Below are 57,121 nucleotides of genomic sequence, written 5' to 3'. Positions count from 1 at the left end.
TCCATCATCCAGCGCCTGTTGGCGATCCCGGTCAGGGGATCGGTCTTTGCGAGCCGCTCCAGCCGGGCATTGGCGTCGGCCAGCTCCGCTACCCGCCGCATGTCGCGAAGTTCGAGAAGGAAGGTCTTCTGGGCCAGGATCGTTATCGTGCGTCGGGCAACGACTGTCGCAATAATACCGCTCGCAAAAAACAGCGTCGCAGCCACGGCGCTGCCCCTCTCCAGCATCGGATTGTGCAACTGAAAGATCAGGTAGAGGCCGAGCGCGAAAGAGGCGACCGCCACCGTCCAGGCCAAAGGAACTGCAAAAATGATGATGGCGGTGATGGCGACGAACAGCATGATGTTGAGGTGCCGCTCATGGAATTCCCCACCCGCGCTCACGCCCACCAGCGCGACCGAAAGGAGGATGAGGAACAGGCCTGCAAGCAGGGACATCCTTTGCAGCCGGACGCCGCGCGGTTTTCGCCAGACATAGGCGGTGGCCAGCGCCGCGGGCGGCACAATGCAGGCCGGCGGAAGCATCGAGAGCACGACCGCCTTCGGAAGCAGGATCGCGTTGAGACCCAGCGTCAGCACGTCCAGCAAGGTCACCCATATCATCCACGCGCGAATGATCTTGGCCGTACGCGACCACGAACGCTCCTGGAACAGGCGACCGAGCTCACCTCTTAGACGAATGTCACGCGTGCGGCCCGTGAGAAGGCGCTCGACTTCGGCCATGACAGCCGGATTGCGCGGCTGATACCGCATCTCCGGAGAGGCGCTCACGCGACCGGCACCAACTGCGCTTTCCTGAAGCTCCATCCTTGCCCATCTAGGGGACCACCTCCTGCCGGCAAGATCACTCGTGCATGAACTTCCGAGTTGCAGCGGGGCCGCGGGCTCCTGTGCTGCAAGGTCGTGAATACCACCCAGGCGCGCTCAGGCATTTCCCGCCGTCGTCTCGAAATCGATTAGCTTCTGAGTGTTCTGGCGCAGAAGGGCCGTGTCATCCCGCTGATCGGCCCGCGCTCGCTTTCCGAGCTCAACCACAGCCTCGACGCTTTCTCAATTGCGCTTTCCCCAGGTGACGTCCGGTGGCTGCGAGATGGCGACCCGGGCCAGTCGAGGGCTGCCTGAAGGTCTGCTCGCACTGAAAGCTGCCTTGTATGGGTTCAAGAGCTTGATACGCTCGTTGCCATATTCTAGCGCGTTTCACTGTTTCATTGGACCAGTGAAACGCTCTAACACTCTGGTACTACGCACTTCCGCACGGGAAACCGTTACGCACTTTCTCCTGGTAGTACTCACGTAAATCGAGCCATGCGAACGGACAGACAGCAGATTGACGAGGCACTGGCAGCGACAGAAACCATCCGCAGCATCCTTCGAGACGCGCTCCTTGCGGTTTATCTGCATGGATCGGCAGTTTCGGGTGGCTTGCGACCGCAGAGTGACGTCGACCTCCTCGCGATCGTCGACTGCCCCATGGCTGACGAACAGCGTCGCGATCTTCTGGCGGCTTTGCTGCGAATGTCCGGCCGCCATCCCCGTCCGGTCGGGGAGCCCCGCTGCATCGAACTGATGGTGTTTCTGCGGGCAGATATCGCCGCACCGGATTTTCCTGCTCGGGCTGAATTCATCTATGGCGAATGGCTGCGGGACACCTTTGAATGCGGAGGTCTCCCCCTACCTATGTCCGACCCGGAAAACACGCTTGTGCTGGCCCAGGCGCGACAAGAGGCCGTTCCACTGTTCGGCCCCGAGGCAGAGGAGCTTCTGCCCTCGCTTCCGCCGGAACAAATTCGCCGCGCAATGCGCGATGCACTCCCCTCACTGGGCGACAGTCTACAGGGGGACGAGCGGAACGTGTTACTAACCCTTGCGCGCATGTGGCGCACATCGGCCACCGGTGACTTCATCACCAAGGATGCTGCAGCCACATGGGCAGCGAGCCAGATGCCGGACGAGGAAGCTGACACGTTGATCTACGCGCGTGAGGCCTATCTGGGCAAGGTCAAGGACGACTGGCAAGATCGGCAGACTGCTTCCGAGCGGACGGCAGCATTTCTGCGCCAGCGGGTCTCGGAACTCCTATGACGTTTTGGGTCGGAATCTGCCAGGAAGCCTCTTCCGCTTAGCAGCGGCAGGAACGCACCACCGTGCTGTAACTGAATCGGCCGCGAGGATTATCTCGCGCATGGGGTGTCGGAATCGCGTTCAGCCGGTCGTTTTGAAGACGGACAAGCGATGGAGAGCAGCATGACTATTACCATTACCGCCTTTGAGCGGTCGCCCGATGGCGGCCAGGGTATGGCGCGTGACATGCGCGTTCGCTGGGCGCTCGAAGAAGTGGGCCAGCCTTACGACGTTCGCCTTCTTTCGTTCAAGGCGATGAAGGAACCCGCGCATCTCGCGCTTCATCCATTCGGGCAGATTCCGACCTATGAAGAAGGCGGTCTCGCTTTGTTCGAGTCGGGGGCGATCGTGTTCCATATCGCTGAGCGCCATGCGGGCCTGCTGCCGGACGATGCGAATGCCCGGGCGCGCGCGATCACATGGATGTTTGCCGCGCTCAACACGGTGGAGCCGCCGATCGTCGATCGCGAGGTCGCCGAGTATCTGGAAGGCGACGAGACCTGGTACGAGCGGCGTCTGCCCTTCATCGACGAACGCATCCGCAGGCGGCTGGGCGAACTTTCCGGCCGACTGGGCAATGCGGACTGGATCGACGGAGCGTTCAGCGCCGCTGACCTCCTGATGGTGACGGTGCTGCGGAGATTGGAAGGATCGAGTATACTGGAGGAATATCCGAACCTCTGCGCCTATGTGGCCCGCGGCAAAGCGCGGCCCGCATACAAGCGCGCTTTCGACGCTCAGCTGGCGGTTTTCACCGCCGCACCGACCGGCTGACAAAGGTCCGCGCCGGCCGATTGATTACAAGCGGCAATGTCCGAGCGAATCCGGGACGTCCCACTTTCCAACGGCCGATCGGGCTTGTATGTTCCCCCTCCGTTCTTAAGGCCGCGGCCGGATATCAAAGAGCTCATCGAGGGGAAGTAAATGGCGACGGCGGCGTATCTGGAGAAACTGAACGAGAGACAGCGCTGCGCCGTCGAATATGGTATCGGAGCAGGAGAAGGCGCCCAGGCGGGCCCGCTTTTGATCATCGCGGGAGCGGGCTCCGGGAAGACCAACACCCTGGCTCACCGCGTTGCTCACCTGATCGTCAACGGGGCAGATCCGCGCCGCATTCTGCTGATGACCTTCTCGCGAAGGGCCGCGGCCGAGATGTCGCGCCGCGTCGGGCGCATCTGCGCGCAGGTGCTCGGTCCCAGTTCCGCAACGACGACCGACGCTCTTTCATGGGCGGGCACCTTTCACGGTATCGGGGCACGGCTGCTGAGAATCTATGCCGAACAGATCGGGCTGAATGCGGAGTTCACCATTCACGACCGCGAAGACAGCGCCGACCTGATCAACCTCATGCGGCACGAACTCGGCTTTTCGAAGATGGAAAGCCGGTTTCCGGCCAAGGGCACCTGCCTGGCGATCTATTCGCGGGCAGTGAACGCGGAAATGCCGCTGAATGAAGTGCTCCGCACCTGGTACCCGTGGGTGTCCGGCTGGGAACAGCAGTTGAAGGAGCTGTTTGCCGGCTATGTCGAGGCCAAGCAGGCGCAGAACGTCCTCGACTACGACGACCTGCTTCTCTATTGGGCGCAGATGGTCAGCGATCCCTCCCTGGCCGATGATATCGGCAACCGTTTCGACCATGTCCTCGTCGACGAATATCAGGATACCAACAGACTCCAGTCTTCAGTGCTGCTGGCCCTGAAGCCCGGCGGGCGCGGGCTGACGGTCGTCGGCGACGACGCGCAGTCGATCTACTCGTTCCGGGCGGCAACGGTCCGCAACATTCTGGATTTTCCGAAGCAGTTCTCGCCGCCGGCTGAGATCGTCACCCTCGACCGCAACTACCGTTCGACCCAGCCGATCCTCGCGGCCGCCAACGGGGTCATCGATCTGGCGCGGGAACGCTTCACCAAGAACCTCTGGACGGATCGCGAGTCGGCTGAACGTCCGAAGCTGCTGACGGTGAGGGACGAGGCCGATCAGGCGAACTGCATCGTCGAGCAGGTGCTTGCCAATCGCGAATCCGGAATGCTCCTCAAACAGCAGGCCGTCCTCTTCCGCACCTCGAGCCACAGCGGCCCCCTCGAGGTGGAACTGACCCGCCGCAACATCCCCTTCGTAAAGTTCGGAGGTCTGAAGTTCCTCGACAGCGCTCACGTTAAGGACATGCTGGCCGTGCTGCGCTTTGCACAGAACCCGCGTGACCGCGTCGCAGGCTTCCGGCTCCTGCAGATGCTGCCGGGCGTCGGCCCGCAGACCGCAGGCAAGATCCTGGACACGATCGCAACCGGCCCCGAGCCGTTGATGGCGCTTGGTGAAGTCCCCGCTCCGCCGAGGAGCGGTTCGGACTGGCTGTCCCTGGTCGAGCTGCTGCAGGCCCTGCGCAAACCCGCATGGCCGATGGAAATCGAGATTGCGCGGATATGGTACGAACCGCATCTCGAACGAATACACGAGGATGCCGAAACGCGCCGGGCCGACCTCGTGCAACTCGAGCAGATCGCCGCCGGCTATCAGAGCCGCGAGCGCTTTCTCACCGAGCTGACGCTCGATCCGCCGGACGCGACGAGCGACCAGGCCGGCGTACCGCTGCTCGACGAGGACTATCTGATCCTGTCGACCATCCATTCGGCCAAGGGGCAGGAATGGCGCTCCGTCTTCATGCTCAACGTCGTCGACGGTTGCATTCCGTCAGATCTGGCCACAGGCACCAGCCATGAGCTGGAGGAGGAGCGGCGGCTTCTCTATGTCGGCATGACACGCGCCAAGGACAGTTTGACGCTGATGGTGCCGCAACGCTTCTTCACCGGCGGTCAGCACGCGCAGGGTGACCGCCATGTCTACGCGAGCCGCACACGCTTTATCCCCGCGACATTGCTTCAGTTCTTCGAGAGCGCAACCTGGCCCGTCGCCAGCCCCAATGCCTCCGAGCGCAGCGCAAAGCAGATCCGCATCGATGTCGCGGCCCGGATGCGCACCATGTGGCAGTAGAGTTCAGCAATGCGTTATGGTCATCGCACTGGCTGTCCTCTGGCGGCGCTTTGCAGGGGTTCCTATTAGAGAAAATAAGGAAATGCTCGACGGACCGCGCCGAATTCCCGAGATGCATTGTCCTGTACTCCCGCTATTGCCCACCGTCGGTCTCGGCAACGGCACATTGGGACGGGTCCGACAGACCGAAACTCCCAATCCGGACGATGTCCTGCTATGGTGGTTGTACCAGCGTCGCCGAGTCGAGTTGGTGCGTTTGAGGCGCCGATCATCTGCGGCGAGCACAGGGCGAGGTTGATAGGTGCCAGGGATTGTGTTGGTCTGTCTGCTTTCCGCCGCACTCATCATCGTGACAAGCGCCACTCATTTTGAAATCATGACCGGCGTAGCGATCCTGCGTCGACGCAAGGTCCTTTCAAAACGAGCTGAAATGGTCGTTTTTCTCGGGTCGGCCTTTATGGCTCACCTCTTCGGCGTCGGACTTTACGCTCTGGCCTTTGCCTGGATGCATTATCATCCCGAGTTCGGTTCACTCGAAGGACTGGCAGGCTCAGACGCCACAGACTTCTTCTATTTCTCGCTGACCTGCTACAGTACAATGGGCTTCGGCGATGTCTACGCGACAGGCGACATGCGAATTCTCGCCGGTCTGGAAGGTTTGAACGGGCTCGTTCTGATTGCCTGGTCGGCGTCGTTTACTTTCATTGCTGTGGAACGCATCTGGCGCGACGACCGGAAGTAACAGCCGAGGCCCAACCCCGGACGTCAACTAGATCAGGAAGTGCGACTTCAGGCTGCAGAGAATTCACGGTGCTGCCGGGAATTGGTGATGTGGTCAGTTGCACAAGCGCCTCAATCCTCGTCGCCGACGAAGCGATAACCGACGCCGGGTTCGGTGCGGACGATCTTTGGATTGCCGGGGTCGCGTTCGATCTTGCCACGCAGCTGACCGATGAAGACTCTGAGATAATGCAGGTCCTCTCCGTGGGCGGCGCCCCAGACGGAGGTAAGCAGCGTCCTGTGGGTGACCACGCGGCCAGCGTGATGTGCGAGCATCACGAGGAGGTCGTATTCCTTCGGCGTCAGTCGGAGCGCCGCGCCGCCACGCGTCACGACGCGTTTGACCATGTCGATCGAAAGACCGTCCGCCGAAAGCTGCGCCTGGCCCCCTGCCATCTGGATGCGATGGCGCAGCGCCGCGCGGATCCGCGCCGTCAGCTCGCCGATTCCGAAGGGCTTCTCTATGTAGTCGTCGGCGCCGAGATCGAGGGCAGCGATCTTCTCGCTTTCACGGTCACGCGCCGAAAGGATGATGATAGGGACTTTCGACCAGGCGCGCATACTGGCCACGACGTCCTTGCCGTCCATGTCGGGAAGGCCGAGATCCAGGATCACGACGTCCGGCGCCACCGTGGCAGCCGCCTTCAGCGCCTGCGCGCCGTTTACCGCCTCTATCACCTCGTAGCCGGCGGCTGCGAGCGCGGGGCGCAGGAAGCGCTGGATCTGGGGCTCGTCGTCCACGACGAGGATACGCTCGGCCGTCATCCGCGCTCCTTCTCCACTGTTTCAGCCGCCGGGAACCGCATGGAAATGCGCGTACCGCGGCGCTTCATCGCCGGGCTCTCCGCCTTTATCCACCCACCCATCGCCTCGACGAAGCCCTTGCTGATGGAGAGGCCGAGACCGGTGCCAAGCGAACGGCCGTCCGGTTTTCCCTTGCGGAAGAATTTGTCGAAGACATGGCCGAGGTCGGCCGGGGCGATGCCTTTACCGAGGTCGGTTACCGAGAGCACGATTTCATCTTCTTCCCGCCGCCCATAGACGCTGACCGGCTCGTCACCGCCAAACCTGTTGGCGTTGTCGAGCAGGTTGAAGATCACTTGACCAAGCAATACGCTATCGCCGCGGATCAACGGCAAGTCCGGAGCAATGCTGGTTTCGAAGACGCGGCCGGGGAAGTACTTCCGCGCACGCTCCACAGCCGAATGGACGACATCGGCGACATCGACCCAATCGCGCTTGGCGTTTACCGTTCCGGCTTCGATGCGGGTCATGTCGAGCAGGTTGGAAACGAAGCGCGTGAGCCTGCCGCTCTCCTCCTCGATCGACTTGAGGAGATCGTCCCGGCTCTCCTCCGGCATCCGCTCGCCGAGTTGCCGCAGACTTGTCACAGCTCCGGTGATCGTGGCGAGCGGCGTTCTGAGGTCGTGGGATATGGACGAAAGCAGGGCAGCGAGGAACTTCTCGCCCTCGAGTTGCGCAGCCTGGTCGAGTATCTCGCGCGAGAGACGCGCTCTGTCGACGGCGATCGCGGTCTGGTCGAGGATCGCGGCAAGCGCTCGCTCCTCGTTTATTTCCAGCGGTGTGTCTTCCTGCAGGAAACCGAAGACGCCGACGACTCCATGCGGACTCATGAGCGGCCTGAACTGGAAGGGGCTGTTCGGCAGCGTCCCGGTACTGTTGCCGGCAGCCTCCTTCTTCTCGAAAGCCCAGCGCGCCGCCATCGTGTCGGTAAGGCCGAGCTCCGTATCCGGCGGCCAGGCCGCCATCAAGCGGACATCTCCGTCCTCCGGCAACAGGAGCGCCGCGTTGCGCCGAAGGGTCGCCTGGATTTGCGTGACGGCCGCCCACAGCACATCCTCGGCATTGGCCGTACCGGACAGCTTGCGCGAAAAATCGTAAAGCGCCTGAGTGGCGGCGGCCCGCCGCCTCGCTGTCTTCGCCTGTTCGCCAACGCGGGAGGCGAGCCCCCCGGCAAGCATCGCCGCCGCGAGGAACACGAAGAGGGCAAAGACTTCGTGCGGTTCGGCAACCGTAAAAGTGCCGACCGGTTCGATGAAGCAGAAATTGTAGGCGAGAACCGAAATGAGCGCGGCCGCGATCGCAGCGACATAGCCCGCGTAAGTCGCCGAGACGAGCACAGCCAGAAGAAAGAGAAGCGAGATATTCTGCAGGACGACGAATTGCTCGATCAGCAGGCCGAGTACGGTCGCGGCTGCAGCCGTAGCAGCGGCGATGGCGACCCCCCGGCCCCATCCTTCCGGAAGCATACTTCCGCGTCTCGTCCTCGGGCTTGCCGCGGGTTCATTCCCGTCCGTTACGAGGTGAATGGCGATACCGGCCGCCCGAGCGGCAAGCGCATCCGGCAAGGAGCGGCGGAAGAGGCGCAGCGGGAAACGATGGCGGCGCGCGCCGATGACGATTTGCGTCGCATGTTCCCGCCTTGCGAGCTTCAGAATTTCTTCCACGAAGTCGTTGCCGACGATACGGCGCGTCTCGGCGCCCAGTTGCTCGGCAAGCCGGAAGGTCTCGTCGAGCTGTCGCATCGCCCCGCTGCTCTCTGCCTCACCGTCCGCACGCTCGACGGAAACGACGAGCCAGTCGGCATTCAGGCCCGAAGCGAGCCGGCTTGCCGTCCTCACCACCTTTTCGGATAAAGGGTCGGGACCGATGCAGACAAGAAGCCGTTCGGCGGCCCCCCAGGGACCCTCGATCGCGTTCTGCCTGAGATAGTCGACCATCTGGTCGTCGACCCGGTCGGCCGTCCGGCGAAGCGCGAGTTCGCGCAGCGCCGTCAGATTGCCCAGGCGGAAGAAGCGATCGGCGGCGCGCTTGGCGTTGTCGGGCAGATAAACCTTGCCCTCCTTCAACCGCTCGATCAGTTCGGCCGGCGGCAGGTCCACGAGCAGGACATCGTCAGCGCGATTGAGAACGGTGTCGGGGACGCGCTCGCGCACCGGCACGCTGGCAATCTGCGCAACCACGTCCGAGAGGCTTTCCAGGTGCTGGATGTTGAGTGCCGTCCACACGTCTATGCCGGCATCGACCAGTTCCTCTATATCCTGGTAGCGCTTGGGATGGCGGCTTTCGCCGAAATTGGTATGGGCGAGCTCGTCGACCAGGATGACGCGCGGGCGGCGCGCCAGCGCCGCGTCCAGATCGAATTCGTGGAGCGTCCGTCCGTTGTGGAGCACCTGACGACGCGGCAGAACTTCGAGCCCCTCGAGCAGGGCCGCGGTCTCGCCGCGTCCATGCGTTTCGACGAGCCCGATGACGATATCGCCGCCTTCTTCCTTGAGGCGCCGCGCACGCGTCAGCATCGCATAGGTCTTGCCGACACCGGGTGCGGCACCAAGAAAGACGGTTAGTTTGCCTTTCCTGCCCTGTTCGGCGAGCGCCAGCAGGGCGTCCGGATCGGGGCGGCTCTTCAGGTCGCGATCATCGTCGGGCATGCAACGTCTCGAGCTCGATCAGGTCCTCGGCGCGTCCAAGGCAAGGTTCAGTTCTAGCACATTGACGCGTGGCTCGCCTATGATCCCGAACAGACGGCCCTGCGTGGCCCTGTCGACGAGCGCGCCCACTTCCGCCTCCGGAAGTCCGCGCGCTTCCGCAACCCGGGCGATCTGAACCCTGGCGAATTCGGGCGAGACATGCGGGTCGAGACCCGATCCGGAAGCCATGCCGGCGTCGGCGGGGATATCACCCCCTATGCCCGCGGCGCGAAGCCTCTGGATATCGGCCCTGACACGCTCCTTCAGCTTGTCGGAAGTCGTCCCGAGATTGGAACCGCTCGAAGCACCGGCATTGTAGGGCTCCGGGCCGGTCGCCGAAGGACGCGGCCAGAAATATTTCTTCGAGGCGAAATTCTGGCCGATGAGTTGCGATCCGACGAGGACACCGTCCTTGCGGACGAGGCTGCCATTCGCCTCTGCCGGCATCAGTGCTTGCGCCACGCCGGTGATCAGCAGCGGATAGCCGAGCCCGGTAATGAGGGCGAGTGCGAAGGTCAGGACGAGTGCGGGACGGAGTTGGTTGAGCATGATCACACCAGGTTGAGGTTCGAGACGGCAAGGTCGATCAGTTTGATGCCCGCGAAGGGCAGGACCAGGCCGCCGAGGCCGTAGACGAGGAGATTGCGGCGAAGCAGGGCTGCCGCGCCGACGGGACGGTAGCTCACGCCTTTCAACGCCAGCGGAATGAGCGCCACGATGATCAGCGCGTTGAAGATGACGGCCGACAGGATAGCCGACTGCGGCGACGCCAGGCCCATGACGTTCAGCACGCCGAGCGCCGGATAGGTGGTGACGAAGAGCGCCGGGATGATGGCGAAGTATTTCGCCACGTCGTTGGCGATCGAGAAGGTCGTGAGAGAACCGCGCGTCATCAGCAATTGCTTGCCAATCTCGACGATCTCGATCAGCTTCGTCGGGCTCGAATCGAGGTCCACCATGTTGGCCGCTTCGCGGGCGGCTTGCGTGCCGGTCTGCATGGCGACGCCCACATCCGCCTGGGCGAGCGCCGGCGCATCATTGGTGCCGTCGCCGCACATGGCAATCAGCCGGCCGCCCTTCTGTTCCTTGCGGATATAAGCGAGCTTGTCCTGCGGCGTCGCTTCGGCAAGGAAATCGTCGACGCCGGCCTCCGAGGCGATTGCCGCGGCAGTGATCGGGTTGTCACCGGTCACCATGACCGTGCGGATACCCATGGCCCGCAGTTCGGAGAAGCGCTCCTTGATTCCCGGCTTGACGATGTCCTTCAGGTGGACCACGCCGAGCAGCCGGTTGCCGTCGGCGACGGCGAGCGGCGTGCCGCCGGTTCGGGCGACCTTGTCGACCGCCTGCCGGAATTCCTGGGGTGTCTCGCTGTCGGACAGGCCGGCAAATCTCAGGACCGAGTCGATCGCGCCCTTGCGCAGCCGGCGGCCGCCATGGTCGATGCCGGACAACCGGGTTTCCGCGGCAAAGGGCACGACCGCATCGATCCCGGCCTCGGGTGCCCGGCGCCCGAACGCGCCGGTGGCGAGCGCCACGATGGAGCGGCCTTCCGGTGTCTCGTCGGCAAGGCTTGCGAGGAGCGCCGCATCGGCGAGTTCCTCCACGGTTATGCCCGGAACGGGCAGGAAATCGCTTGCCATGCGGTTGCCGAAGGTGATCGTCCCGGTCTTGTCGAGGAGCAGCGTGTCCACGTCCCCCGCAGCCTCGACGGCGCGGCCGGAGGTGGCGATGACGTTGAAGCGTACCAGCCGGTCCATGCCGGCGATGCCGATCGCCGAAAGCAGTCCGCCGATGGTCGTCGGGATCAGCGTGACAAGGAGGGCGGAAAGCACGGTCACCGAAAGCACCGTCGCCGAATAGCTGGCAAGGCCCCAGAGCGTCACCACGGCGATCAGGAAGATCAGCGTCAAACCGGAAAGCAGGATCGACAGTGCGATCTCGTTCGGCGTCTTCTGCCGTTGCGCCCCCTCGATGAGGGCGATCATGCGGTCGACGAAGGTGGACCCCGGGGCGGTCGTGATGCGGACTGTCACCCAGTCCGAAAGCACCTCGGTACCGCCGGTGACGGCGGAGCGATCGCCGCCCGCTTCGCGGATCACCGGCGCCGATTCGCCCGTTATAGCGCTCTCGTTGACCGAGGCGACCCCTTCGACGACCTCGCCGTCGCCCGGGATCAATTCGCCGGCCTCTACGAGGACGAGATCGCCGACCTTCAGCATGGTCGCAGGTATTTCCTTGGTCTCCCGGCCCTCGGGTGCGACGAGCTTGTGGGCGCTCAACTCCGAGTTGGTACGGCGGAGGAAGTCGGCCTGCGCCTTGCCACGCCCCTCGGCAACGGCTTCGGCGAAGGTGGCGAAGAGCACGGTAAACCATAGCCAGGCGGCAATCTGGCCCGAGAAGAGCTGACTGCCGCCGGTTGCAACATCGAGAACGAAGAAGAGGGTCACCAATGCCGCCACGGCTTCGGTGACGAAGATCACCGGATTGCGGACGAGCTGGCGCGGATCAAGCTTGACGAAAGCGGCCCTCGCTGCCGGGAGGAGTATCTTCGGGTCGAAAAGGTTCGGGGTCATGAGTTTGTTTGACATGCCTGGTTCCTTCAGAAGGTCTGGCCGGAGAGCATGGCGAGATGCTCGACGATGGGACCGAGCGCGAGGGCCGGCAAGAACTGCAGCCCGCCGAGAATGAGGATGATGCCGATAAGGAGACCGACGAAAAGCGGCGTATCGGTCGGGAACGTACCCTTGGATGCCGAGGCGCGCGCCTTGGCGGCGAGCGAGCCGGCAATGGCAAGCACCGGCACGGCATAGGCGAAGCGGCCGAGCAGCATCGCAAAGCCGAGCGTCGTATTGTACCAGGGCGTGTTGCCCGAAAGTCCGCCGAAGGCCGAGCCGTTGTTGCCGCTGGCCGACGTATAGGCATAGAGGATTTCGGAGAGCCCGTGCGGTCCGGCCGTGCCGATGCTGGCGACGGCCGAGGGCAAGACCGCCGAAATCGCTGTGAAGCCGAGAATCGAAAGCGGCAGGATGAGCACGGCGAGCATCGCGTATTTCATCTCGCGCGCTTCGATCTTCTTGCCGAGCAGTTCCGGAGTGCGGCCGACCATAAGACCGGCGACGAAAACCGCGAGGATCGCGAAGACGATCATGCCGTATAGGCCCGAGCCGACGCCGCCGGGCAGGACCTCGCCTAGCTGCATGAGGAACATCGGAACGAGACCTCCGAGGCCGGTGAACGAGCCGTGGATGCCGTTGACGCCGCCATTCGAAAGGCCGGTCGTAACCGTTGCGTAAAGCGCAGTCATCGCTTGGCCGAAGCGGACTTCCTTGCCTTCCATGTTGCCGAGAGCCGGGTCGAGGCCGAGCTGCGACAGGATCGGATTTCCCTGCGCTTCGGCCCAATAGACGATCCCGGCCCCGATGATCAGAAATGCATAGGTGACGGCGATGAAGGCCCAGCCCTGCCGGCGATTGCCGACGAGTTGCCCGAATGTGTAGAGCAGCGCCGCCGAAACCGACAGCATCGCGAAGATATTGAGATAATTGGAAAGCGCAGTCGGATTTTCGAACGGATGTGCGGCATTCACGTTGAAGAAGCCGCCCCCGTTGGTGCCGAGCTGCTTGATCGCTTCCTGGCTGGCAACCGGGCCCAGAGCGATTGTCTGCTTCACCCCCTCGAGGGTCGTGGCCTCTACCGAGGCGCGGAAAGTCTGCGGCAGGCCCATTGCCACGAAGGCGACCGCCACCAGCACGGCGAGCGGCAGGAGGACGTACAGTGTCGAACGGATGAGATCGACCCAGAAGTTACCGATCGTCGGTATGGCTGAGCGGGCGAAGGAGCGAGTAACGGCAAGCGCGATCGAAATGCCGGTCGCGGCCGAGACGAAGTTCTGCACGGTCAGCCCCATCATCTGGCTGAAGTGACTGAGTGTCGTCTCGCCGCCGTAATTCTGCCAGTTGGTGTTGGTGACGAAACTGACGGCGGTGTTGAAGGCGAGGTCCGGCGGCACGTTGCCGAAGCCCTGCGGGTTCAAGGGCAACCATGTCTGAAGTCTCAGGATCGCATAGAGCAGCGCAAAGCCTGCGATGCTGAAGGCGAGCATGGAGAACGTGTAGGCGAGCCAGCCCTGCTCCCGTGTCGGATCGATGCCGGCGGCACCATGAAGACCACGCTCCACCGGTCCGAGAATTGGCGAAAAGACATTGCGTTCGCCGGAAAGAACCGCAGCCATGTAAAGCCCCAGCGGCTTCACGACGATAAGGACGGCGAGAAAAAGGAGGCTGATCTGCAGCCATCCGATGACAGACATGAGAAGTCTCCGTGGGTGAAGGAGCGCTCGGGCAACTCCAGCAAAAGTGCGCAGCGGTTTTCCGTCCGGATTTGCGGCAAAATGAAAGGCTGGAGCGTTTCAGCGAATCGGTGAAAAGCGGAAACGCTCTAGAAACGCTCCGGCCGGACAAGCATCACGATCAAATAGGCTGCGAGCGCGACGCCGACGACGAGCCCGATCAAAGCCTCTACCATCGGATCCTCCTAAAGCCGGCTCAGGGCGCGCGCATAAAGCGCTAGCGCGGCAAGGCCGCCAACGCCGGCGGCAAGGAAAAGAAAATCGGACATGGACATTCTCCAGATTGATCCAAGATCCGGATGATGCGCCCGCGCCGCGTCAATTATCGATTGGGATGGTTTGGCAGCCGCATAAAGAAAAGATAAGGAGTTCGGGCGAGCGTGATCATGACCTTCGACGCTGCGCCGGAAGCGTCGGCTATCGCGACCGCCTTATATGCTCGATCAAAGCTCGCATCTTTGGTGCCATGTTGCGGCGCTGAGGGAAATAAAGAAAGAAACCGGGAAACGGCGGCAGGAAATCCTGCAGCAGCGGAACAAGTTCACCGGTTTCCACGAACGGGCGGAAGGTATCTTCCGTTGCGAAGGTGATCCCGGCCCCGCACAGTGCCGAGCGGAGCATGAAGCGCAGGTCATTGGTGGTGATCTGGGGCTCGACCGCCACATCGAAGGGAACACCATTCTCCTCGAATTCCCACCTGTAGGGCGCGACATTCGGCGCTCGCCGCCAGCCTATGCAGCGATGATGGACGAGCTCACGCGGGTGCGCCGGCGTACCGTGGACCGCGATATAGGTGGGGGCGGCAACGGCCAGCTCGCGCTGATCGCCCGTCAGCGGCACCGCGATCATGTCCTGCTCGATCACCTCGCCAAGCCTGACGCCCGCGTCAAACCCGGCGGCCACGATGTCGAACTCATCGTCCGTGACGGTGATGTCTATCGTCACCTTCGGATGGGTCCGAGCAAAGGAAGCGATGAGCGGACCGGAAAGGAATTGCTCGGCGATGGAGGTGACGGCGATCCGCAAAAGACCGCGGGGCTCATCCTCACCCGCTACCCGATCGAGCGCCGCCCCAATCTCCGACAAGGGCTGCGACAGAGCCTCGCGCAGACGCTCCCCCGCTCCGGTCAGGCGAACTGAACGCGTCGTGCGGGTGACGAGCGTCGTACCAAAGGCATCTTCGAGCCGCCGAACTCCCTGGCTGACAGCCGAGCGGGTCACACCGAGGCGATCCGCGGCAGCACGGAAGTTGTCCTCCTCCGCGACGGCCAGGAAGAGCGGCAGAAGGTTCATGTCTATTTTCATTGTAGAGTACTGCTAACCATTGAGTTCAGTGATCGATGGATACCGGCGACAGTCATTGAAGTCCATCTTCTCCGTGCAAATCAAAGGACGGAGTACAACATGGACAAGGTCATTCTGATCACTGGCGCCTCCAGCGGCATCGGCGAGGGCATTGCTCGGGAGCTTGGCGCCGCGGGTGCGAAAATATTGCTGGGTGCACGCCGCCAGGCCCGTATCGAGGCCATCGCCGCGGAGATTCGAGACGCAGGAGGAACCGCCCAGGCGCAGGTACTGGACGTGACCGACCGTCACTCCATGGCAGCCTTTGCGCAGGCCGCGGTCGACAGGTGGGGACGCGTCGACGTTCTGGTGAACAATGCCGGCGTCATGCCGCTCTCGCCGCTTGCCGCCGTCAAGCTGGACGAGTGGGAGTGCATGATCAACGTGAACATAAAGGGCGTGCTTTGGGGCATCGCGGCCGTATTGCCGATCATGGAGGCACAGCGCAGCGGGCAGATCATCAATATCGGCTCGATCGGAGCGCTGTCGGTCGTACCCACCGCCGCGGTCTATTGCGCAACGAAGTTCGCGGTTCGCGCGATCTCCGACGGGCTGCGCCAGGAGAGTACCAATATCCGCGTCACCTGCGTCAATCCCGGCGTCGTCGAGAGCGAACTTGCTGCAACCATCACCCACCAGGAGACCGTGGCGGCAATGGACGCCTATCGCGCCATCGCGCTTCAGCCCGCCGACATAGCCCGTGCGGTCCGGCAGGTGATCGAGGCTCCGCAGAGCGTGGACACCACCGAGATCACGATCAGGCCGACCGCATCGAGCAATTGAACCGGCGCGAACCGTTCCCGGGACGCTTTCCCGCGTCCCCCTGACGAAAGGGATATTCCATGATCTTTTCCTTACTGACAGATCGTCTCACCGGCGGCGGCCGCAAGCTGCTGATCGCTTCGACCTTGATGAGCGCCGCACTCCTGAGCCAAACCGTAAAAGCCGAGGAAGCCGTAATGCAGGCCAATCACCCCTATGTCGGCCTTTGGGTCACAGAAGACAGTTACATCCGCCACGAACTCCTGCCGAACGGTCGCTATGTCGAGGCGCGCGGTACGCGTGAACGGGCCTATGAGGGACGCTACCAAGTGACGGGCACGCATATCGATTATTGGGACGATACCGGCTTTACAGCGGACGGAAATTTTATCGACGGCGTTCTGCATCACGGCGGTATGATCTTCTATCGCGGGAGCAGGACGGGGAAACCATGAGCACTGGATGTCGAGAATTCAGGCGTATCCTACCCAGCCCCTGAAGGTCAGCGCCGCATAGAACAGGCGAACATCCGAGAAGCCCGCCTTGCGAAGCACCGCCTCGTCCTCCTCGGGCGAGAGAACCGATAACTTCGTCGCGATCGCCTGCTTTGCACTTTCAGCATCGCCGGAGGCTGTTCCGCCGAACGCGACGTGGCGGGCGATCCAGGTCGAGCGCTCGGGTTCCGATTGCGGGAAACTGATATGTGCGACGACGAACGGAGCGCCTGGCACCAGACGGCGGCGAATCTGTTCGAGTGTGTCGAGGCGATGAGGGCGATCAACAAAGTGGAGCGTGAGCAGGCAGACCGCCGCGTCAAACGGCCCCGCCGGTGCGTCGTCTATGTAGCCCTGCTGCAGATGGACACGCGGCAGATGGGGCCCCACCGTCTGTTCTGCGACGCGAAGCATGTCCGCCGACGGGTCGATGCCGCAAAAACGCCAACCTGAATTGTCGTCGGCGAGGGCTTTGAGCTCCATGCCGCCGCCGGCGCCGAGCACCAGAACCCGCGCGTGCGCCGGTGCACGTTCCGCGACCAACATCGATGTCATGCGATGCAGAGCGGCCAGCCCCGGTACTTTTCTCAACGTCCCTTCGACGTAGGAACTGGCGTGGGCGGCGGTAAAAGCTGGACTATCGACGCTCGGAGATTTCATCGTGCGGTTCTCCCAAATCATGTAACAATATTTGTTACATGATTCGCCTTTCGTCAAGTCACCTCTGCCTGTGAAGGCACCCGATTCAGTACCGCCATTCATCAATCGGTTCACAGGCATTATCGGCATCGCGATGGTAGTCACACGCGCTCTCCGCCCTAACTCACTTGTGAATGCGCCTGCGGGATCATTTCCCGCGCTCGGTTGTTGCGCGTTCGCGGCGTAGGCCGCTTCGTCCTAGACCTTTCATCATCAAGACATGGAGCTGGATATGCAAAGTCCTGGCGCACTTGAAATCTCGCGGCGCGACCTGCTCGCCGCCTCGGCCGCTACCGTGACAGTGGCGAGCGCACACTCGCTCGGTCACGCGCAGACCAATGTCTCCACCGCACCCCAGAGCACGAAGGTCACTTTCACGGTGAACGGAGAACGCCGGGAGCTTCAGCTCGATAACCGCACGTCCCTCCTCGACGCGCTGCGCGAGCATCTGCATTTGACGGGCACCAAGAAGGGATGCGATCACGGTCAGTGCGGAGCGTGCACGGTTCTCATCGACGGTCGCCGAGTCAACTCTTGCCTGACGCTCGCCGTCATGCACGAGGGCGACAGCATCACCACGCTCGAGGGATTGGGGCAGCCCGAAAACCTCCATCCGATGCAGGCCGCCTTTGTCCAGCACGACGGTTTCCAGTGCGGCTACTGCACGCCCGGCCAGATCTGTTCCTCCGTTGCAATGCTCGATGAAATCAAGGCCAATATCCCAAGCCATGTGACGGTGGATCTTACGGCGCCGGCCGAAATAACGCCCGCCGAGATCCGCGAGCGCATGAGCGGCAACATCTGTCGTTGCGGCGCCTATTCGAACATCGTGGAAGCCATCACCGAAGTCGCGGGGAGGAAGGCATGAGAGCTTTCAGCTACGAACGCGTCTCGTCGATCGAGGCCGCGGCCCGGGCCGCTGCCACCACGGATGGCGCGAAATTCATCGCCGGCGGCACCAATCTCCTGGATCTGATGAAGCTGGAGATCGAGACACCGACACATCTGGTCGATGTCAACGGACTGGCACTGGACAGGATCGAAGCAACACCGGAAGGGGGGCTGCGTATCGGTGCCCTCGTCCGCAATACGGATCTTGCCGCCGACGAACGGGTCCGCCGCGATTACGCCCTTCTGTCGCGCGCCCTGCTCGCAGGGGCATCGGGACAATTGCGCAACAGGGCGACGACCGCCGGCAACCTGCTTCAACGCACCCGCTGTCCGTATTTCTACGATACCAACCAGCCGTGCAACAAAAGGCAGCCGGGCAGCGGCTGCTCGGCGCTGGCCGGCTTCAGCCGCCAGCTTGCGGTGGTTGGCGTCAGCGATGCGTGCATCGCCAGCCATCCGAGCGACATGGCGGTCGCCATGCGCGCCCTCGATGCCGTCGTGGAGACCGTGCGAGCCGACGGCACGACGCGCAGCATCCCGATCGCCGATCTCCATCGCCTGCCGGGGGACACGCCGCATATCGAACATGTCCTCGAGCGGGGCGAATTGATCACCGCGGTCGTCCTGCCGAAGCCGGCCGGCGGCAAGCAGATCTATCGCAAGGTTCGCGACCGGGCCTCCTACGCATTTGCGCTCGTCTCCGTCGGCGCCATCGTGCAGCCGGACGGAACCGGCCACGTCGCGCTCGGCGGCATCGCGCCGAAACCATGGCGTGACGAGGCGGCCGAAAAGGAGCTGGCGAACGGAGCAAAGGCGGTCGCCGCCAAGCTTCTTGCCGGCGCCCGCCCGACTGAACAGAACGCCTTCAAGCTCACGCTCGTGGAACGCGCGCTGAGCGCCGTCCTCGTCGAAGCGAAGGGATGAGACAATGAAATTCGATACACCAGCAACGACGAACCCGATCGACCGGGGGAAGGTAATCGGCAAGCCCATCCCCCGCATCGACGGTCCGCTCAAGACCACCGGCAAAGCAATTTATGCCTATGAGTGGCATGATCCGAATAACCGCTATGCCTATGGCTATATCGTCGGTTCGGCAATCGCCAAGGGCCGGATCAGGTCGATGGATGTCGCCGCCGCGAGAAATGCTCCCGGTGTGATCGCGGTCGTCACCACCGATGGCGTCGGGGAACTGAAGAAGGGTAAATACAACACCGCCAAGCTCTTCGGTGGCACCGAGATCCAGCACTACCACCAGGCCATCGCCGTCGTGGTCGCCGAAACATTCGAGGAGGCCCGCGCCGCCGCGGCGCTCGTCAAGGTCGATTATGCCGAGGAAAAAGGCGCTTTCGATCTGGCCGCGGCCAAGGACAGCGCCGTCAAGCCGGAAGGCGAAGAAGACTCCGGAGCGGGCGACTTCGATGCCGCCTTCGAGGCAGCTCCCGTCAAGCTCGACCAGGTCTATACCACCCCGGACCAGTCGCATGCCATGATGGAGCCGCACGCTTCCATTGCCGCGTGGAGCGGCGACGACCTGACGGTCTGGACATCGAGCCAGATGATCGACTGGTGGCGGACCGATCTCGCGACGACGCTTGGTATCGACAAGGACAAGGTGCATCTGATGTCGCCGTTCATCGGCGGAGGCTTCGGGGTGAAGCTGTTCCTGCGCGCGGATGCGGTGTTGGCCGCGCTTGCCGCGCGTGAAGCCAAGCGCCCCGTTAAGGTCGCCCTCCCCCGCCCTTTCCTCATGAACAACACCACGCATCGCCCAGCGACGATTCAGAGGATCCGGATCGGTGCGGGACGCGACGGCAAGATCACGGCGATCGCACATGAAAGCTGGTCCGGTGACCTTCCGGGCGGTGGTCCCGAAGTGGCCGTCCAGCAGACTCGTCTACTTTATGCCGGAGCGAACCGGATGACCGCCATGCGGCTTGCCACCCTCGATCTTCCCGAAGGAAACGCGATGCGCGCTCCCGGCGAGGCGCCGGGCATGATGGCTCTGGAGATCGCCATCGACGAGATGGCCGAGAGGCTGGGTCTCGACCCCGTCGAATTCCGCATCATCAACGACACCCAGGTCGATCCGGAGAATCCCGAACGGCCCTTCTCGCAGCGCAATCTCGTCGGCTGCCTGCGCACGGGCGCGGAGCGCTTCGGCTGGCAAGACCGGAGCAAGCAACCCGGTGCTCGGCGCGAAGGAAACTGGCTGATCGGCATGGGAGTGGCGGCGGCTTTTCGCAACAATCTTGTGCTGAAATCGGGGGCCCGCGTCCGGCTCGACCGCGAGGGCATCGTCACGGTCGAGACCGATATGACCGATATCGGTACGGGCAGTTACACGATCATCGCCCAGACGGCGGCTGAAATGCTCGGTGTGCCGATCGAGAAGGTCGCCGTCAGCCTGGGAGACTCGCGCTTCCCTGTTTCCTCGGGTTCCGGCGGGCAGTTCGGAGGAAACTGCTCCACGGCCGGCGTATACGCCGCCTGCGCCAAGCTGCGGGAAGCCGTGGCGCAGAAGCTCGGCTTCAACAGCACCGACGACCTTGTCTTCGCAGACGGCGAAGTCCGGTCGGGCGACCGCCGAATGCCGCTCGCGCAAGCTGCCGGCGATGAGGGGCTCGTCGCTGAGGATCTCATCGAATTCGGCGACCTCACCAAAACCCATCAGCAATCCACCTTCGGAGCTCATTTCGTCGAGGTCGCGGTCGACGTTGCGACAGGAGAGACACGGATCCGGCGAATGCTGGCGGTCTGCGCCGCCGGCCGGATCCTCAATCCGATCACGGCACGCAGCCAGGTGATCGGCGCGATGACAATGGGGGTCGGCGGCGCGCTGACCGAGGAACTCGTCGTCGACAAGGAGCGTGGCTTCTTCGTCAATCACGATCTCGCCGCCTACGAGGTGCCGGTGCACGCCGACATCCCGCACCAGGAGGTCGTCTTCCTGGAAGAGACGGATCCGATGTCCTCGCCGATGAAGGCCAAGGGTATTGCCGAGCTCGGGATCTGCGGTGTCGCGGCAGCTGTCGCGAACGCCATCTACAATGCGACCGGCATAAGGGTACGGGAGTATCCGATCACGCTCGACAAGCTGATCGAGAAGCTTCCGGAAGTCAGCTAGAACATGCCAAGGGCATCTACCCCGCGTAACTTTACGGCTAAGCAAGCATGGGAGGTTCGGATAGGATAGACAGCGCTATAGCGAGAGGAAATGATGCCAGCGGAGCCGGAGGAAGATGAAAGGAGTGGAGGGGCACCTGCCTCCTCCACTTTTGCTCGCGTGCGGAAAATCATCCACATCGACATGGACGCATTTTATGCTTCGGTGGAGCAGCGCGACAATCCGGAGCTTCGAGGCAAACCGGTCGCAGTCGGGTATCCGGAGGCGCGCGGCGTGGTCGCGGCCGCGAGCTACGAGGCCCGCAAATTCGGCGTTCACTCGGCTATGCCGTCCGTGACGGCCAAGCGCAAATGTCCGGAGCTGATCTTCGTTCCGCACCGCTTCGACGTCTACCGGGCCGTCTCGCGGCAGATTCAAGCGATCTTTGCCGAATACACGCCGCTGATCGAACCTTTGTCGCTGGATGAAGCCTATCTCGACGTTACCGAGAACCTGAAAGGCATGCAGCTCGCAACCGAGATCGCGGAACAGATACGCGCCAGGATCCGGGCCGAGACGCAGCTCACCGCATCCGCCGGCGTATCCTACAACAAGTTCCTTGCGAAGATCGCTTCGGACCAGCGCAAGCCCGATGGGCTATTCGTCATCACGCCGAAGCACGGCCCAGATTTCGTGCAGGCGCTTCCCGTCAAGAAGTTTCACGGCGTCGGACCGGCAACGGCGGAGAAGATGAAACGGCTCGGCATCGAAACCGGCGCCGACCTCAAATCCCGTGATCTCGCCTTCCTGCAACAGCACTTCGGCAAGTCGGGGCCGTATTTCTACTGGATCGCCCGCGGCATCGACGAGCGTGAGGTCAAGCCCGACCGCATCCGGAAATCGATCGGCGCCGAGGATACGTTTCGGGAGGATGTTCATGATCTTGAGGCGGCCCGCGCGGGCCTTAAGCCTTTGATCGACAAGGTCTGGCACTATTGTGAAGCCAGCGGCATTCGCGGCAAGACCGTGACACTGAAGGTGAAGTGGGCAGATTTCACGCAGATCACCCGAAGCAAGACCATCGTCGCGCCGATTGCGAGCGCCGCCGAAATGGGCGAGATCGTGGAACTGCTGCTGTCACCGATCTTTCCCGCCGCCAAAGGCATTCGATTGCTCGGGGTCACGCTCTCGTCTCTCGATCCCGTGGCCGATCGGAGCGGGCCGCAGCTCGCCCTGGCGCTTTGAAGCTGCGGCCTGACAGAAACGAAAAAGCCTGCCGCGGGAGGAAGTGCGACAGTCCATCCAAGTAAATATCAAATCCCGAGAGCTGCAGAGAAAAACACTTATGCGTATCGAAAGAAAATGTCGGAGAGGGGGCATTCAGCGAGAAAGAAAAATCCCGAGGCGTTTACAAAATTTCCTCGGCCCCCTGAAATCTCTTCAGGAAATAGCTGAGAAAATCTTGATTTCGCCATATTTATGGCCCAACAGTTAATGGCTATTCATTGACGGGCTTGGCTCCAAGATCCTACCCATCTCTCCGATCACCGATCGACTCCATAAGGGCGCAAAGCTTTCTCTGCTGCTGACGGAGAATATGGCGGCACTTGTTCGTGCTGCCATGGAGTCGAACCTGCTCCGCGGGCTCTGAGCGAGCCTTGCAGATCACGCTTCGAAGGAAGCGGATGGTCCGTTCGCCAAACCGTCTCGATTCCAGACAGCTCACCGGGAGGAAACCAATGAAATCCTATGTTGAAAGCTTCGGATACCAATTCAATCCCGTCGATTTCGCGATCAGGTCGACGCCAGCACTCTGCATTGGAATGATCGTCTTTATTACTCTTTACGACGTGATCTGGTGAATGGTTTCGGCAAATGCGTCCGCATCCCAAGCGGCCGCAAACCGGACACACTTTTCCTCATCCCGCTCTAGACCGCGCCACGCCTGAAATAGCTAGGAACGGCCGGTGAACATGGCGGAATGATACCCCGCCAATAACCCCTCCGCGGCAGCGACGGCATGGTATAATGCCGGCTCGTTACAACGCCTCGAACATCGTTACCCAGGTTCAGCCATCGTTGCAGGAACTGCTGCATCGGTGGCTCGTTCTCACTGTGTGTGGAGTGGAGTACGTTCGAATGACTGGATGGAATTATCAGGAACCGGAACATCACGCCTCAACGGGACTGCCCGTAAGCATTCTGCTGTTGTCGGTCCTCGCAATATCAGCCTATCTGCTGGTCGGGGGTTCCTTGAGTGGTGGAGAGCGCGCCGGCTCCAAAGTCTATCTGCCTGTCGCGCAAACACAGGTTCGTTGAGGAAAGGCTGTTGGAGATCCCGCTCGGCCGGACAGGTGAGAGCCGTCGGCTGCCGCCGAAAGGCAGCACCGGTTTTCGTCAGTCGGGCTTATCCGTGAATTACTTCTCGGTTAGTCGGTTGGAGTTCCCGCCGAACCGGATGTGCTGGAACAACGAGGTCTCCGGGAGAGTTCCTCGGCGTGGCAACGAACCTGGTAAATCTTCATGCGTATCGTCATTGTAGTTATAGTCGCCTCAATTGTCAGCATCCTTGCTTTCAAATACGTCAACAATTCCTTGTGGAATGCACCCATAGCGGCCACGGCCGAAGAACTGTCCGAAGGTTAACGGACCATCGCGGTCTCAGTTACGGACCGCAAGGGTTTTCGAGAGATTTTGTGGCCCATATATGCGAGAGTCGCAGCGCGTCACGCAAACAGGGCGGCGGCAACATGTCTCAATCCAGGATTTGCAAGGGATGCTGGGAGCAGATGCGTATTCCGGTGCCCCTGCGCGGGCCGGCTTCCATTCCCTTCCGCGCCTTTGGCATCCGCCCGAGCCGGATGAACCCGAATACCTGCACGATCTGCGAACTCATGTTCACGCGCGTGATGAAAGCCCGCAAGATCACCGTTGACGTCTCCGTGCTTTTTGCAGATCTGCGAGGCTATACGGCGCTTTCGCAGTCGCTTTCGGCCGACAGTGTTTCGTCGCTGCTGGATGATTTCTACGATGAATGTGCCGCGGCGATTTGGGAGTTCGACGGCCTGCTCAACAAGACGGTCGGGGACGCGATCATGGCAATCTTCAACTTTCCGATCCCCCACCCGGATCACGCCGAGCGCGCCGTACTTGCCGCACGGGAGATCCAGCGCCGATGCCAATCGCGCCGTGAGGTTCGCCTAGCGGAGGGTGCCGGCCTGGACGGAAGTGAGCTCGGTGTCGGCATCGGCATCGACACCGGTGAGGCCAGCTTCGGAGAGTTCGGCCGATCCCACCGCGACCTGACCGCCATCGGAACGGTTGTGAACACTGCCGCTCGGGCCCAGTCCGCCGCCGAGGCGGGGCGAATCCTGGTGACCAGGGCCGTTTGCGAGCGCGCGCAGAGCCAAACGGCGGCAAGCGAGGGCCGAAAATACTCTCTCAAGGGCTTTGAGAAGCCGATCGAACTTTACGCAATCTGAAGAAAGCCGGGGTTCAGAGATACCCGGTAAGTTCGAGCGTCTGATAGCCGGCCAACAGCGTGATCAAGATCCGACGAGCCGCAGGAGCGTTTTCTCTCGCAGTGCCTTGACCACCCATCCTGCAAAGGGCGCGGCAAGCACGCCGCCCGTGATCAGCCCGCCGATGGATGTAAGATGGTCGCGGAAATCGCCAGCCTGTTCCCAGTGACCGGTTAGAACCGTGGCCAGGAAGCTCAGAGACACTGAAAGTGCGATCAGAAACTCGCTCGCATTGACGGTCCCGATGACGAAGCGCGGCTGTCCGCCTGCGCCGAGCAGACCGGTGGTGGCGACGGGCCCCCATCCGCCGCCGCCCGCGGCATCCAGAAACCCCGCGGTTGCGCCGAGCGGTGCCACGAGCCTCAGCTTGACCGGGTTTGTGGGAATGCGATGAAAGGAGCGGTAAAGCAGCCAGGCTCCGATCACTGCAAGATAGGCCGTGACGAAAGGCTTGACCTGATCTCCGTCAAACGAGGTCACGACGAAGGCACCCAGCATTCCACCGGCGATGCCGAAAGGAATGAGCCGCCAGAACAGCTTCCAATCGATGTTGCGGTGATAGAGATGGGCCGATCCGGAAGCGGCAGTGGTGAACAATTCCGCCGCATGGGCCGACGCCGACGCCTGGGCAGGCGGCACCCCAAAGGCAAGAAGCACCGTCGAGCAGATGACGCCGTAGGCCATCCCGAGAGCGCCATCGATCACCTGCGCGAGAAAGCCGACCAATGCGAACAGGATGAATTCTTCCATGGACAGCTCCGGGTTAGGGGGACTCGACCGCCCCGCACAAGGAAGCCTCACATGTGCAGCGGCACACGGAGGCTTCCTGCTTCACTTCAGTCTCTGCTTCTTGGCAAGGTGGAAAACGAATGCACATGGGGCTTGTTCCGCGGGGCCTGTAGCCTCGAGCGGCTCAGGGCATCGATGACCGTCATCCGCGATCCCCGGAAAAGTCGCTCATTGCCGCTTTTCTATTCACCCGCACTGCTTGACAAAGCTTTGTACAAAATAAAGATTCTACCAATTGGTAAAAATGGGGAACACCATCCATGGCAAGAGATCTGATGATGAGCCGGCGCAATGTGCTTGCGTCGGGCTTGGCGCTTGGCGTGAGCGCTTTTGCGCCGGGCGTCCGCGCCAGCACGCCGGTTAAGGTTGCCGGTATTCACGCCTCCCCTGTCGAAAACGCCTGGAACTCGGTCCTGCACAAGGCGCTGCAGGATGCGGCCGCGGAAGGCGTGATCGAATATGTCTTCTCCGAAGGCGTTTCCGGCACGGACTATCCCCGCGCGATGCGCGAATATGCCGAGCAGGGTGCAAAGCTCATCATCGGCGAAGCCTATGCCGTTGAAAAGCAGGCCCGCGAAGTCGCCGCAGATTATCCGGAGACCGCCTTCGTCCTCGGCTCGAGCGGTAAGGAAGCGGGCGACAATTTCGGCGTTTTCGGCACCTGGAACCACGACGGCGCCTATCTCGCCGGCATGCTCGCCGGCAAGATAACGAAGTCGAACGTCGTAGGCTCCGTCGGCGCCATGCCGATCCCGGAAGTCAACATGCTGATCAACGCCTTCGCTGCGGGCGTGAAGGCCGTCAATCCCGATGCCAAGCACCTCGTCACCTTCATCGGTACCTTCTTCGACCCGCCGAAGGCGCGCGAAGCGGGCCTCGCCCAGATCGACGCCGGTGCCGACATCCTCTTCGGCGAGCGCATCGGCACCGCCGATGCCGCGAAGGAACGCGGGCTCAAATCCGTGGGTTCGCTGATCGACTATACGCCGCGCTATCCCGACACGGTCTTCGCCAACGCGCTCTGGGGCTTCCGCCCAATCCTCAACGCCGCAATTGCCGACGTCTCCGCCGGCAAGCCGGTCGGCAAGGACTACACAGCCTTCGGCCTGCTCAAGGAAGGCGGCAGCGACATTGCCTATGTCAAGGGCGTCGCCCCGGCAGATGCCGAAGCGGCGATGGAAGCCAAGCGCGCCGAGATCAAATCCGGCGCCTTCGAGGTTCCGCGCATCACGGACGAGCCGAAGTAGTCGGCTTGTCTATGGCAGGCGATGCAATCTCTCTCGGTGAGGCGATCCGAACGGGCCGCCGCACCGCTTCCGAAGCGATGGAAGCATCCCTTGCGGCGGCCGGCCGATCGGCAGAAATAGGCGCAATCGTCCATCTCGACCCGACGCTCGGACGAAAGGCCGCCGAACATGCGGACGCCCGCCTGCGCCACTTGCCTGGCGGCGGGCAGGCCGCACCGTTTCTCGGCGTCCCGAGCCTTGCCAAGGATCTGGGCGGCCCCTTTGCCGGCCTTCCGGTTGCGGCCGGATCGAACATGCTCGAGCGCCGTGCCGCCGTCTCGGAAGACAGCGAACTGGCAGCGCGGCTCCGCGGAGCAGGCCTTTGCTTCTTTGGACTGACCACGGTGCCGGAAATGGGCCTGTCGCTCGCAAGCGAGCCTGCGGCCGGGCCTATCTGCCGCAACCCCCTCGATCCGGGCCGGACGCCCGGCGGCTCTTCCGGCGGGGCGGCGGCTGCCGTTGCCGCAGGCATCGTGGCGATCGCCCATGCGACCGATGCGGGCGGGTCGATCCGCGTCCCCGCGGCATGTTGCGGTCTCTTCGGCCTCAAAGCGAGCCGGGGTGCGATCGCGGCTGGACCATCCTTCGGCAATCATCTCGGCGGCATTGCCGGTGAACTTGCGCTGTGCCGTTCCGTCCGTGACCTGGCGGCGATTTTCGACGCGGCAGCCGGACGTGCCAGAGGGCCGTTCGCCGATCCGTGGTTCGCCCCCTCCCCGTCCGGCCCCTTACGTGTCGGCCTTCTTCTCGAGACCGGCGGCCAATACCCGACCGAACCGGCGCGCAGCGAGGCCGTCGAAGAGGCAGCGCGGGCGCTGGAGCGAGACGGCCACAGCATCGTTGCGATGCGTTGGGACGCGTTCGCTGCGGGCATTGCCGCGAGCGGCCGGGTTCTGCGCGACATCGTCGCCGTCAACCTGGCCAATTTCGTCGCTTCCGCCGGTCTCGATGCCGGACGCGCCGAACGGCTGACGCAGGCTTTTATCAGCCATGGGACGCAACTTGAGGCGACCGCGCTTTGGGTGACGCTTGACGACGCCGTCCATGCGAGCCATGCGGTCTGGTCGCTTTTCGACCGGGTAGACTGTATCCTGACGCCCATGCTTGCGTCGGCACCCCTTCCTATCGGATCCTTTCCTTTCGACCACGACGATATCGACCTTCAGATTCGCCGCATGACGGCATTTGCGCCACTTGCCGCACTCGCCAATGCCACCGGTTTTCCGGCCCTCACGCTCCCATTCGGCGCGGATGAAGCCGGATTGCCGCTGCCAGTGCAGATCCTGGCGCCCATGGGCGGCGACCGCCTCCTCATCGAGCTTGCGGCGCGCCTGGAAGGAGAGGGCCGCTGGCAGCACCGTTTCGCCGTCGCGGGAATTCCGGAATGAGCGAAGCCATTCTCGACATTTGCAGCGTCAGCAAGCGCTTCGGCGACAATCTCGCCAATGACGACATCTCGCTGAGTCTCGGAAGGGGCGAGATCGTCGCCCTACTCGGCGAAAACGGCGCCGGCAAGACCACGCTGATGAGCATCCTGTTCGGCCATTATGTGCCTGATAGCGGCAAGGTGCTGGTCGAGGGACGGGAACTCCCTGCGGGCAAGCCACGCGCGGCGATCCGCGCCGGCATCGGCATGGTGCATCAGCATTTCTCGCTCGCCCCCAACCTGACGGTGCTGGAAAACGTCATGGCCGGCACGGAACGCCTATGGCAGCTGCGATCCGGCACCGGCGCGGCGCGGCGGAAACTGCGCGGCATTTGCCAGCGGTTCGGTCTGACCGTGGAGCCGGACGCGCGCGTCGGCGACCTCTCGGTTGGCGAGCAGCAGCGCGTCGAGATCCTGAAGGCGCTCTACAACGATGCGCACATCCTGGTGCTTGACGAGCCGACGGCGGTGCTGACGAATCTGGAGGCCGTGCGGCTGTTCTCGACACTGAAGGACATGGCGCGCGAAGGGCTTTCGCTGATCTTCATTTCGCACAAGCTGGACGAGGTCATGGCCGCGGCCGACAGGATCGTCGTGCTGCGCGGCGGCCGCAAGGTGGCCGAGCGTCTTGCGAAAGAGACGAACAAGGCGGAGCTTGCCGAACTTATGGTCGGCCGCAAGGTGGCCCGGCCGGTGCGCGAGCCTTCGACGCCCGGCGAGGTGGTGCTTGATGTCGCGGATGTGAGCGTCAGCATCGACGGGGTGGAACGGCTGAAGTCCATCGATTTCAGCCTCCGCGCAGGCGAGATTCTCGGCATTATCGGAGTTTCCGGCAACGGCCAGACGACGCTGGCGCATCTCCTGTCTGGTACGGTCAGGCGCGACAAGGGCGAACTCCTGCTGTTCGGTGAGCCGATCGGCGACCTTACGGTTGACGGCGCCGTCCGGGCGGGGATCGGCCGCATTCCGGAAGATCGCAACAAGGAAGGCGCGATCGGCGAAATGGCCATTTGGGAGAACGCCGTTCTCGAGCGCCTGCCGCAATTTTCGCGCTACGGCCTCGTCGATCGACCGTCTGGCCAGGCATTCGCCGGCCAGATCATCGATGCCTTCGACGTGCGCGGCGGCCGGCCGACGACACGCACGCGGCTGCTCTCGGGCGGCAACATGCAGAAACTCATCCTCGGGCGCAATCTGATCGACCGACCGCGCATCCTGCTTGCGGCGCAGCCGGCGCGCGGGCTCGACGAGGGGGCTGTCGCCGCGGTGCACGAGCGGCTGCTCGAAGCGCGGCGCGCGGGAACCGCGGTGCTCCTCATCTCCGAGGACCTGGAAGAAGTCATGGCGCTTGCCGACCGCATTCAGGCCATCGTCAACGGTTGGCTTTCGCCTCCAATCGCCGCCGACAGCGCCAGTGCCACGAAACTCGGCCTGATGATGGCCGGCGAATGGAATGAAGAGCACGAGGTTCCGCATGCGTTTTGAACGACGCGAACATCGTTCGCTCGCCCTGGTGATCGCGACGCCCGTGCTTGCGATCCTCTGCGCGCTGGCGTTGGCCGGCCTGCTTATCGCTCTCGCCGGTGCCCCGGTCATGGAGGCCTATTGGCGCATTCTCGTCGGGGCTTTCGGCTCGCGGCTTTCGGCGACCGAAACCTTGACCCGCGCAAGCCCGCTCATTCTAACGGGCCTTGCCGCGGCGGTCGCGTTCCGGGCGAGGCTCTGGAACATCGGCGCCGAGGGTCAGTTCTATCTCGGAGCGATTGCCGTCGCCGCGGCCAGTTCGCACCTTTTCGGCGGTCTCCCCTCCCCCCTGCAGATCCCGCTCCTTCTCGTCGTCGGCGCGGCAGCCGGCATCGTCCTGCTGCTCGTGCCGCTTTGGCTGAGGCTGCGCTTTTCCGTCGACGAGGTCGTGACCACGCTTCTCCTCAATTTCGTCGCCGTGCTCTTCGTCTCCATGCTGATCGACGGCCCGCTCAAAGACCCGATGGGCTTCGGATGGCCGCAGTCGCAACCGGTCGCCGACGCGGCGGTCCTGCCAAAGCTTTTCGCCCGGTCCCGCCTCCATATCGGACTGATGATCGCACTCGTCCTCGCCGTCGCCGTCCATCTCGTTCAGTCGCGCACGGTGTTCGGCATGCAGTCGCGAGCAGCCGGCCTCAATCCGGCCGGAGCGGTGTTCGCGGGCGTGCCGCTCGGCCGTACACTGGTGACGGTAGCCTGCATTTCGGGCGGGCTCGCGGGCCTTGCGGGGGCTATCGAGGTCATGGGCGTGCAGGGCTATGTGACGACGGACCTGTCGCCGGGTTACGGCTATTCCGGCATCGTCGTCGCCATGCTCGCCAATCTCCACCCCCTGGGCGTGGTGCTTGCCGCCCTGTTCACGGCGGTCATGTTCGTCGGGGCCGACGGGATGAGCCGCAGCATGGGTATCCCCTCCTACATAGCCGATGTCACGGTGGCCCTGTCGCTGATCAGCATGCTGACCGGGGTCTTCTTCACCCAGTACAGGATTCGCCGATGAACGCCGCCATCGACATTTTCGCTTCCGCCGGCCTCTGGGCGGCCGTCCTGCGCATCGCCACGCCGCTGATCCTCGGCACGCTCGGCGCGCTCCTGTGCGAGCGCTCCGGCGTCCTGAATCTCGGCATCGAGGGCATCATGACCTTCGGCGCAATGATCGGCTGGCTTACGGTCTATAACGGCGCCGACCTGTGGACGGGCATTCTCGTCGCGGGTCTCTCCGGCGGGATCTTCGGCCTCCTGCATGCGGGCCTGACGGTCACGCTCGGATTGTCGCAGCATGTGTCCGGCCTCGGGGTGACGCTTTTCGCCTCGAGCTTCAGCTACTACGTCTTCCGTCTGCTGGTACCGGTCGCGGGTACGCCGCCGACGATCGAACCGTTCCAGCCGATCGACGTGCCGGTGCTATCGTCCCTCCCCTTCCTGGGTCCGGCGCTCTTCACGCAGACGCCGCCGACCTATGCGGCGATCCTGCTGGCGCTGGCGCTCGGCTACATGCTTTTCCGTACGCCGCTAGGCCTGGCGATCCGCATGACGGGGGAAAATCCGCACGCCGCCGAGGCGCAAGGCATCAACCCGATGGCGATCCGCTTTGGTTCCGTCGTCGTCGGGAGCGCGCTGATGGGCATCGGCGGCGCCTTCCTGACGCTCTCGGCCTTCAACAGCTTCTTTCCGACCATGGTGCAGGGGCGGGGCTGGATCTGCATAGCGCTCGTCGTCTTCGCCTCCTGGCGGCCGGGCCGCGCCCTCGTCGGAGCGCTGCTGTTTGCATTGTTCGACGGCTTCCAGCTGCGCCTGCAGACGCGGCTGAGCGGCGTCGTCCCCTATCAGATCTTCCTGATGATCCCCTATCTGATGTCGATCGCAGCGCTGGCGCTCATGGCCCGGCGCGCCCGCGTTCCGCAGGCGCTGATGCAACCCTACCGGCGCGGCGAGCGCTAAACCCGAAGGACTGACCCATGTTCGACCTGATCATCCGCAATGCGAACCTGCCGGACGGCCGGCAGGGCTTTGATATCGGCCTTGCCGGCGGCAAGATCGCCGCCATCGAGAAGTCGATAGCCGCGACCGCCGGCGAGGAGATCGACGTGTCCGGCCGTCTGGTCAGCCCGCCCTTCTGCGATCCCCATTTCCACATGGATGCGACGCTGTCACTCGGTTTGCCGCGCATGAACGTCTCCGGCACGCTGCTCGAGGGCATCGCGCTCTGGGGCGAGCTGCGGCCGCTGCTGACGAAGGAAGCCCTCGTCGAACGAGCGCTTCGCTATTGCGACCTCGCCGTGGCCCAGGGCCTTCTCTATATTCGCAGCCACGTGGACACGTCCGATCCGCGCCTCGTGACGGCCGAAGCGCTGCTCGAGGTCAAGGAAAAGGTCGCACCCTATATCGATCTGCAGCTCGTCGCCTTCCCGCAGGACGGATATTACCGCGCGCCCGATGGTGTCTCCTCGCTCGAGCGCGCGCTCGATATGGGCATCGACATCGTTGGCGGCATTCCTCACTTCGAGCGGACGATGGAAGACGGCGCCCGCTCCGTCGAGGCGCTGTGCCGGATCGCCGCCGACCGCGGCCTGCCGGTCGACATGCATTGTGACGAAACCGACGATCCGTTGTCGCGCCACATCGAGACGCTCGCCGCCCAGACGGTGCGGTTCGGGCTCAAGGGGCGCGTGGCAGGTTCGCATCTCACCTCGATGCATTCGATGGACAACTACTATGTCTCGAAGCTCATCCCGCTGATGGCCGAGGCGGAGATCAACGTGATCCCCAATCCGCTGATCAACATCATGCTTCAGGGCCGCCACGACACCTATCCGAAGCGGCGGGGCATGACGCGGGTGCGCGAGCTGATGGCGGCCGGCCTCAACGTCTCCTTCGGACACGACTGCGTCATGGACCCCTGGTACTCGATGGGGTCCGGCGACATGCTGGAGGTCGGCCATATGGCGATCCATGTCGCGCAGATGGCCGGCATTGACGACAAGCGCAAGATCTTCGACGCGCTCACCGTCAATTCGGCAAAGACCATGGGGCTCGAAGGCTACGGCCTCGAGACCGGCTGCAATGCCGACCTGGTCGTGCTTCAGGCCGCCGACGTCACCGAGGCGTTGAGGCTGAAACCGAACCGGTTGTTCGTCATCAAGGCAGGCAAGGTCATCGCGAAAACCGCGCCGCGCGTCGGCGAGCTTTTCCTCGCCGGGCGTCCTGCCTCGATCGACATGGGACGCGACTACGTTCCCCCGGTGCTGCAGCGCTGATCCCATGCCGCTGGAGCGGACCACCGAACTGTTGAGAAAAATGAGGTCCGGTGACGCGAAGTTCCGTATAGTCGTGACAATGGGAGACCTGTCAGATGCGCATCAATGAAGACCTGACGAAACCCGTAATCGTCCATTCGGCTAAACTCGACTGGGTTCCAAGCCCCGCCGCAGGGGTGGATCGCCGCATGCTCTACCGTATCGGCGGCGAAGTTGCGCGCGCAACCTCGATCGTTCGCTATGCGCCGGGCAGCGCCTTTCCACGCCACGTCCATAGCGGCGGCGAGGAAATCCTCGTGCTCGAGGGGACGTTCGAGGACGAGCACGGCGACTATCCTGCGGGCAGCTATTTCCGCAATCCGCCCGGCACCTCGCATATACCTGCCTCGAAGGAGGGCTGCACGATCTTCGTGCGGCTCTGGCAATATCGTGAGGGCGACGGCACGCAAATCGTTCGCCACCCTGGAGAGGGTGAATCAGCGCCGTTGCGCGAGGGGGTAGAGGCAGCGCGCGTCCTGTTCGACGACGGAAAAGAGCGCGTGTCGATAGAAACCTGGCTGCCGGGTTCAGCCGTCGGCGTCGAGAATCGCCGTGGGCTCGAGTTCCTCGTCCTTTCCGGCGGCCTTGCAGCCAGGGGCGAGCAACTGGAGCCGCAGAGTTGGGGCCGGTTGCCCGCAGGAGAGGCGCTCGAAGCGATCACCGGGCGTAAAGGCGCTGAGATCTGGATCAAGGACGCACCGCTGCAGCACCCCGACGTGCTGCAGCTGCCCTGAAGCGCTACGCGGGCTCCGGACGGAGCATCTGCGGCGTACCATTAAGATTTGTGGTGAAACCGATAAGCAAAGTGCGATTGGTCAAGCGAAGTCTGCATGTTATGGGCAGGTATGTCCGTGAATGCTTCGCCAACCGTCATGTTCCTGCTTATCTCATTCGGCACCGTCCTCGGAATCGCGGGGACTGACTTGGTGCTGCCGGCAATTCCGGCCATGCCGACGGCAATCGGCGGGACTGCGGCATTGGCGCAGATGGTCCTTGCAGCCTATGCCGGTGGCACGCTCGTGGGACTGCTTACCTTCGGCGAACTCGGGGCGAGGTACTCTCGCCGCAAGCTGTTGGTCTGGTCGCTTGGCCTGTTTGCCGTCACGTCTCTGCTATCTGCCTACGCGCCGACCTTGGAATGGCTGGTCGTCTTGCGTTTCGCGCAAGGCGCGTTCGGCTCGGGCCCGGCGGTTTTCGCGCCGGGCTTTATTCACGGCCTTTACCCTGCGGACAAGGCGCCTTCCATGTTCGGCAGGCTCGGCTCCATCGAGTCCTTGACGCCGGCTCTTGCGCCCATCGTCGGAGCCTATCTTATGACGGTGGGGGGATGGCAGACTTCTTTCCTTATGTTGGCCGGACTCGCAATTCTCTGCGCCATTGGCAGCTGGGCCTACCGTCAATCGCTTCCGGACCGGCTCGAGGCTCTTGAGCTCCATCGAAGCTATATGTCGATCATCCGCAATCGCGACTTTCTTCGGCACGGCTTAAGCCAGGCGCTTTCCCTCGGCAGCATTCTTATCTTTGTATTCGGCGCCCCCGCAGTGATGACAGGGGCATTGGGCATGACGATCGGAGACTTCATTCTCCTTCAAGTTTTCGGCATCGCCCTTTTTATACTGGCGTCGAACGCGTCCAATGCACTTGCCCGAAGATTCGGTACCGAACGCATGATCGTAATCGGTACCGGAGCTGAGGTTCTTGGCTTCTTCCTGGTCCTTCTCTACACATCCCTAGGCGGACGCAGTCTGACTGTGCTCGTGCCCCTGTGGATGACCGCAAACGGCGCGTTCGGCATACGGGGCCCAATCGGTTTCCACCAGGCAATCCTTGCCTCAAGAGGGGATCATTCACGCGGCGCCGCGTTGGTCGTTGCCGCTATACTTGGGATCACTGCCGGAGGTACCGCCGCCGCCGCTCCTTTCATCAACATAGGCTGGTGGCCGCTAGCCTCGGCGAGTAGCCTCGCTGCGCTGCTGGCTTTGCTGTGTCTGACGCTGATCGGCAGCGCGGCGAACGAAACTGAAGACGGTTAGCGCATTTGACGACGATGCGGGGAAGGCCAGGACATGGCTCAAGCCACGTCCTGGCCCCGTCAATCACACCAGATCGAAGCGGTCGGCGTTCATGACCTTGTTCCAGGCCGCGACGAAGTCCTTCACGAACTTCTCCCCGGCGTCAGACTGGGCGTACACCTCCGCAAAGGCACGCAGCTGTGAATGCGAGCCGAAGATCAGGTCGACGCGGGTGCCGGTCCACCGCGCAGCGCCCGTCTTGCGGTCGCGGCCTTCGTATACGCCTTCTTCGCCTGCGATGGGTGACCACTGCGTGCCCATATCGAGCAGGTTGACGAAGAAGTCGTTCGTCAGCGCTTCGGGCCGCGACGTGAAGACGCCATGCTTGGGCTCGCCCGCCTTCAGCACGCGCAGGCCACCGACGAGAACGGTCATTTCCGGGGCGGCCAGCGTCAGCAGTTGAGCGCGATCCACAAGCGCCTCTTCCGGCTTCATGAATTGCCGGCGGCTGGTGCTCACATAGTTGCGGAAACCATCGGCACGAGGCTCCAGCGCGGCGAAGGATGCGGCGTCGGTCTGTGCCTCCGAGGCATCCATGCGACCCGGCGTGAACGGAACGGCAATGTCGTGGCCACCGGCCTTCGCCGCCTTTTCGACGGCGGCGCCACCTGCAAGCACGATCAGATCGGCAAGCGAGATCCTCTTGCCGCCGGTCTGGGCGGCGTTGAAGTCCCTCTGTATGCCCTCAAGCACAGAGAGAACCCTGGCGAGCTGAGTCGGCTGGTTGACCTCCCAGTCTTTCTGCGGCGCCAGGCGGATTCGCGCACCATTGGCGCCGCCGCGCTTGTCGGAGCCGCGGAAGGTCGAGGCGGAAGCCCATGCGGTCGAGACAAGTTCCTGCACCGACAGGCCGGAAGCGAGGACCTTCGCCTTGAGGCCGGCTATGTCCGTCTCGTCGACCAGCCTGTGGTCGACGGCCGGGATTACGTCCTGCCAGATCAGATCCTCGGCCGGGACCTCAGGGCCGAGATAGCGAACCTTCGGCCCCATGTCGCGGTGGGTCAGCTTGAACCAGGCGCGGGCGAAAGCGTCGGCGAACTGGTCCGGATTTTCGAGGAAGCGGCGCGAGATTTTCTCGTAAGCGGGATCGAAACGCAGCGACAGATCCGTGGTCAGCATGGTCGGAACATGCTTCCTGGAGGCGTCATAGGCATCGGGGATGGAAGCCTCGGCGTTCTTCGCCTTCCATTGATATGCGCCGGCGGGGCTCTTGGTCAGTTCCCATTCGTGGTTGAACAGGTTTTCGAAGAAGTGGTTGCTCCAGCGGGTGGGCGTCTGCGACCAGGTCACTTCCGGCCCGCCCGTGATCGCGTCCTTGCCGACGCCCGTGCCGAAGGTGCTCTTCCAGCCGAGACCCTGATCCTCGATCGCGCCGCCTTCCGCGTCTGCGCCGATGAACGAGGGATCGCCCGCGCCATGCGTCTTGCCGAAGGTGTGGCCGCCGGCGATCAGCGCCACCGTCTCTTCGTCGTTCATAGCCATCCGGGCAAAGGTTTCGCGGATATCGTGCGCGGCAGCAACCGGATCGGGATTGCCGTTCGGGCCTTCCGGGTTGACGTAGATGAGGCCCATCTGCACGGCGGCAAGCGGCTCGCTCAGTTGCCGTTCGCCGCTGTAGCGCTCGTCGCCCAGCCAGGTGCCTTCCGGTCCCCAGAACAATTCCTCCGGCTCCCATACGTCGACCCGGCCGCCGGCAAAGCCGAAGGTCTTGAAGCCCATGGATTCGAGCGCGACATTGCCGGTCAGGATCAACAGATCCGCCCAGGAAATCCTGTTGCCGTACTTCTGCTTGATCGGCCACAGCAAACGTCGGGCCTTGTCGAGATTGGCGTTGTCCGGCCAGCTGTTGAGCGGCGCGAAACGCTGCTGGCCCTGACCGGCGCCGCCACGGCCGTCGGTGATGCGGTAGGTGCCGGCGCTGTGCCAGGCCATGCGGATGAAGAGCCCGCCATAGTGGCCGAAGTCGGCCGGCCACCAGTCCTGCGAATCCGTCATCAGTGCATGCAGGTCCCGCTTCAGCGCATCGAGGTCGAGCTTCTTGAACTCCTCGGCGTAGTTGAACGTCTTGCCCAACGGATCGGAAAGACCGGAATGCCGGTGCAGAACCTGGACGTCCAACTGATCCGGCCACCAGTCGCGGTTCGATCTGCCTCTCGGTGCCGTGTGTGCGACGGGACACTTGCCCGCACTATCGCTCTTCTGATCCATAGTAATCTCCTCTTCCTCGATTGTGCGCGTCCAAAAGCAGCCTGTCCGCCAAGTCGATTGGGCTGCATCAATTGGGCCGGCGCATGCTCCCCGTGATTTGGCGCAATTTTACCCCATTGGTCAAACGGCTTGTTCCCTGATCAGGTCGATGAAGGCGCGCAATCTGGCGGGCATGTGACGGCGCTGCGAAAAATAGAGGCTGAGCCCGGGATAGGCGGGGCACCACTCTTCCAGCACCGGAACAAGGCGCCCAGTAGCGATATGCGCAGCGAGCGAATACTCGCCGATATAAGCGAGTCCAGCGCCCGAAAGGGCGGCCTCCAGGATAAGGTCCGTCGCATCGAGCGTCAGATTGCCGGGAACGTCGACCACGTGCGCTTCACCCCGCCGCTCGAACTCCCAGCGATACAGCCTGCCGTTCGCCATGCGCATCTGGATACAGCGATGCCGCACCAGATCGAGCGGGACGACTGGCTTGGAACGCCCTTTGAAATATTCAGGCGATCCGACAACCAGGAAACGGAGGGTCCGGGTGATCGGAATGGCCACCATATCGGGCGAAACTGCCTCGGCAAGTCGTACTCCGGCGTCGAAACCCTTCCCAATTACATCGACAAGCGCATTCTCCGTCACGACCTCAAGCTCGACCTCGGGATAGCGGCGGCCGTATTCGAGCAGCAGCGGCTCCAGCAGCATGCGTGCCGCGCCCGGCGCCATATTGAGCCGAAGCCTGCCCGAGGGTCTACTCGAATGCTCTCCGATATGCTCGATCGCATTCTCGATCGTTTGCAAGGCCGGTGCGATCGCAGAGAGGAATTGTTCTCCCGCAGCAGAGAGCGCGACGCTGCGCGTCGTGCGGTTGAACAGCCTGACTGTTAGGCGCTCTTCCAGCGCTGCTATCGCATGGCTCAATGCCGATGACGACATGCCGAGTTCGCGCGCGGCCGCGCGAAAGCCGCCATGGCGGGCAACCGCGGCAACCGCCTCCAATTCGCTCAAGCTTGCCCTCATTGTGCGATATAGCTCACCAGCCTGTCCGATTTTGTCCGACTAGCCGCAACAGATAATGCATTCCATCTTCCTGGTGAAGCCATAACAGGAGAGAGGCAATGCGTATCATCGACAGAGTCTACATCGACGGCAGCTTCGTCGAACCCCACGGCGAGCAATGGGCCCCGCTCTTTAATCCGGCGACCGAGGAACAGATCGGAAAGGTGCGCCTGGCGGATGAGGAAGACGCGAACCGCGCCGTTGCGGCGGCCAGGCGTGCATTTCCCGCATTCTCCAATACGTCGAAGGAAGAGCGGATCACCGTGCTGAAGCGCTTGCATGCGGCAGTCTCTGAGCGCGCGGGCGATCTCGTTGAAGCCATGCGGGTGGAATACGGAGCGCCGTCGAGTTTCATCGACTTTGCGGCGCGGCGAGCCGGAAACGTGTTCCTCGATATGGCCAAGACATTGGAGAGCTACGATTTCCGGCGGCGCATCGGCCGCGCCGACGTGGAGATGCGGCCTTCGGGGGTGGCGGTGGCGATCACACCATGGAATAGCAATTATAGCTTCATCTGCGGAAAGCTGTCGGCAGCGATTGCGTCGGGCAGCACGATGGTCATCAAACCTTCCGAGATGAGCGCCATCCAAACGCAGGTCATCACGGAATGCCTGCATGAAGCGGCTCTCTCGAAGGGGGTGTTCAACATCGTCACCGGCTGCGGCGCTGTCGTGGGTGCGGCGCTCACCGCAAACCGGGATGTTTCGAAGATCACGTTCACGGGCTCTACCGTCACGGGCCGCGCCATCGCCCAGACGGCCGCGGCGACGATGAAGCGGGTCACCATGGAGCTTGGCGGCAAGAGCCCCAGCATCATCCTGGACGATGCCGATCTCGAAGTTGCGATCCCTCAGGTACTGGCTGCCGGTTTCCTCAATAGCGGACAGGCCTGCATTGCCGGTACCCGCATCCTCGTTCCCCAATCTCGTCGCGACGAGATCGAGGCGCGCCTGAAAGAGGCGGCAAAGGTGTTCGCGGTCGGTGATCCCGGTGATCGCGAGGTGCGGATCGGGCCCTTGGTGAGCCAGAAGCAATGGGACCGCGTGCAAGGCTACCTGCGTCTCGGCCAGGAAGAAGGTGCAACTCTCCTGATCGGTGGCGAAGGGCGTCCCGAAGGCCTCGATCGGGGTTGGTTCGTTCGTCCTACCATCTTCTCCGGCGTCCGCAACGACATGCGCATTGCCCGCGAGGAGATCTTCGGTCCGGTGCTCTGCGTCCTTTCCTATCGCGACGAGGAAGAAGCGATCGCGATCGCCAACGATACCGACTACGGCCTGCAGGCCAATGTCTTCTCTTCCGACCCCGAGCGGGCAAAGCGCACTGCTGATCGCATCGAGGCAGGTCGCGTGATCATCAATGGCGCACCGCACGAGCCGTTTGCACCTTTTGGCGGCCTCAAGCAATCCGGCTTCGGCCGCGAATTCGGCGTCTTCGGCCTGGAAGCCTTCCTCGAGCCCCGTGCGGTAATCTCCTGAGGAACAACCGGCAAGCATATTCTTGACAGATCGTTCCAGTATTCCTATATGGGCTTTATGGCACGGATCAAGGAATTCGACAGGGACGAGGCATTGGACGCGGCGATCGCCGTGTTTCGCGAGCATGGTTTTGAGGGCACCTCGACGGAGATGCTGATACGCGCGATGAGAATCGGCCGCCAGAGCCTCTACGACACCTTCGGTGACAAGTGGAAGCTCTACTGCCTCGCGGTGGAACGCTATTCGGCGAGTGAGACGAGTGCTCATATCGCCTTGTTGCGCGGCAAACCGCGTGCACTGGACGGTATCCGGTTGGTGATGGAACGCGTTGTGGACAATGCAAACCAAGCTTGCCTCGGCGTGAACTCGATCTGCGAGTTCGGTCAAAGGCGACCCGACCTGGCGGCACTGCATCACGCCGCCGATCTTCGGCTCAAGAACGCCGCGATTGAACGCATCAGAGAAGCCCAGGCTGCAGGTGACTTAGCCGGTTCATTGTCCGCTGAGGCGGTGGCCGATTTCCTCGTTGCCAATATCGCCGGTATCAGGATAGCCGCACGTGGGGGAGCCGGTCGGGAACATCTGCAGTCCCTCAGCCGGTTGGCGCTTCGCGCAGTCACCTAGCAGGCGGAAAACCTTGCTCTTTTCTGGAATTATCAGTCAATAAAAGGATATACGCATGAAAGCCGTTGTGATGAAAGAGGTCGGTGATACCGACGTGATGGAATTCGTCGACTGGCCTGAGCCCGTCGCGAGGCCGGGACATGTCGTGGTGGAGGTCGCCGCGGCCGGCGTGAACTTCATGGACATCGGCGTGCGCCAAGGTATGGCCTGGACCGACATCCCTAACCCGAAAGTTCTGGGTGTCGAGGGCGCTGGTCGCGTGCTCGCCGTCGGCGATGGAGCGGGCGAGTTTGAATTGGGCGATCGCGTCGCCTGGGTCTATGCTCCCGGAAGTTATGCTCAGCGCCAGTCGGTACCGACAGCCTCCCTCGTGAAAATTCCCGATACCGTGGACGATCGAACGGCTGCATCCGCGATGATGCAGGGGCTCACGGCCAGTCACTTCGCGACGGATTTCTATCCCGTGCAGCCAGGCGACATCGCCCTTGTTCATGCGGCGGCCGGCGGGGTCGGCCTCCTGCTGACACAGATTATCAGGCTAAGGGGTGGCCGAGTAATCGGACGCGTCTCTTCCGAAGACAAGGTCGCGATCGCCAAAAAGGCCGGCGCCGAGCACGTCATCGTCGATACAGAGGGACAGTTTGCCGCCGAAGTCCTGCGCCTGACTGGTGGTGAGGGCGTGAACGTCGTTTACGATGGCTCCGGTCCCAAGACCTTCAAGGGGTCGATCGAAGCGCTCCGCCGGTCCGGCACTTTCTGCTGGTATGGACCGGTGCTCGGCGGGCCCGGACCGCTCGATATCATGAGCCTGCCGAAGAGCATCAAGATCGGCTACGCGACGTTCATGGATCACATCCACACTCGCAAACTCCTCCTCGAGCGCACCAAACAGCTTTTCGACTGGATCGGGGACGGGACGATCACGGTGACGATCGGCGAAACCTATCGCCTTGCCGACGCCGCCCGCGCCCATGCCGCGATGGCAAGCCGTGCAACCACCGGCAAACTGCTTTTGATCCCGTAAGGAGCAAGTCACGAACGACATGCCGGCGCGGCCGACGCCGGCATGGCCGCAATACCTCTGAAGAGCGTCGGTACGCACGAGGGATCGGCGTCAGCCGCTGCAGGTCGAGAGCTCCAGACGCGTGTCTATCCCGATGTTGGCAAGGAATGTCTCGTCATGGCTGACGACCACGAGTGCGCCGTCATAGGCGAGCAGCCCAGCTTCAACCGCCTCGATGGAGTCGATATCCAGATGGTTGGTCGGCTCGTCGAGAATGAGCAGCGATGGGGGATCGGAACCGCCGAGTGCACAGGCAAGGCCGGCGCGCAGCACCTGCCCGCCGCTCAAAGTCTCCACCCTTTGCAATGCCGCATCCGCGCGGAAGCGAAAGCTGGCCAACGCCGCCCGGCAGGCGTTGTCGCCGGCACCGGGATTGAGCCGCTTGAAGTTATCGAGGATCGTCTCGCCGCGCTCCAGGATGCTGACGCTCTGGTCCAGCAGAGAGAAAGGAACGTTTACGGAAACGGTTCCTTCAAAGGGCGGCAATTCTCCGGTGACCACCTTCAGAAGGCTCGTCTTGCCCGACCCGTTGGGGCCGGTGATCGAAAGGCGCAGCGGGCCGACCAGAGAGAAGGATAGATTTCGAATGACCGGACGGGCGGGATCGTAGCCCGCCGTGACGCCGTCGAACGCGAGGACTTGCCGGCCGGCTGGAAGCTCGGTTCGCGGAAGACGGATGGAAAAGGGCTGCAGCATCTCGATCCGCGCTTTGGCGGCTGTGATGGCCTCGAGCGCGCCTGCGCGCTGTCGCTCGGCGAGTTCCACACCCCTGCCCCGGCTTTCTTCCGCATTGTTCTTGCGCCGGCCCAGCAGAATCCGCGGCATGTCGCCCTTTGCCGCTTTTCGGGCACCAGACGCGTCACGCCTGTCCTGGCGCTCTGCCAGGGCACGTGCCTTGCGATCGATTTCGTCGGCGGTCTTCTGTGCATGCGCAAGGCTTTGTTGCGCCGCCTCCAGCTCGACCGCCCTCGCCGCCTGATAGGCGCTCCACCCGCCGCCGTAGCGCTTTGTGCCGAGCGAGGTCAGTTCGATAATCGCGTCCATTTCTTCGAGCAGTTCACGATCGTGGCTGACGACAATCGCTCCGCTGCGCCAGTCGGAAAGAAGGTCGATAACCGCCCGTCTGCCGTCACGATCCAGATTGTTGGTCGGCTCGTCGAGAAGCAGAAAGTCCGGCTCGGAGAAAATTGCCGCCGCGAGCACCGCCCGCGTGCGCTGGCCCCCGGAGAGTTCGGTCAGGAGCGTATCCGCCCGCGCGTCCAGTCCAAGCCGGACAAGGGCGGACATTATACGCTCTTCCACCGTCCAGTCCGCATTCTCCAGTTCTTCAAGGGTCGCCTCGCCTTTTTCGGCGCGCCGTAACACCGCAAGCGCCTGGGTCGCACCGAACACATCGGCGATGGTTTCACCGGCGCCGGGCCGAAGCATCTGCCTCGCCAGCGCGACGCGTCCCTGGATGGCAACCGTGCCGGAGGAAGGTCTCAATGTACCGGCAAGGATGTTGAGCAGGATGGTTTTTCCGACGCCATTTCTTCCGACGAGCCCCGTCCGCTCCGGACCAAACGCCAGGTCGAGATCGGTCAAGACATGCTCCCCATCGGGTTTCGACCAGGAAAGTGCGGAGAGAGTGATGGAGGGCATGGCGAACCTGTTGCATTGCTAATAACAGCACAGTACCGTGCTTTTATCAGCAACGGGCGGTACGGACAATGGCGTTGTTCATCCCGCCCATCGACGGGGTCGGACATAGATGAATATAGTTCGCAGACGTGGCGGCGGACGTCCCACCCGGGAAGAGGCCGAGGCTCTGACCCGCCGTCTTCTGGATAGCGCCCGCTCGACTTTTGCCCGCAAGGGGGTTGCGAACACGTCCATGGAAGAGATTGCCGCCGAGCTCGGAATCTCGAAACACACGCTTTATCGGAGATATCCGAACAGGCAGGCGCTTCTGGAAGCCGTGGTCGAACGTGACCTCGTCCGCTTTCGCAAGACGCTTGCCGACGCGGCGGGACAGGGTGATGCACCTCTCGCAGTGTTGCGCGATATGGCTTTCAGCTATTTCCGCTTCGGCACGGACCGGGATTATTCCGCTTTCTATATGTCAGTTACCGCCGAGGCCGTGTTTTCCTTGCCATTGCGGGAAAGGTTGGCGGCGTGGTCGAGTGCTGCACTGGAGCCCGTCGTGCAGGCGATCACATCGGCTCAGGCCGCGGGCCTGGTCGTGCCGGGGTCTGCCATTGAGATTTGCCACGTCCTTGTCGATTTGCTTGAAGGCGCGAATAATCGTGTCCGTCTCTGCGGGTCCGAGTGTCCGGACGCCGAAAATCTTCGCCTGTTCGAAAGCCGCTGGGCCATTTTCCAGACTGCCATGAGACGCGAACCCGATCGACCGCAGAAAGCCTGAACGTGTGAAGGATCGGCTGGTCTCGCAGCCGATCCCTCCGCGAAATGGCGGCATCCGCTCCGTTAGAGCGGCATCACAGACGCCGCCAGGAGTCCGGCCAGCGCCGACGGCTCCGCCGAAAATATATCGTAGGCGCAAGGCGTTGCCACAACGGCGAATGTCAGTATGCCGACTATGAAGCGCTTCATCTAAACCTCCCTTGAATCACGAGCTCGGTCAGGCGAGCGTCAGATCGACCTCGATGTTCCGCCGCGTTGCCTTTGAATAGGGGCAGGTCTGATGCGCTTCGGCGATGAGCGATCGCGCAAGGTCCGCGTCGATGCCGGGCAGGCTGACGGCAAGCCGGGCTCGAAGGAAAAAGCCGCCATCCGATTTGGCGAGATCGACTTCAGCATCGACTGCCGTTTCGGCCGGGAGCGACAACGTATGCTTCGCCGCGGCAAGGCCCAGTGCACCGATAAAACAGGCCGACCAGCCGGCGGCGAAGAGCTGCTCAGGATTGGTTCCGGCCTTGCCGCTGCCGGGAGACGAAAGCCTGACGTCCAGTTGGGCATCGTCGCTGCGGGCGAACCCTTCACGGCCGCCGGTCGTATGGGTCTTGCCGGTGTAGAGAACCTTTTCCTGCGTTGTCATCAGACACTCCGTTCGGTTGCGTCGCACGATCGCGACATTTGACGACGTGTGTTCTGCCTGCGCGACGTATCGGGCATGTTTGCGAAACCGCCGGAATTGTACCCGGATGTAGGCATCTCACTGGAAGATCGCCGAAGAGGCCGGCGTACTTCCCTAGTAAGCCACCGACGAAATTGGGGCACGCCCGACGCTCACGGTTGAAAGCGGCAACAGAGGATGCCGCTGGTTATTTCGCATGAGTGGGATCGCTCGGCCCCCGCGGGTCGGCAATATGCTCGTGCCGATCGTGTTCCCCGCGGCGTCGGCCCGTCAGGATCACGACACCCTCGGCTGATCAGAGCCATTCGCCCTCAGCAACGCCATCAGCATCGGGCCGAGCGAGAATTTCCCTTGCCGCGCCTTGGCGGTCAGATCGCGCAGATAGCCGCCGGCGGAGTTGATATGCCCTGCCCTCTCCAGAATGCAAGCCACGGCGATGCCGGCGTTTTCCGGTCCCATGACCTCGCAGGCGTCCTGATAGGCCGAGGGGTAAACGCCAAGCATAGATCGTACCGTAACCGCAGCGATCATAAGGTCGCGCCAACTTTTCACCGTGCCGTCAGGACCGTAGTTGATGATTTCCGGGCAGGCCTTCAGGACCATTCCCAGCGGAAAGGCCCTTTTTGCCTCGTGAGCCCGTTCAATGGCTTGGCCGCCTGACCGCTCATTCGAAGAGCAGCATTCAAGTTCAATAATAGATTCGGGTTTTGATTCCTGTTTGTGCCGCTCAGTTTGATCGGGATTGCCGCTCATCTCTTGTGGTTTTATGCGCTTTTGCAACTGGTTAGCCACATGTTCGCGCAGCGTTTCGAACGCCTCTACCAGAGGGGTGAGATCAGCGATGTCGGGCGCCCTCGGTATAGCCTGGACAAGGCTTCGAAAATCTTCCTGCATAGACGTCCAGTCGCCGGGCAGTTCTTCGAGCACCACGTCTATCAGCTTGGCGATGTCTCTGCGGCAAAGCGTCAGCCGCTCGCGCAGCCGTTGCAGCTCGAGCCGGTCGGCCTCGGCCTCGGCAGCGAGCCGCTCTATTTCGCCGGAGCGAGCCAGGAGCGGTGCGAGCGAAAAGCCGAACGCCGTGCCGATCGCTCCATCCCGAGACTTGCGTGCATAGCGCTTGCCGTTCGGACTGTCCTTGCGAGCGACAAGCCCTGCCTCGACCAAAGCGGCCAGGTGCCTTCTGAGCGTCGCCTCCGCCATGCCGTGGGCTCTCAGCGACAGCTGAACGTTCGAGGGAAAGACGACCAGACCGGTCTCACCGCTCAGCGTGTTCTCCGGATAGAAGCTCAACAGCGCGTTCAGAACGGCCAGCGCCCGGTCGCTGATGCCGAGACGGCGCTTTGCCGCACAAAGCGAGCGAAACAGCTTCCACTTGTCGACCGACTTCCCAGGTTCGATGTCGCGGGAGATGAATTGGCCTGCCAACATGGCAAGAGTCATCGACCGCCGCCCAAAGGGCGTCGTCACACTTCCACTCTCCATTTTCCTTCACCTTCGATAAGGCAAAAGAAAGCAGCTCACCAAAAACGGTGCCAAGGACTCTTGACTGTGATTCGTGGAAATGCGATTCTCGATCTTGCTACAAATCTGAGGAAGGCTTCCACGGCTTGTTCGTTGGGGGCCTTTTTCTTTTGCGGGTTAGTCTCCTTGTTTCGAATGCTGCTTTTGCATGAACTGGTCGTGCAGGCTTTCGATCTGACCTGCAATGAAATCGACAAAGCCTGACGGCACAGACTTGTTGAACGTGAGCTTCGAAGCCGACTTGCCGCGTTGGATCTGGCCAAGCACGAGGCCATGAGAGATCAGATCGGTCGTGGCGGAAGCGGCTGCAGCTTTGGTATCCACCTTGGCAAGCGCCTCAAAAACTGCAGCGAATCGAACGTCACTGGATGAGGCCTGCATCTGGTCTCTCTCCAGAACCGACTGGGCTACCTTCGAGGGCTCCGTGTGGGCCGCCCAGCGCAGCTCGAAGTCCACCCATCTGCGCCGTCCGATTTCAGGGGCCGGACCAATCTGCATCAGGATGTCGCGCGGCAATGCTGCCGCTATCCGGATCATTTCGGAAATATGCGACCTGCCGGTGCTCAGCGACTTGCAGATCACGTCGCGGCGATAACCGGCAGCCTCCTGCGACTGCGCAAAAAGGCACCGCTCGATGAAGGACAGGTCCTTGCGGTTACTGTTCTCCTCCCCTTGGAGAACGATCGCCTCTTCGTCGCTCAGCTCACGGGCAATCGTCTTGAACTTGATGCCGAGGAGTTTGGCAGCGGCAAGCCGCCGGCGGCCGAATACGATCTGGAACGGCCTTGCGGCCCCCTGAACCGGGCGGACCAAGCCAGGAGTACTCTGCCCGTGCTCACGCATCGACTCGAGCAGATCCGCGATGCTGGCTTCGCTGTAGCCGGAATCGAAGCGATCCCGGATGGCGGATTCCATGATCTCGTCCGGATCGATCTCGACGATCTGGCCACCATCCTTGAGGAGGCGTTCGGCAAGCTCGCTGCGTTCCTGCATCTGGCGGACGCCTGCGGCGACCTTGAGAAGGTGGGGTGACGTGGACCGCTGCATTCCGCCCGTCTCCGCAGAATTCTCCAGCTGCCCGAGGACATTGGCAAAAAGGCCTTTGGAATCCTTGCGGCTCATTCTCTCCCCCATGCCTTCCAGAACAGGCCTTCGAGTTCAGCATTGGCCGCGTTGATCGACTCGATGGCGCGGTCGTAGGTTTTCGGAGCCGAGAAGCGGGACCTCTGAACCTCGTACAGGCTCTGCTTCCAAGTCAGTGCATCGGCCACGGCCGTCGACTTGATGACCGAGTTGAGGAGCAGATCCTCGCCGAACACCTGTCTCATCAGCGCGGACATGTTGGCTTGAGGATGATCGTTCGGCTCGAATTTGGTGATCAGGAACTTGGCGAAGTCCCATTGAGCCGCCGTGCCCACCTCATTCAGGATCTGCATGTAGGACCCGGCAAGCTCCAGAAACTTCGCCGTGGAGTCCACATCCAGCATATGCGCAGGAACCGGGATGATGACGCCGGTGGCAGCCGTCAGTGACGAAAGCGTCAGGAAGTTCAGCGACGGAGCCGAGTCCATGAGGATGAAGTCGTAATCCTCGGCGACCTGCTCAAGCGCTTGGGAAACGCGAAGCAGGAAGCCCGTTCCTGCGGATCGCCGCATCTCGAGCGCGACGGCTGTCTCGAATTCGGTCAGTTCGAGGCCGGCGCAGATGACATCGAAACCGACGATGTGGGTCTTATGGATGATGGACTTCGTCGGGACGGGATCGTCGAAACGAATGGCTGAGAAAAGTGTGTCGCCCGCACGGTAGTCGAATTCCGGCAGGCTGCCATGAAGGGCGGTGAGCGATGCCTGCGGGTCGAGATCCACGGCCAGCACGCGATAGCCCCTGAGCGCCAGATAGTGGCCGAGATGGATTGTCGTGGAGGTCTTGCTGGAGCCGCCTTTGAAGTTGGTGACGGCAACGATCTGGCATTGCTCGTCGCCTGTCCGGCGGGGATTCATCCACTTCTTCCGGCCGTTTTGCGAAAGAGCCAAGCGCAATTCAAGAACCTGATCGAGCGTGTAGAAACGCCGTCCGTTGGCGATTTCGGGTTCGGGGCCCTGTTCCTTGGCCGCAACCTGGCGGATGTAGGCCTCCGTTACGCCCAGCAGGGCGGCAACTTCGGTGGAGGTGAACTTGCGCATCGTGCGGCGCGCATCCGGGGGAAATTGCGCCATGCTCAAGTTGTTCAGCGCCATTTCGAGCTTGCTGGAAAAGTTTTCCATGAAAGCGAGGCTGCTTAGGTGTCGCGTCATCGAAAGAATCCCTGGTGATCGTTTCCGTCACATAAGCAGTGAAGTGGTTAACCGTTTGCTAACCGCCACGTAACTACTCGAAAACACGCAAATTCGAAAAATCTCCGCAACTAAGACGTACTCCGATTCGGCTATGGCCATCAATGCGCGCTGTGGATGACGCTTGGTGCCGGTGGGAAGCGCCCGCGCTTCGGTTCTCGAGCCTCCACGCGGGCATGTTGAGCCGCGACAGTGGTTCACGGCGAGCGGCCGGTTCGGAGCCTCCAGCGTTGCTTCGAACGGTGACCTGGTGAACTCTAGCCAGAGTTCCCCGCGGGGAACGCGCTGGACGGCGAGAGCTGCGAGGCGGTACGGGCTGACCGCAAAGGCGGCACATATGTGCATGCATGGAAAAAAGCCCGGCTTTTCGATGTTCGCTCGTACCCCCTGCCCCAGCTTCGTAGGATGCTTACGGGCGACGACTGCACCGAACGGTTCCCCGCGGGGAACGCGACGGCGGCCTGGCGCGAACGGACTATTGGAGAGACACGCAATGCATCGCCCGCCACACGAGACAAGGATCGCGTCGAGACTAGGATTGTGGAGACGGTTGCGCGCTGCATGCTGCCGGTGGCGTATATATGGTGCGCCGCATGGGCAGGAGCCTTGCGGCTCTCGTCAGGAACTGTTCCGGCAATATGCTTTCCGTCTGGACCCTTGCCTCACGCAATTGGCGGTCGGAACGCCAGGCGTTCCCCGTGGGGAACTTGACGGCGGGCCAACCGGTGCTCCCTTGACGCGGCCATCTGCGGCGGGTGTGAGATGCCGCCAGCCACGCTTCGCTCGACGGCCACCGAGGAACTCGACTTACACGGCATGTTCCCGCAGGCCTGGGTGAGGATTCATTCGCGGCCGCACAAACCTTGTGCGGCCGGCCGCGTTCCCCGCGGGGAACGCGGCTTACGGCGAGGCGGAGATCCAATGGACGTTCGACTGGCCTTGCCGCGGGTCTGCCGTGCAGCGCTTCAGATGCGGCCGGATGCCGCTTTTCATTCGGTTCCCCGCGGGGAACTTTCGGAGCCATTTCGGCTACGTCTGTGGGTGACGGCTGCACTTGGCGCCGGTCGGCCCGCAACCGGGCTTTTGCTTTTGACCTTCCGTGAAGGATCTCCGCTGATCGACCCCGTGAAGCTTCAAGCCTTTGCGAAGGGACGTTGGTCGGCTCGTGCCCTGCCAGGGGGAGGGGAGGGCGTCACGGATGGCGGGGGTTGCACGGCTGGATGCGCATCCTTAGCGCAGAACCGCATGGCGATCGGATTTAGCTGTATCGAAGCTTTTCTCCCAGCAGATGGTCGAGTGAGCGAGAGACAAATATGCCATCAGCATTCCGGGTGTCGTCGGACGGGTGGAGAGCGGGATCGGGGCAAGGCTGAGTTCGACAAAGCAGGCTTGTGCTGTAGAGACCTCTCGTAACGGATCTCCTCTGAAGGACTCCCGCTCTGCTTCATGGCAAAAGTCGCTAAACGGTATGAAAGGCCTTGCATTGGCGGCCGGGAAATTACAGTTTGCGTGAGCCGGCGGACTTAGGGTACGCTCTATAGTGCTGGCTGACGGGTCCTTCTGGGTTTCTTGACGGTCCGGGTAAGTCATTGAAATATAATGGCTAAAATGCCTTACGGAAGCTATATACCGCATGACTTCCGCCACTGCTGACGCTGCGAGGCCTCGCTTAACCGGACCAGATTAGGCCGCAGGGCTTTTCAAATGTTCCCCGCGGGGAACAATCGCCGCCGACCGGGAAAGCTGACACGCACGGGCCATCTCAAGTCCGTGTCCGAGGACTCCGAAACCGGTGAAAACGGTAATCGGTGGCAATCACGCAGGTGCTGTCGTCTACCTGCCATACGGCGACATCATCTGGAGCTGGGTAAAGGCCGGGCAGCCGGTTGCGTGGCAAGAAGCTGCTGTAGAACGGAGGGCGCGAGTTTGCAGCCGCAACCGCCACAGTGAGCGAGGTCCGTGAGCCGGGGAGCAAGAGCGTTCATCAATCCTCCAGCAGCGGCCGCCAGCGGTAACCATCGCTACCGCATATAATCCGACGAATCTAATAGCTGCGGCGCAGCACGTCCATGGCGCTTCGACGCCGCGAGGGGTGAGGCATCGATGATGCGCCTGATCAATCAGGCCGCCGACCGGCCGCCTGGTCGGTGTTGTGTTTACTGCTGCGGACCTGCCGGCTTCGGTAACGGCGAAGAGTGCCGAGGCCGAGGCTGCGGCACGGCGCGAAAGCGCAGAGGATGAACCACCCAGTCAGACGGCAACGGCAGCGGGACGACGCAATCGGTCAGCAGGGTCTGATCTCCGTTGGTGACCTCGAAGACGATCCCGGGCCGCTCCATGCTCTTGCAGTCTGGCCAGCGCTCAAAATCGATCCATTCGCTCATGGCTTTTCCAACCCCCTCACAGCAGGAAATCGCTTCCGGAAAGAGCCGAAAGATTCGTCACCTTGATTTGGAAATCTGCAAGGCCGTCGCCATTGACGTCACCCGAGACTATCCCGCTCCTGAAGTTAAGTTCACCCGCTTTGCCGTGGAACGCACTGCTGCCGATAAATAGAAATGCCTGGTCTCCGACCGCATTGCTGTTCGCGTCGATTGAACGCAAATCCATCCGATCAATGCCGGACGCGAAATCATCGATCACGTCCCTGGCAGCCGGCGCCGATTGTGCGGTCGTCTGAAAGACGAAGGTGTCCGCACCGCCGCCGCCAATCAACCGATCGGCGCCGTTACCGCCGATCAGGGTGTCGTTGCCGTCACGCCCATTCAGCACGTCGCTGCCTGCAAGGCCGTTCAGGAGGTTTGCGCCATTGTCTCCGCGCAGGGAGTCGTTGAAGGCTGAACCGTAGAGTCGCTCGATCGATACATATGTATCGCCCGCCGCTTCCCCCGTGTTGGAACCGGGCGAGGAAAGATCTGCGACGACGCCGGCTGTGGCATTCGAGTAATTCGCCAGATCGGTGCCATTGCCGCCGTCGAGCCGGTCGGCGCCCGCACCGCCGAAAAGATTGTCGTTGCCATCGCCGCCGATCAGCCTGTCGTTGCCGCCGTTACCCCAAAGAGCATTTGCAGCGGCATTGCCGGTGATCGTGTCGCTGCCTGTGCCACCCTTCGCGTTCTCGATGAGGGAGCGGGCGTCGCCCTGAAACTGTAGAGCGTTGGCAATATTGCCGATCGCCACCTTTGAACCGCTATAGTGCAGCTTCGCCAATTGCGCGGCCGAGGTGGTCGTCCATTCGCCCGGGCGCAGATCGACCTTCAGTGCAGTCGTGTAATTGGAGAAATCGTAGGTGTCCGTTCCGCCGCCGTCCCATACCGTAAGCAGGATCTTGTTGCCGCCAGGGGCACCCTCACCGACACCATTGATGAACATCTCGCCCGACGTCGGGCTCCAGCGATAGGTGGTGTTTCCGCTTTCGGTGGTGAAATCCGCGCCGTACATATGCTGCAAGGCGGCGATATCGTACATCATGAGGGATTGCGCGTATCCCCAGGTCTCGTTGGTATAGCCGGTCGTGGTCGAGGCACCGACATAGGAACGGTAACTCATGACCGTGTATTCCATCGAGTCGCGGTTCACGGGCATGACGTTGCCTTCATGGGCGTGTTCCAGCCCAAGCGCGTGGCCGGTCTCGTGAAGGAATGTCACATAGGCGTAGTTTCCCTTGGCCGGTCGGCTGTAGTGGCCGGATGATTTGTTGAACCACGCGTCGCCGCCTTCTGCCGCGGTCGAGGGGAAATAGGCCCAGGCGGTGCTCGGAGCGTCGGACGAGGCGAGGCGGAGATCGGCATGCTTGGTCGCACTCTCCGTGACCTCGGTGAATGTCACGTTGGCGACGGAGGAAAATTGATCGAGGGCTGCGCGCGTCGCGGCCTGCTGTGCGGCGCTCAAGACCGCAAAGCCCTTCAGCGGCTCGCCATTGCCGTAACCGGAGCCGTAGAACGAAGCGCTGGTCGGGAAACTGAACGTGAAGTCCTTGATCGCCCATTTTCAGTCGCCGAGGAGACCGTTGATATAGGCGTTACCAGTCGTTGCATAAGTCGTGGTTGCAGGCATCGTTTTCCCAGACCGTCGGGGTTGAAGTCAGGTCAGTACCCGCGTGCGATGCGCCGAGGTATGATCCGCAGGTGCGCTTATAGCTCGTCTCGGTTAACACCTTAATTCGGCCTGATGGTCGGGTTGGGTCAGACCAGGTGGTCTAGACCTGTGGGTTGCTTACGCCAGCGAGGCGAGGGGAGCGGCGTCTACCATGCGTGCGCTGGTTGGGAGCCGCCGTGCGGGGCATAGCCTCGCCGAGAAGAAGTTGCGTCCGGCCGGCGTGACAGCTACGCCAACCCGTGGCATAGGGGTGCCCGCAACCAGATAGGCCGTCCTCCGCATGATCCGCATCGAAAATATCAGCAAGTCCAACAGCCACCGCATACTCTACATCGAAGCTTCGGCAGCGTTGAACCGCGGCGAAAAGATCGGGCTCGTCGGGCCGAACGGAGCGGGAAAGACGACCCTTTTCCGGATGATCACCGGTCAGGAACTGCCCGACGAGGGGCAGGTCTCGGTCGAGAAGGGCATGACCATCGGCTATTTCGATCAGGATGTCGGCGAGATGGCCGGTCGGTCGGCCGTCGCCGAGGTGATGGAAGGGGCAGGCCCGGTCAGCGCCGTTGCGGCGGAACTGCGTGAGCTCGAGACGGCGATGTCTGATCCGGATCGCATGGATGAAATGGATGCGATCGTCGAGCGCTACGGCGAGGTGCAGGCGCGATACGAAGAGCTCGATGGCTATGCGCTCGAGGGACGTGCCCGCGAGGTTCTCGCCGGCCTCAGTTTCAGCCAGGAGATGATGGACGGCGACGTCGCCAAACTGTCGGGCGGCTGGAAGATGCGCGTGGCGCTCGCCCGCATCCTTTTGATGCGGCCGGACGTCATGCTGCTCGACGAGCCGAGCAACCATCTCGATCTCGAAAGTCTGATCTGGCTGGAGGACTTCCTGAAAGGCTATGACGGCGCTCTCTTGATGACGTCGCACGACCGCGAGTTCATGAACCGGATCGTCACCAAGATCATCGAGATCGACGGCGGCGCGCTGACAACCTATTCCGGCGACTATGGTTTCTATGAAGAGCAGCGTGCGTTGAACGCGAAACAGCAGCAAGCTCAGTTCGAGCGCCAGCAGGCGATGCTCGCCAAGGAGATCAAGTTCATCGAACGTTTCAAGGCACGCGCCTCGCACGCATCGCAGGTTCAGAGCCGGGTGAAGAAGCTTGAAAAGATCGACCGCGTCGAGCCGCCGCGTCGTCGCCAGACCATCGCCTTCGAGTTCTTGCCGGCTCCGCGCTCCGGCGAAGACGTCGTCAACCTCAAGAGCGTCCACAAGACCTATGGCAGCCGGACGATATATGACGGCCTTGATTTCATGGTCCGCCGGCGTGAACGCTGGTGCATCATGGGCATCAACGGCGCCGGCAAATCGACATTGCTCAAGCTGGTCACCGGCACGACCAACCCGGACAAGGGCAGCGTCTCACTCGGCGCCAGCGTGAAGGTCGGCTATTTCGCCCAGCATTCCATGGATCTGCTCGACGGCGAGAGCACCATTCTGCAATGGCTGGAGGACCGCTTCCCCAAGGCCGGGCAGGCGCCGCTTAGAGCGCTGGCCGGCTGTTTCGGCTTTTCCGGCGATGACGTCGAGAAGCGATGCCGGGTGCTCTCCGGCGGTGAGAAGGCGCGGCTTGTAATGGCCGCAATGCTGTTCGACCCGCCGAACTTCCTCGTTCTCGACGAGCCGACCAACCATCTCGACCTCGATACCAAGGAAATGCTGATCAAGGCGCTCTCGGCCTATCAGGGCACGATGCTGTTCGTTTCGCACGATCGCCGTTTCCTGTCGGCACTTTCCAATCGCGTGTTGGAACTCACGCCGGACGGGATCAATCAATACGGCGGTGGTTACAGCGAATATGTGGAGCGCACGGGGCAAGAGGCGCCGGGCCTGCGCGGGTGACGCGCCGCGCCTCCGCGGCCTGCGTCTCCGGTTGACGCTTGGCGCTACTCCGCCACGCGATCCCGGCCCGTCTGCCAGGCCGGGATCGCAGACATTGAAAGCACAGTTTCCTTTATCGAAAGCGCCGCATGAAGAAGGTTGCTGCTGCCTGATCGTCCCTCGCCAAAGGGGTGTGGCGAGCAACTCTCATTGCAGGTTCATGAAACTCGGCAGTTGCGCCGCCAAGGCATCGACGGCAACGCGAACTTTGAGCGGCAGGTGCGGCGTCTGCAGCCATACTGCATGGCAATCATATTGAAACGGCGGCTGCTCCGGCAGAAGCCGGACGAGCGTTCCCGACTCGATCCGCCTCCGCACCAGCCAGAAGGGAAGCCATGCAAGCCCCAGCCCTCGTGCGGCGGCGTCAGCGATCGCATCGAGATCGTCGAGACGGAACCGGTGGAGCGGGGTCACCTCCGATGAAGATTGTCCCGGCCCCGGGAAAAGCCAGGGCGGGACCGGCCCGGATCGGCGATATACGACTGCCGAGTGCTGCGCCAGATCCTCCGGCGTCTCCGGACAGCCATGCAACTCCAGATAAGAGGGAGAGGCGCACACGATCATCGGCTGGCGTGCCACACGCCGGGCAATCAATCCCGCCCGGTCCTGCAAGACGCCCGTGCGGATAGAGAGATCATAGCCGTCTTCGGCAAGGTCGATGATGCGGTCGTTGAACGAAAGGTCAAGTTCCAGCGCCGGGTATTTTCGGGCGAGTTCCAGCAATACGGGAGTGACGCAGTGCCGGCCGAAATGGACCGGCATCGTCACACGCAGTTTGCCGCCGGGTTCGGAAAGCTGATCGGCCGCAAGCGCATCCGCTGCTTGCGCTTCGGCGAGCACCACCCGGCAGCGTTCGTAATAGACAAGACCGAACTCCGTCAGGCTCTGTCGCCGCGTGGTGCGGCTGATAAGCTGCACGCCAAGCCGATCCTCCAACGATCGAACATGCTTTCCGACCATCGGCCCGGATAGTCCAAGAGCATCCGCTGCGGCGGCGAACGAGCCGAGATCGACCGCTTTGACGAATACAGCCATGCTGGTCAGGCGATCCATATTGAAAACTCTCCGTTTCTACTGTTCTGCCTTTCTCTCCATTTATCGGGTGAACCACTGCTGTCATAGCTCATTCAATACATTTGTTTTGGAGTCTTGCTATGGCGCGCGTCGTTCGTTTTCACGAGTTGGGTGGTCCGGAGGTGCTGAGGATCGAAGAGGTGCATGTGCCGGAGCCCGGGCCCCATGAGGTTCGCATTCGCGTCAAGGCGCTGGGCCTCAACCGGGCCGAGGCCTTGCTCCGCGCGGGCGCCTATATCGAGACGGCAGTATTTCCTTCCGGCCTCGGCCTTGAGGCAGCAGGCTTTGTGGAAACGGTCGGCCCGGGCGTTCAAGGGTTCGCTCCCGGCGATCCGGTCAGCCTGTTGCCGCCGAAATCGATGATCCGGTGGCCCGCCTATGGGGAACTTGCGGTATTTCCTGCCGCACTCCTCGTCAGGCATCCGCCATCGCTGAGCTTTGAAGAGGCCGCCGCTGTGTGGATGCAGTATCTCACCGCTTACGGCGGCCTCGTCGATATCGGAGGGCTTCGCAGGGGAGATTTCGTCGCCATTACCGCGGCATCGAGCAGTGTCGGGCTTGCCGCAATCCAGATCGCCAACATGGTCGGCGCCATACCGGTAGCCGTCACCCGGACATCTGCGAAGCGGCAACGCCTGTTGGAGGCCGGCGCGGCGCATGTCGTCGCCTCCCTGGAGGAGGACTTGCAAGCGCAGCTGAAAAGCGTTTCCGGACAGCGGGGAATACGTGTCGTGTTCGATCCCGTCGGCGGCCCGATCTTCGAACCGTTGGCGGCCGCGATGGCACCGGGCGGCATACTTGTCGAGTATGGCGGGCTAAGCCCGGAGAAGACCCCGTTCCCGCTGTTTGACGTGCTGAGCAAATCACTGACGCTGCGTGGTTACCTGGTCCACGAGCTGCTCGCCGATCCGGAACGCCTGGAGGTCGCCAAGGAATTCATCCTGGAAGGTCTGGAGGCGGGTGCCCTGAGACCCGTCATTGCCAGGACGTTCCCGTTCGATCAGATCGTCGAGGCGCATCGTTTTCTGGAGTCCAACGACCAGTTCGGCAAAATCGTTGTGACCGTCTGACGCGAAACGCGACTTCCGTGCCGGGCAAGCGAGCGGTCGATCATAGGCTCAAGCGAACCGCATCGCCGATCTCTCGCGCGCCTTTGCCGCGACTTCCTCACGATTGCGCGGAGGCTGCGACGTCTCCAGCGCGTCCAGAAGTTCGCGGGCGCATGCCGCGATCGAATCGACCGCGCGCTCGAAGGCGGCTTCATTGCGTTTCGACGGTTTGGTCGTTCCGCTCAGCTTGCGCACGAACTGCAGCGCCGCGTCACGGATTTCCTCATCCGTCGCCGGCGGGTCGAAATTGAACAAAGGTTTTATGTTTCGGCACATGATTTGCTCCCGGTCATCTCTCTCCTTGTCACCAAGGGAGGCTGCCCAGTTGAAGGTAGTCACGTGAGCGCGATTTGCAACCGGTCGAGCCGGCCGCGCCGCCGTCAGGTCTCGGGTATATTTTCCCGGAAGATCACTTGCAGACGCGGCGGATGATAGTCGATCGGCTTGCCCCGCACGGCGCAGTCCAGCATCGAAAGCGCCTCGCGGGCTTCCACCCGCGGATTCTGGTCTATCACTGCGTCCATGACGCCGTTTAGCAACAGCCTCTTGCTGTGCTCGGTCAGCTCGTGACCGACGAATATGATGCTTTCGGCCTTTCCGGCCTCGGC

47 protein-coding genes and 3 pseudogenes (2 of these 50 running past the window's edge) are annotated in these 57,121 nt (G+C 62.3%); 26 read left to right on the top strand and 24 right to left on the bottom strand.

Features of this window, described 5'->3' with window-relative positions:
• On the bottom strand, positions 1-806 hold the 5' portion of the coding sequence (locus AC6CIG_RS19685) for a GGDEF domain-containing protein (RefSeq protein WP_498323587.1). 475 nt of this gene lie to the left of the window's left edge; 806 of the gene's 1,281 nt are visible here — the first part of the coding sequence; the start codon lies at positions 804-806; its stop codon lies beyond the left edge, outside the window.
• Positions 807-1,304: 498 nt separating this feature from the next.
• Between AC6CIG_RS19685 and AC6CIG_RS19680 the strand changes: the two genes are divergently transcribed.
• From AC6CIG_RS19680 to AC6CIG_RS19665, 4 genes are all read left to right on the top strand, one after another.
• On the top strand, positions 1,305-2,081 hold the full coding sequence (locus AC6CIG_RS19680) for an aminoglycoside adenylyltransferase family protein (RefSeq protein ID WP_498323586.1): 777 nt from the start codon (positions 1,305-1,307) through the stop codon (positions 2,079-2,081).
• Positions 2,082-2,243: 162 nt separating this feature from the next.
• Positions 2,244-2,894 carry a glutathione S-transferase family protein gene (locus AC6CIG_RS19675; RefSeq protein WP_498323585.1) on the top strand — a complete coding sequence of 217 codons (651 nt, stop codon included), beginning with the start codon at positions 2,244-2,246 and terminating at the stop codon, positions 2,892-2,894.
• Positions 2,895-3,044: 150 nt separating this feature from the next.
• Complete coding sequence (locus tag AC6CIG_RS19670; RefSeq protein ID WP_498323583.1) at positions 3,045-5,108, top strand: ATP-dependent helicase; 2,064 nt, start codon at positions 3,045-3,047, stop codon at positions 5,106-5,108.
• Positions 5,109-5,409: 301 nt separating this feature from the next.
• Complete coding sequence (locus tag AC6CIG_RS19665) at positions 5,410-5,850, top strand: potassium channel family protein (protein ID WP_498323581.1); 441 nt, start codon at positions 5,410-5,412, stop codon at positions 5,848-5,850.
• A gap of 110 nt (positions 5,851-5,960) precedes the next feature.
• Here AC6CIG_RS19665 and AC6CIG_RS19660 read toward each other — a convergent pair whose 3' ends face one another.
• The 7 genes from AC6CIG_RS19660 to AC6CIG_RS19630 all read right to left on the bottom strand — a co-directional run bounded on the left by AC6CIG_RS19660 (position 5,961) and on the right by AC6CIG_RS19630 (position 15,035).
• Positions 5,961-6,653 carry a response regulator gene (locus AC6CIG_RS19660; protein WP_498323580.1) on the bottom strand — a complete coding sequence of 231 codons (693 nt, stop codon included), beginning with the start codon at positions 6,651-6,653 and terminating at the stop codon, positions 5,961-5,963.
• Positions 6,650-9,340 carry a DUF4118 domain-containing protein gene (locus AC6CIG_RS19655; RefSeq protein WP_498323578.1) on the bottom strand — a complete coding sequence of 897 codons (2,691 nt, stop codon included), beginning with the start codon at positions 9,338-9,340 and terminating at the stop codon, positions 6,650-6,652. The genes AC6CIG_RS19660 and AC6CIG_RS19655 overlap by 4 nt, the downstream gene beginning before the upstream one ends.
• An 18-nt stretch (positions 9,341-9,358) precedes the next feature.
• Entirely contained in the window at positions 9,359-9,928 is a 570-nt protein-coding gene (kdpC, locus tag AC6CIG_RS19650; protein WP_498323576.1) for a potassium-transporting ATPase subunit KdpC, read from the bottom strand.
• Between the two features lie 2 nt (positions 9,929-9,930).
• Positions 9,931-11,970 (bottom strand): potassium-transporting ATPase subunit KdpB, encoded by a 2,040-nt coding sequence (kdpB, locus tag AC6CIG_RS19645; RefSeq protein WP_498323574.1) that lies wholly within the window; start codon positions 11,968-11,970, stop codon positions 9,931-9,933.
• Between the two features lie 11 nt (positions 11,971-11,981).
• The gene (kdpA, locus tag AC6CIG_RS19640) at positions 11,982-13,691 is read right to left on the bottom strand and encodes a potassium-transporting ATPase subunit KdpA (RefSeq protein ID WP_498323572.1); all 1,710 of its coding nucleotides are present in this window, start codon (positions 13,689-13,691) and stop codon (positions 11,982-11,984) included.
• A gap of 128 nt (positions 13,692-13,819) precedes the next feature.
• Positions 13,820-13,906, bottom strand: a complete 87-nt coding sequence (gene kdpF / locus AC6CIG_RS19635; protein ID WP_498323649.1) for a K(+)-transporting ATPase subunit F — start codon at positions 13,904-13,906, stop codon at positions 13,820-13,822.
• Positions 13,907-14,147: 241 nt separating this feature from the next.
• Entirely contained in the window at positions 14,148-15,035 is an 888-nt protein-coding gene (locus tag AC6CIG_RS19630; protein WP_498323570.1) for a LysR family transcriptional regulator, read from the bottom strand.
• A gap of 99 nt (positions 15,036-15,134) precedes the next feature.
• Here AC6CIG_RS19630 and AC6CIG_RS19625 point away from each other — a divergent pair, with 99 nt between their 5' ends.
• Positions 15,135-15,857, top strand: a complete 723-nt coding sequence (locus AC6CIG_RS19625) for an SDR family oxidoreductase (RefSeq protein WP_498323569.1) — start codon at positions 15,135-15,137, stop codon at positions 15,855-15,857.
• A 59-nt stretch (positions 15,858-15,916) separates the two neighbouring features.
• Entirely contained in the window at positions 15,917-16,291 is a 375-nt protein-coding gene (locus AC6CIG_RS19620) for an Atu4866 domain-containing protein (RefSeq protein WP_498323567.1), read from the top strand.
• A gap of 18 nt (positions 16,292-16,309) precedes the next feature.
• Here the strand turns inward: AC6CIG_RS19620 and AC6CIG_RS19615 are convergent, their stop codons facing one another.
• A complete protein-coding gene (locus tag AC6CIG_RS19615) occupies positions 16,310-16,990 on the bottom strand; it encodes a class I SAM-dependent methyltransferase (RefSeq protein ID WP_498323566.1) in 681 nt (226 codons plus the stop codon).
• A 271-nt stretch (positions 16,991-17,261) separates the two neighbouring features.
• Here AC6CIG_RS19615 and paoA point away from each other — a divergent pair, with 271 nt between their 5' ends.
• The 6 genes from paoA to AC6CIG_RS19585 all read left to right on the top strand — a co-directional run bounded on the left by paoA (position 17,262) and on the right by AC6CIG_RS19585 (position 24,508).
• A complete protein-coding gene (gene paoA / locus AC6CIG_RS19610; RefSeq protein WP_498323564.1) occupies positions 17,262-17,897 on the top strand; it encodes an aldehyde dehydrogenase iron-sulfur subunit PaoA in 636 nt (211 codons plus the stop codon).
• The gene (locus AC6CIG_RS19605) at positions 17,894-18,844 is read left to right on the top strand and encodes an FAD binding domain-containing protein (RefSeq protein WP_498323562.1); all 951 of its coding nucleotides are present in this window, start codon (positions 17,894-17,896) and stop codon (positions 18,842-18,844) included. The genes paoA and AC6CIG_RS19605 overlap by 4 nt, the downstream gene beginning before the upstream one ends.
• Before the next feature lie 4 nt (positions 18,845-18,848).
• Entirely contained in the window at positions 18,849-21,047 is a 2,199-nt protein-coding gene (paoC, locus tag AC6CIG_RS19600; RefSeq protein ID WP_498323560.1) for an aldehyde oxidoreductase molybdenum-binding subunit PaoC, read from the top strand.
• A 90-nt stretch (positions 21,048-21,137) separates the two neighbouring features.
• The gene (dinB, locus tag AC6CIG_RS19595) at positions 21,138-22,271 is read left to right on the top strand and encodes a DNA polymerase IV (RefSeq protein ID WP_498323558.1); all 1,134 of its coding nucleotides are present in this window, start codon (positions 21,138-21,140) and stop codon (positions 22,269-22,271) included.
• A 494-nt stretch (positions 22,272-22,765) separates the two neighbouring features.
• Complete coding sequence (locus tag AC6CIG_RS19590) at positions 22,766-22,888, top strand: hypothetical protein (protein WP_018096561.1); 123 nt, start codon at positions 22,766-22,768, stop codon at positions 22,886-22,888.
• Positions 22,889-23,776: 888 nt separating this feature from the next.
• Positions 23,777-24,508 carry an adenylate/guanylate cyclase domain-containing protein gene (locus AC6CIG_RS19585; RefSeq protein ID WP_498323556.1) on the top strand — a complete coding sequence of 244 codons (732 nt, stop codon included), beginning with the start codon at positions 23,777-23,779 and terminating at the stop codon, positions 24,506-24,508.
• 13 nt (positions 24,509-24,521) lie between these two features.
• Here the strand turns inward: AC6CIG_RS19585 and AC6CIG_RS19580 are convergent.
• Positions 24,522-25,297: pseudogene (locus tag AC6CIG_RS19580) on the bottom strand (sulfite exporter TauE/SafE family protein).
• A gap of 299 nt (positions 25,298-25,596) precedes the next feature.
• Between AC6CIG_RS19580 and AC6CIG_RS19575 the strand changes: the two are divergent.
• The 8 genes from AC6CIG_RS19575 (at position 25,597) to AC6CIG_RS19540 (ending at position 34,901) form a co-directional block, all read left to right on the top strand.
• Positions 25,597-26,583 carry a BMP family protein gene (locus AC6CIG_RS19575; RefSeq protein WP_018096557.1) on the top strand — a complete coding sequence of 329 codons (987 nt, stop codon included), beginning with the start codon at positions 25,597-25,599 and terminating at the stop codon, positions 26,581-26,583.
• An 11-nt stretch (positions 26,584-26,594) separates the two neighbouring features.
• Positions 26,595-28,010 (top strand): amidase, encoded by a 1,416-nt coding sequence (locus AC6CIG_RS19570; protein ID WP_498323554.1) that lies wholly within the window; start codon positions 26,595-26,597, stop codon positions 28,008-28,010.
• Positions 28,007-29,533 carry an ABC transporter ATP-binding protein gene (locus AC6CIG_RS19565; protein ID WP_498323553.1) on the top strand — a complete coding sequence of 509 codons (1,527 nt, stop codon included), beginning with the start codon at positions 28,007-28,009 and terminating at the stop codon, positions 29,531-29,533. Before AC6CIG_RS19570 ends, AC6CIG_RS19565 begins: the two co-directional genes overlap by 4 nt.
• Positions 29,523-30,572: an ABC transporter permease gene (locus AC6CIG_RS19560; RefSeq protein ID WP_102761994.1), complete on the top strand. Its 1,050-nt coding sequence runs from the start codon at positions 29,523-29,525 to the stop codon at positions 30,570-30,572. Before AC6CIG_RS19565 ends, AC6CIG_RS19560 begins: the two co-directional genes overlap by 11 nt.
• The gene (locus AC6CIG_RS19555; protein ID WP_102764384.1) at positions 30,569-31,513 is read left to right on the top strand and encodes an ABC transporter permease; all 945 of its coding nucleotides are present in this window, start codon (positions 30,569-30,571) and stop codon (positions 31,511-31,513) included. Before AC6CIG_RS19560 ends, AC6CIG_RS19555 begins: the two co-directional genes overlap by 4 nt.
• 17 nt (positions 31,514-31,530) lie before the next feature.
• Positions 31,531-32,829, top strand: coding sequence for an amidohydrolase family protein (locus tag AC6CIG_RS19550; protein WP_498323551.1), 1,299 nt, complete (start codon positions 31,531-31,533; stop codon positions 32,827-32,829).
• 95 nt (positions 32,830-32,924) lie between these two features.
• The gene (locus AC6CIG_RS19545; RefSeq protein WP_018096551.1) at positions 32,925-33,602 is read left to right on the top strand and encodes a cupin domain-containing protein; all 678 of its coding nucleotides are present in this window, start codon (positions 32,925-32,927) and stop codon (positions 33,600-33,602) included.
• 96 nt (positions 33,603-33,698) lie between these two features.
• Entirely contained in the window at positions 33,699-34,901 is a 1,203-nt protein-coding gene (locus AC6CIG_RS19540) for a multidrug effflux MFS transporter (RefSeq protein WP_498323549.1), read from the top strand.
• A gap of 63 nt (positions 34,902-34,964) precedes the next feature.
• On the opposite strand, the gene katG is transcribed toward AC6CIG_RS19540, so the two are convergent.
• On the bottom strand, positions 34,965-37,148 hold the full coding sequence (gene katG / locus AC6CIG_RS19535) for a catalase/peroxidase HPI (protein ID WP_498323548.1): 2,184 nt from the start codon (positions 37,146-37,148) through the stop codon (positions 34,965-34,967).
• A 120-nt stretch (positions 37,149-37,268) separates the two neighbouring features.
• Positions 37,269-38,159, bottom strand: a complete 891-nt coding sequence (locus AC6CIG_RS19530) for a LysR family transcriptional regulator (RefSeq protein WP_498323546.1) — start codon at positions 38,157-38,159, stop codon at positions 37,269-37,271.
• A gap of 98 nt (positions 38,160-38,257) precedes the next feature.
• Between AC6CIG_RS19530 and AC6CIG_RS19525 the strand changes: the two genes are divergently transcribed.
• From AC6CIG_RS19525 to AC6CIG_RS19515, 3 genes are read left to right on the top strand one after another with little or no spacing between them, the layout of a single operon-like run.
• A complete protein-coding gene (locus tag AC6CIG_RS19525; protein WP_498323545.1) occupies positions 38,258-39,673 on the top strand; it encodes an aldehyde dehydrogenase family protein in 1,416 nt (471 codons plus the stop codon).
• A gap of 57 nt (positions 39,674-39,730) precedes the next feature.
• Complete coding sequence (locus AC6CIG_RS19520; RefSeq protein WP_018096547.1) at positions 39,731-40,297, top strand: TetR/AcrR family transcriptional regulator; 567 nt, start codon at positions 39,731-39,733, stop codon at positions 40,295-40,297.
• Between the two features lie 55 nt (positions 40,298-40,352).
• Positions 40,353-41,321, top strand: a complete 969-nt coding sequence (locus AC6CIG_RS19515) for a quinone oxidoreductase family protein (RefSeq protein ID WP_498323543.1) — start codon at positions 40,353-40,355, stop codon at positions 41,319-41,321.
• Positions 41,322-41,411: 90 nt separating this feature from the next.
• Here the strand turns inward: AC6CIG_RS19515 and AC6CIG_RS19510 are convergent, their stop codons facing one another.
• Positions 41,412-43,001 (bottom strand): ABC-F family ATP-binding cassette domain-containing protein, encoded by a 1,590-nt coding sequence (locus AC6CIG_RS19510; protein WP_498323542.1) that lies wholly within the window; start codon positions 42,999-43,001, stop codon positions 41,412-41,414.
• Between the two features lie 109 nt (positions 43,002-43,110).
• Here AC6CIG_RS19510 and AC6CIG_RS19505 point away from each other — a divergent pair, with 109 nt between their 5' ends.
• A complete protein-coding gene (locus tag AC6CIG_RS19505; protein WP_498323540.1) occupies positions 43,111-43,764 on the top strand; it encodes a TetR/AcrR family transcriptional regulator in 654 nt (217 codons plus the stop codon).
• Between the two features lie 62 nt (positions 43,765-43,826).
• Here the strand turns inward: AC6CIG_RS19505 and AC6CIG_RS19500 are convergent, their stop codons facing one another.
• From AC6CIG_RS19500 to AC6CIG_RS19465, 8 genes and pseudogenes are all read right to left on the bottom strand, one after another.
• Positions 43,827-43,952, bottom strand: a complete 126-nt coding sequence (locus AC6CIG_RS19500; protein ID WP_272939047.1) for a hypothetical protein — start codon at positions 43,950-43,952, stop codon at positions 43,827-43,829.
• Positions 43,953-43,980: 28 nt separating this feature from the next.
• Positions 43,981-44,397, bottom strand: a complete 417-nt coding sequence (locus AC6CIG_RS19495; protein ID WP_498323539.1) for an organic hydroperoxide resistance protein — start codon at positions 44,395-44,397, stop codon at positions 43,981-43,983.
• Between the two features lie 315 nt (positions 44,398-44,712).
• Positions 44,713-45,918, bottom strand: a complete 1,206-nt coding sequence (gene repC / locus AC6CIG_RS19490; protein WP_498323538.1) for a plasmid replication protein RepC — start codon at positions 45,916-45,918, stop codon at positions 44,713-44,715.
• A 156-nt stretch (positions 45,919-46,074) separates the two neighbouring features.
• Positions 46,075-47,079 (bottom strand): plasmid partitioning protein RepB, encoded by a 1,005-nt coding sequence (gene repB, locus AC6CIG_RS19485; protein WP_498323537.1) that lies wholly within the window; start codon positions 47,077-47,079, stop codon positions 46,075-46,077.
• Positions 47,076-48,251 (bottom strand): plasmid partitioning protein RepA, encoded by a 1,176-nt coding sequence (repA, locus tag AC6CIG_RS19480; RefSeq protein ID WP_100674083.1) that lies wholly within the window; start codon positions 48,249-48,251, stop codon positions 47,076-47,078. Before repA ends, repB begins: the two co-directional genes overlap by 4 nt.
• A gap of 1,846 nt (positions 48,252-50,097) precedes the next feature.
• A pseudogene (locus AC6CIG_RS19475) lies at positions 50,098-50,275 on the bottom strand (selenide, water dikinase SelD); the annotation flags it as partial.
• A 171-nt stretch (positions 50,276-50,446) separates the two neighbouring features.
• Entirely contained in the window at positions 50,447-50,674 is a 228-nt protein-coding gene (locus AC6CIG_RS19470) for a hypothetical protein (RefSeq protein ID WP_100674081.1), read from the bottom strand.
• 16 nt (positions 50,675-50,690) lie between these two features.
• Positions 50,691-52,346 (bottom strand): annotated as a pseudogene (locus AC6CIG_RS19465) (M10 family metallopeptidase C-terminal domain-containing protein).
• A gap of 322 nt (positions 52,347-52,668) precedes the next feature.
• Between AC6CIG_RS19465 and AC6CIG_RS19460 the strand changes: the two are divergent.
• On the top strand, positions 52,669-54,291 hold the full coding sequence (locus AC6CIG_RS19460; RefSeq protein WP_498323536.1) for an ABC-F family ATP-binding cassette domain-containing protein: 1,623 nt from the start codon (positions 52,669-52,671) through the stop codon (positions 54,289-54,291).
• A 186-nt stretch (positions 54,292-54,477) separates the two neighbouring features.
• On the opposite strand, the gene AC6CIG_RS19455 is transcribed toward AC6CIG_RS19460, so the two are convergent.
• Entirely contained in the window at positions 54,478-55,383 is a 906-nt protein-coding gene (locus AC6CIG_RS19455) for a LysR family transcriptional regulator (RefSeq protein WP_498323534.1), read from the bottom strand.
• A 101-nt stretch (positions 55,384-55,484) separates the two neighbouring features.
• On the opposite strand from AC6CIG_RS19455, the gene AC6CIG_RS19450 reads away from it, so the two are divergent.
• Positions 55,485-56,474 carry a zinc-dependent alcohol dehydrogenase family protein gene (locus tag AC6CIG_RS19450; protein ID WP_498323532.1) on the top strand — a complete coding sequence of 330 codons (990 nt, stop codon included), beginning with the start codon at positions 55,485-55,487 and terminating at the stop codon, positions 56,472-56,474.
• 48 nt (positions 56,475-56,522) lie between these two features.
• Here the strand turns inward: AC6CIG_RS19450 and AC6CIG_RS19445 are convergent, their stop codons facing one another.
• Positions 56,523-56,789, bottom strand: a complete 267-nt coding sequence (locus tag AC6CIG_RS19445; protein WP_014528166.1) for a DUF2277 domain-containing protein — start codon at positions 56,787-56,789, stop codon at positions 56,523-56,525.
• Between the two features lie 104 nt (positions 56,790-56,893).
• Positions 56,894-57,121 carry the end of a LacI family DNA-binding transcriptional regulator gene (locus tag AC6CIG_RS19440; protein WP_275598632.1) on the bottom strand. 789 nt of this gene lie beyond the right edge of the window, so only the last 228 of its 1,017 coding nucleotides appear in the window; its start codon lies off the right edge, out of view — the gene reads right to left on this strand; the stop codon is at positions 56,894-56,896.

This window comes from Sinorhizobium sp. GQ132 (genome assembly GCF_059758575.1).
Note: the sequence above shows the minus strand (reverse complement) of the source record. Positions and strands in the feature narration are given on the sequence as shown.

What these genes read in the sequence shown, in the direction of transcription:
- AC6CIG_RS19680 (WP_498323586.1), top strand. Translation starts at nt 1,305, where the DNA reads ATGCGAACGGACAGACAGCAGATTGACGAGGCACTGGCAGCGACAGAA.
- AC6CIG_RS19675 (WP_498323585.1), top strand. Translation starts at nt 2,244, where the DNA reads ATGACTATTACCATTACCGCCTTTGAGCGGTCGCCCGATGGCGGCCAG.
- AC6CIG_RS19670 (WP_498323583.1), top strand. Translation starts at nt 3,045, where the DNA reads ATGGCGACGGCGGCGTATCTGGAGAAACTGAACGAGAGACAGCGCTGC.
- AC6CIG_RS19660 (WP_498323580.1), bottom strand. Translation starts at nt 6,653, where the DNA reads ATGACGGCCGAGCGTATCCTCGTCGTGGACGACGAGCCCCAGATCCAG.
- AC6CIG_RS19655 (WP_498323578.1), bottom strand. Translation starts at nt 9,340, where the DNA reads ATGCCCGACGATGATCGCGACCTGAAGAGCCGCCCCGATCCGGACGCC.
- kdpC (WP_498323576.1), bottom strand. Translation starts at nt 9,928, where the DNA reads ATGCTCAACCAACTCCGTCCCGCACTCGTCCTGACCTTCGCACTCGCC.
- kdpB (WP_498323574.1), bottom strand. Translation starts at nt 11,970, where the DNA reads ATGTCAAACAAACTCATGACCCCGAACCTTTTCGACCCGAAGATACTC.
- kdpA (WP_498323572.1), bottom strand. Translation starts at nt 13,691, where the DNA reads ATGTCTGTCATCGGATGGCTGCAGATCAGCCTCCTTTTTCTCGCCGTC.
- kdpF (WP_498323649.1), bottom strand. Translation starts at nt 13,906, where the DNA reads ATGGTAGAGGCTTTGATCGGGCTCGTCGTCGGCGTCGCGCTCGCAGCC.
- AC6CIG_RS19630 (WP_498323570.1), bottom strand. Translation starts at nt 15,035, where the DNA reads ATGAAAATAGACATGAACCTTCTGCCGCTCTTCCTGGCCGTCGCGGAG.
- AC6CIG_RS19625 (WP_498323569.1), top strand. Translation starts at nt 15,135, where the DNA reads ATGGACAAGGTCATTCTGATCACTGGCGCCTCCAGCGGCATCGGCGAG.
- AC6CIG_RS19620 (WP_498323567.1), top strand. Translation starts at nt 15,917, where the DNA reads ATGATCTTTTCCTTACTGACAGATCGTCTCACCGGCGGCGGCCGCAAG.
- AC6CIG_RS19615 (WP_498323566.1), bottom strand. Translation starts at nt 16,990, where the DNA reads ATGAAATCTCCGAGCGTCGATAGTCCAGCTTTTACCGCCGCCCACGCC.
- paoA (WP_498323564.1), top strand. Translation starts at nt 17,262, where the DNA reads ATGCAAAGTCCTGGCGCACTTGAAATCTCGCGGCGCGACCTGCTCGCC.
- AC6CIG_RS19605 (WP_498323562.1), top strand. Translation starts at nt 17,894, where the DNA reads ATGAGAGCTTTCAGCTACGAACGCGTCTCGTCGATCGAGGCCGCGGCC.
- paoC (WP_498323560.1), top strand. Translation starts at nt 18,849, where the DNA reads ATGAAATTCGATACACCAGCAACGACGAACCCGATCGACCGGGGGAAG.
- dinB (WP_498323558.1), top strand. Translation starts at nt 21,138, where the DNA reads ATGATGCCAGCGGAGCCGGAGGAAGATGAAAGGAGTGGAGGGGCACCT.
- AC6CIG_RS19590 (WP_018096561.1), top strand. Translation starts at nt 22,766, where the DNA reads ATGAAATCCTATGTTGAAAGCTTCGGATACCAATTCAATCCCGTCGAT.
- AC6CIG_RS19585 (WP_498323556.1), top strand. Translation starts at nt 23,777, where the DNA reads ATGTCTCAATCCAGGATTTGCAAGGGATGCTGGGAGCAGATGCGTATT.
- AC6CIG_RS19575 (WP_018096557.1), top strand. Translation starts at nt 25,597, where the DNA reads ATGGCAAGAGATCTGATGATGAGCCGGCGCAATGTGCTTGCGTCGGGC.
- AC6CIG_RS19570 (WP_498323554.1), top strand. Translation starts at nt 26,595, where the DNA reads ATGGCAGGCGATGCAATCTCTCTCGGTGAGGCGATCCGAACGGGCCGC.
- AC6CIG_RS19565 (WP_498323553.1), top strand. Translation starts at nt 28,007, where the DNA reads ATGAGCGAAGCCATTCTCGACATTTGCAGCGTCAGCAAGCGCTTCGGC.
- AC6CIG_RS19560 (WP_102761994.1), top strand. Translation starts at nt 29,523, where the DNA reads ATGCGTTTTGAACGACGCGAACATCGTTCGCTCGCCCTGGTGATCGCG.
- AC6CIG_RS19555 (WP_102764384.1), top strand. Translation starts at nt 30,569, where the DNA reads ATGAACGCCGCCATCGACATTTTCGCTTCCGCCGGCCTCTGGGCGGCC.
- AC6CIG_RS19550 (WP_498323551.1), top strand. Translation starts at nt 31,531, where the DNA reads ATGTTCGACCTGATCATCCGCAATGCGAACCTGCCGGACGGCCGGCAG.
- AC6CIG_RS19545 (WP_018096551.1), top strand. Translation starts at nt 32,925, where the DNA reads ATGCGCATCAATGAAGACCTGACGAAACCCGTAATCGTCCATTCGGCT.
- AC6CIG_RS19540 (WP_498323549.1), top strand. Translation starts at nt 33,699, where the DNA reads ATGTTATGGGCAGGTATGTCCGTGAATGCTTCGCCAACCGTCATGTTC.
- katG (WP_498323548.1), bottom strand. Translation starts at nt 37,148, where the DNA reads ATGGATCAGAAGAGCGATAGTGCGGGCAAGTGTCCCGTCGCACACACG.
- AC6CIG_RS19530 (WP_498323546.1), bottom strand. Translation starts at nt 38,159, where the DNA reads ATGAGGGCAAGCTTGAGCGAATTGGAGGCGGTTGCCGCGGTTGCCCGC.
- AC6CIG_RS19525 (WP_498323545.1), top strand. Translation starts at nt 38,258, where the DNA reads ATGCGTATCATCGACAGAGTCTACATCGACGGCAGCTTCGTCGAACCC.
- AC6CIG_RS19520 (WP_018096547.1), top strand. Translation starts at nt 39,731, where the DNA reads ATGGCACGGATCAAGGAATTCGACAGGGACGAGGCATTGGACGCGGCG.
- AC6CIG_RS19515 (WP_498323543.1), top strand. Translation starts at nt 40,353, where the DNA reads ATGAAAGCCGTTGTGATGAAAGAGGTCGGTGATACCGACGTGATGGAA.
- AC6CIG_RS19510 (WP_498323542.1), bottom strand. Translation starts at nt 43,001, where the DNA reads ATGCCCTCCATCACTCTCTCCGCACTTTCCTGGTCGAAACCCGATGGG.
- AC6CIG_RS19505 (WP_498323540.1), top strand. Translation starts at nt 43,111, where the DNA reads ATGAATATAGTTCGCAGACGTGGCGGCGGACGTCCCACCCGGGAAGAG.
- AC6CIG_RS19500 (WP_272939047.1), bottom strand. Translation starts at nt 43,952, where the DNA reads ATGAAGCGCTTCATAGTCGGCATACTGACATTCGCCGTTGTGGCAACG.
- AC6CIG_RS19495 (WP_498323539.1), bottom strand. Translation starts at nt 44,397, where the DNA reads ATGACAACGCAGGAAAAGGTTCTCTACACCGGCAAGACCCATACGACC.
- repC (WP_498323538.1), bottom strand. Translation starts at nt 45,918, where the DNA reads ATGGAGAGTGGAAGTGTGACGACGCCCTTTGGGCGGCGGTCGATGACT.
- repB (WP_498323537.1), bottom strand. Translation starts at nt 47,079, where the DNA reads ATGAGCCGCAAGGATTCCAAAGGCCTTTTTGCCAATGTCCTCGGGCAG.
- repA (WP_100674083.1), bottom strand. Translation starts at nt 48,251, where the DNA reads ATGACGCGACACCTAAGCAGCCTCGCTTTCATGGAAAACTTTTCCAGC.
- AC6CIG_RS19470 (WP_100674081.1), bottom strand. Translation starts at nt 50,674, where the DNA reads ATGAGCGAATGGATCGATTTTGAGCGCTGGCCAGACTGCAAGAGCATG.
- AC6CIG_RS19460 (WP_498323536.1), top strand. Translation starts at nt 52,669, where the DNA reads ATGATCCGCATCGAAAATATCAGCAAGTCCAACAGCCACCGCATACTC.
- AC6CIG_RS19455 (WP_498323534.1), bottom strand. Translation starts at nt 55,383, where the DNA reads ATGGATCGCCTGACCAGCATGGCTGTATTCGTCAAAGCGGTCGATCTC.
- AC6CIG_RS19450 (WP_498323532.1), top strand. Translation starts at nt 55,485, where the DNA reads ATGGCGCGCGTCGTTCGTTTTCACGAGTTGGGTGGTCCGGAGGTGCTG.
- AC6CIG_RS19445 (WP_014528166.1), bottom strand. Translation starts at nt 56,789, where the DNA reads ATGTGCCGAAACATAAAACCTTTGTTCAATTTCGACCCGCCGGCGACG.